Origin of the sequence: Mesorhizobium sp. WSM4310, assembly GCF_007003935.1 — a bacterium.
In the GTDB taxonomy this organism is placed as follows: Bacteria; Pseudomonadota; Alphaproteobacteria; order Rhizobiales; family Rhizobiaceae; genus Mesorhizobium.
On record NZ_VFTA01000021.1, the window covers coordinates 54365 to 110805 of the forward strand.

The following is a 56441-nucleotide window of genomic DNA, read 5'->3' on the forward strand; positions in this document are numbered from 1 at the left end:
CTTGGCAACCTTCTTCGGAGCAGCCTTGGCCGGTGCGGTGGTTGTCGCGGCAGCGGCCGGAGCTGTGGTCGTGGTCGCGGCAGCCGGGGCAGCGGTCGTGGTGGCGGCAGCGTTGCCAAGAGCCGGCATCGAGAAGGCAAGAGCAACGGAGAGACCGAGGGCCGACAGGAGGGACTTTTTCATGGCTTCATTTCCTTTTTATGCGGGTCGATTTTGAGCGTCACTGGACCGGGTCGTTCGGTGTCACTCCAAGCAGCTTCAAAGCGTTGGCGAGCATCCGGATGCCCTGTGCCTGTTTCTTGGCAGCACAATACCGGTTGCCCTTTCTCTGAAGTGCCTTTGCCGCGGTGACCTGCGTTGCCGTGGCATGGGTTTCGAGGGCTTCATCAAATTGGTGGCTGAGATTGGCGCACCGTTCGCTCCGGGTGAGCGGCGCCTTTGCGTCCGATTGTCCAGCAGCGGCGGTGACCAGGCCAAGGCCCAGCAACGCACCCAACAAACTGATCGACAAGCTTGGCATTGGTTTTTCCGTGAACCCGGAGATTTTGCGTCGCAGCCGGTAATCTGACCGCCACGGCACCGTTATGCCGCCCTACCTTTTCAGGAGTTTTTCCCAATTGTAGAATTTTGTTTCTGGATTGTGTCTGTCCCGCCCGCCTCATGCGTATCGTCCAAGTCGGTCCCGGTTTTGGGAACCGCACGCATGGAAGCAAGAGAGCTTCAGCACGGCCATCGCTTTCCATGTGGAGAAGGCCGAATTCGTTCGCCCTTGAAAAGCAAGGCACTGGCCAACATATGGCCCGAATTCTATCGTGTGGCTCACCTGCCAGGAATGACTTGGCCGGCAATCGAGACAGGGCACCTCGTGAAATCCGACGCACACATATTGATCGTCGACGACGACAAGGGCATCCGCGACCTGCTTCAGGAATTCTTCCAGAAGCGGGGCCTGCACACTTCAGTTGCCGCCGACGGTACCGAGATGGAGGCCGTCCTGCGCCGCGCGCAGGTGGACCTCATCGTGCTCGACGTGATGTTGCCCGGCAAGAGCGGGCTGGAACTATGCCGCGACCTGCGCGCCCAGTATACGACACCGATCATCATGCTGACCGCCGTCACCGAGACCACCGACCGCGTCGTCGGCCTGGAGATGGGCGCCGACGACTATGTGCCCAAGCCCTTCGACCCGCGCGAACTCCTGGCGCGTATCCGTGCGGTGCTGCGGCGCAATGGTACTTCCGAACCGAAACGCGCCACTACCAAACAGATCTACCGTTTCGCCGGCTGGACGATGGACTGTTCGCGGCGCCGGCTGACCGCGCCCGACGATGTCAGGGTCGAGCTGACCATGGCCGAATTCAACCTGCTGCAGACCTTCGTCAAGAGCGCCCAGCGCGTGCTGACCCGCGACCAGCTCATCGAGCTCTCCGGCGGCGACAGCGACTATTCCTTCGACCGCAGCATCGACATCCTGGTCAGCCGGCTGCGGCGCAAGATGGAAGATGACCCGAAAACGCCGAAACTGATCCTGACGGTGCGCAGCGGCGGCTACCAATTCCTGCCCGAGACGACCTCCGAATGAGACGTTTCCTGCCGCAGACCTTGCCTGTCTGGGTGCTGCTGATCGTCATTGCCGGCCTGCTGATCAGCCAGGTCGCGACCCTCTATATCGTGTCGCGCGACCGCGCCGCCGCCAATGACGTGGTCGACCTCTACCGGCTCAACGACCGAGCCTTCTCCTTGGTGCAGCTGATGAGCGGCGCCACGCCCGAGGAGCGCAAGGCAACCGCGGCGGGCCTGTTCAACTCGACTTACGCCCTTACCGTCTCGGACACGCCCGCCGTCACCTCCTCGATCGCCGGCGACGACGAACTAGCCGAACTCGAGGACATTCTCGTCGGCCGGCTGTCGAAGTTCGGCATCACCGATGCGCGCGTGCGGCGCGATCCGGCAACGCGTGAGGCCGACGACGCCAGCGGCACTGCATCCGGCCCCGATATCGGCCAGGTCGAGCGCGACCTTCTGGTGCTCGCCGCCGATTTCGCCCAGAGCGACAAGCTGACGGCCTCCTTGCGCTTCGCCGACGGCCAGTGGCTGAACTTCACCGAGCCGATCACGCCCGTCGGCCCGATCCTGAGCTTCGACAGCCTGCCGCTCTATTCGCTGATCGCCGGCCTGGTGGTGATCATGTCGATCTGGTCGCTGCGCCGGCTGACCGCGCCCTACCGGATGATGGAAACCGCCGTGAACCGGATCGGCAAGGACCTGAAAAGCCCGCCGATCGCCGAGTCGGGCAGCCGAGAGGTGCGGGCCGCCGCCAGGGCGATCAACGCCATGCAGAAGAGGCTGCGCGAATATGTCGAGGACCGCGAACATCTCGCCGCGGCACTCGCGCATGATTTGCGCACGCCGATGACACGCATGCGGCTGCGGCTCGAACTGTTGCGCAAATCGGCGGTTCGCGAGGCGCTGGCGCATGATCTCGCCGATGTCGAGAGCATCGCCAGTTCAGTGATCGACTTCGCCACTTTCGAGGTGAACGAGGAAAAGGCCGAGCGCATCGACTTCTGGTCGCTCGTGGAATCGATCGCCGACCCCTATCCGGAAGTCTCGTTCGACAATGACGACACCCGTTCTCGCGGCCTGATCTGCATCGCGCGGCCGGTGGCACTCAAACGCTGCGTCACCAATCTGGTGCAGAACGCCGTCACTTACGGCAAGAAGGCGCATCTCAGCCTGCACCGCTCGGACGGCACGATCACGCTCACCATCCGCGACGAAGGGCCTGGCATACCGCAGGCACAGATCGATGCCGTCTTCGGCTCCTTCGTGCGCCTCGAACAGTCCCGCAACCGCCAGACCGGCGGCCTTGGGCTGGGCCTCACCATCGCCCGCAACATCGCGCGCGCCGCCGGCGGCGAGATCCGCCTGTCCAACCATCCGGACGGCGGGCTGCTGACCGAGCTGCGCCTGCCGCTGGCGGCCTGACGCAGGTCGCCTCGGATGTGTTCCCGTTTTGCCGTTTTTCAACGGATGACGGCGACCTTCCATGCCAGCAGGGCAACTATCGCTGCGCCGCTGAAGAGGGTCGCCCAACCATGCCGCCCGAATGCATGCAGGACAAGGACTGCCAATGCGGCAATGATGGCTGCGAGCGTCCCTTCGATATAAAAGAGCTGATTTGCACTCAGTTGCGTGCCGCTCGCACCGCCGATCCTGAAAAACTCCAGGATCGATCGCATCGCAATCACGAGCAGTACCCCGAGCGCAGTTTGCGCGGTCCGCGGTTTAGACAGCCAACCCAAAATCCGCTCCAAAGCGCCTTTTCCTGATAGTTGAAGGAGGTCTCGCCGCTCCTCTATTGCTAGCGCCGCAACACCGCGCTCAGTACGTCGCGGATGCCGATGGCGCCGACAAAGCGGGACTGGTCGTCGAACAGTGCCACGGGTGCTGTCTGCGAACGGTGCATGGCCAGCATGACGGTTTTCAGCGACGTGCCGGGATTGGCCCAGAACACTTGCGCCACTTCCTCCGGCTGGCCCTCGACATCGGCGCAGGACACCCACACCGCCGGCTTGCCATCGCGTTCGGCCGCCGCCACCAGGCCGTGATCGTCGATCTTGAAGCGCGTCGTCTTGCGCCGGTCTAGCCACACCCAGCCATTGTCGCCGTGCTCGAGGTCGCGGCGATCGCGCATGACGTTCCAGGCGGTCAGCACCGAGAGCGGGTTCACATTGGCGATGAAGTCGCGGACATAGTCGTTGGCGGGGCGCAGCACGATGTCTTCCGGCGCGCCGGTCTGGACGATGCGCCCGCCCTCCATGATGGTGATATGGCTGCCGATCTTCAGCGCCTCTTCCAGGTCATGGCTGACGAAGATGATGGTTTTCTTCAGCTCGGCCTGCAGCTGCAGCAGTTCGTCCTGCAGCTTGGTGCGGATCAGCGGGTCGAGTGCCGAGAACGGCTCGTCCATTAACAGGATCGGCGCTTCGGTGGCGAAGGCACGGGCCAGGCCGACGCGCTGCTGCATGCCGCCCGACAGCTCGTGCGCGTATTTCTTCGACCACTGGTCGAGATTGACCAGCTTGAGCTGCCTGTGCACGCGCTCCTTGCGTTCGGCGTCCGGCACGCCGGCAAGTTCGAGGCCGAGGCCGACATTTTCCTCGACCGTGCGCCACGGCAGCAGGCCGAACTGCTGGAACACCATCGCAACCTGCTTCTGGCGCAAGCGCCGCAAGGTCGGCTCGTCGCAGGTGACGACGTCGACGATCTTGTCGCCGTCCTTGACCAGAACCTGGCCGCGCGACACCACGTTGAGCCTGTTGACGGCCCGAAGCAGGGTCGACTTGCCGGAGCCCGACAGACCCATCAGCACGGAGATCTCGCCCTCATGCACGGTAAGGCTGGCGCCGGCGCAGCCCAGCACATTGCCGGTTTTCTCCAGGATTTCGGCGCGTGTGGCGCCCTTGTCGATCATCGCAAGCGAACCGGCCTGGTCGGCGCCGAAGACGATATCGACGTTCTTGAAATCGACGGCGACGGTCATTTCTTGCCTCCAACGCCAATGCGGGTCATTCGGTCGAGCACGATGGCCAGCACGACGATGGCGAGGCCCGCCTCAAGCCCGAGATCGATGCGGCGCGAGCCGAGCGCGCGGTTGATCTCGGTGCCCAGCCCACCGGCGCCGATGAGAGCCGCGAACACCACCATCGACAGCGACAGCATGATCGATTGCGTCAGACCCGCCATGATGGTGGGCAGCGCCGACGGCAGTTCCACCTTCCACAACAGCTGGCTCTTGGTGGCGCCGAACGCCTCGCCGGCCTCGATGATCGACTTTGGCACCGAGACGACGCCGAGGTGAGTGAGCCTGACCGCGGTCGGGATGACGAAGATGATGGTGACGATGAGGCCGGGCGCGTTGCCGAGGCCGAACAGGGTCAGGACCGGGATCAGGTAGACGAAGGTCGGCAGGGTCTGCATCAGATCGAGCACCGGCAGCATGACGCGGTAGACCTTGGGCTTGTGCGCCGCCCAGATGCCGAGCGGCACGCCGATGGCCATCGCCATCGCGGCGGCGGCGACGACCAGCACGAGCGTCTGCACGGTCTGCTTCCACAGGTTCTGGTTGATGATGAAGATCAGGCCGAGAAAGACGCCGATGGCGAGCGGCCGCGAGCGCTGCAGCAACCAGGCAATACCAGCGATGACCAGCGCCAGCAGCACCGGCGGCACCATCAGCAGGAGGTCGACTAGCCCGTCGAGAATGAAATTCAGACCGTTGGAGAAGGCTCTGAAGATGGTGTCGAAATTATCGGTCAGGAACCCGAAAAAGGACTTTCCCCAAGCGCCGATCGGGATCTTGTGATCGACCATGAATTTGGAAATCGGATCCATCTCACCCCTCTTCCACCAGGGCTCTGACTTCGGCCCCGCGCTGTCGCAACGTCATCTTGTCACAGGATGTGAAAAAGGGCAGCCCTTTGTCAAACGGCTGCCCATCTTCATCCGGTCATGCCGGATGCGAAGTCGGCTCAGCTTCCGAGCGCGGTCTTGACCGCCGCTGCGGCGTCGCCGCCGTCGAAGGTGGTCACGCCGGCGATCCACGGCTTGACCGCGTCCGGGTTCTTCTTCAGCCAGTCGGTGGCGACCGTCTGGGCGTCACCGCCCTTCAGGATCGCGTCCATCATCTGGCCTTCCATATCCAGATTGAACTTCAGGTTGGTGATGAACTTGCCGACATTCGGGCATTCGGTCGTGTAGCCCTTGCGCACATTGGTCGACACGGTGGCAGCGCCGAAGCCGCTGTCGCCCATGCCGTCGAGATAGGTGATCTTCATGGCGCCCATCACCGGATGCGGCGTCCAGCCGAGGAAGGCGATCCATTCATTGTTCTTCATCGACTGCTCGGCCTGCGTCAGCATGCCGGCCTCCGAGGACTCGACCAGTTCGAAGCCCTCGAGATTGTCCTTCGGGTTCTTGATCATGTCGAGGATGATGCGGTTGCCGTCATTGCCGGCCTCGATGCCATAGATCTTGCCGTTGAACTTGTCCTTGAACTTGCCAAGGTCGGTCAGCGTCTTGACGCCGGCGTCCGCGACATAGGTCGGCACGACGATGCCATAGCCGGCGCCCGAGAGGTTCTGGCTGACGGTCTCGACCGAACCGTCGGCGGTATAGTCCTTGATGTCGTTGGTCATCGACGGCATCCAGTTCCCCAGGAACACGTCGAGGTCCTTGTTCTTCAGCGACGCATAGGTCACCGGAACCGAGAGCTGGATCACCTGCGGCTCATAGCCGAGCGCGGTGAGCAGCACCGAAGCGAGCCCCGTGGTGGCCTGGATGTCGGTCCAGCCGACATCGGAAAGACGCACCGCCTTGCAGCTCGCCGGATCGCCGGCAAAGGCGGCACTCGTGGACAGGAACGCCGCCAGGCCGAGGCCGGCGACGAAGGAATTCATACGCGACATAGACAGTCTCCCATTGTGATTCTTTGGCGAAGCGTCGTAACGGTTTCTCTGCCCGCCTTGTTTCGTCAGCCAAACACCATTCTGGTGTAGTTTCAAGCGCTAAGGCAATCACGATCAACGGCGCGGAATGGCCAATCAGCGACACGGCTGACGCTTTTGTCACGCCGCTCATCTTTTTCAGCGGCGAGCCGGCTTTTTCAGGGGAATGCGCCAGCGGCCCCTCCCCGCGCAGAGGCAACTCGGCTTAAGGTCTGTTTGGATTCAGGTCAGGCCGAGACGAAAATGGTGGGGCCCGAGAACCGGAGCGGAGCGTACTTTTGGGCATGTGAGCACAGATCTACTGCGACGCAGTAGAACGGGGAAGCGCAGGGGACGGCCATTTGCAGGCCGGAATCGCCTGAATATCAACGGACCGTAAAGGACGGCATGGCCAAGCTCTACTTCAACTACGCAACGATGAATGCCGGCAAGACGACGATGCTCTTGCAGGCCTCGTACAATTATCGCGAACGCGGCATGACGACGATGCTGTTCGTCGCCGGCCATTACCGCAAGGGCGACAGCGGCCTGATCTCGTCGCGCATCGGGCTGGAGACCGAAGCCGAGATGTTCCGCGACGGCGACGACCTGTTCGCCCGCGTCGCCGAACATCACGACCATACGACGGTGCACTGCGTCTTCGTCGACGAGGCGCAGTTCCTCGAGGAAGAGCAGGTCTGGCAATTGGCCCGCATCGCCGACCGGCTGAACATCCCGGTCATGTGCTACGGCCTGCGCACCGATTTCCAGGGCAAGCTGTTTTCCGGCTCGCGCGCGCTGCTGGCGATCGCCGACGACCTGCGCGAGGTGCGCACCATTTGCCGCTGCGGCCGTAAGGCGACGATGGTCGTGCGGCTCGGCCCGGACGGCAAGGTGGCCCACCGGGGCGAACAGGTGGCGATCGGCAAGGATGTCTATGTCTCGCTCTGCCGCCGTCACTGGGAAGAAGAAATGGGCCGCGCCGCGCCTGACGATTTCATCGGCTTCATGAAATCCTGACCCTGCGACCCGCGTCAGGCCGCAGAAACACGCCTCAGCGGAAACCGCCAGCCCAGCCGGACACCAAGCGTCGCCACGGCGATCGGCGCCATGCCGGCGGCCTGCGCCGGCCCGAGCGGATGCCCGTAGACCGCCCAGTCGATGATGATGATGGCAACGACCGGATAGATGAAGGTGATGATGCCGATCACCGGCGTCGTCAGGCGCGGAAAGGCCGAGTTCATCAGCACATAGGCAATGCCGGTGTGCAGCACGCCGATGCTGACCAGCCAACTCCATGCATGAGCGGGAACATGCTGGCCGATGCCGGCGAAAGGCGCGAGCAGGTACGACCGTCTCCACTCGCCACGATGCAGCGTTTGTTAAGGCCTCGGTCCTATAACGCCGTCAGCCAGAGCTCTCCGGGGTCAGCCATGCTTCGAGCCGTTTCCTCAGCCAGCCTTCTTCTCATTGCCACCTCCATTGCCGCCCATGCCGGCGGCGACCCCGTGCAGGGCAAGCACGTCTTCAACCGCTGCATGGCCTGCCATGAGGCGGCCACCGACCGCGACAAGGTTGGCCCGCATCTCAAGGGTGTCGTCGGCCGCGCCGCAGGCACCGCGGAAAGCTTCCTTGGCCATTATTCCGAAGCCATGAAGAGTGCGGGCGCGGCCGGTCTCGTCTGGGACGAGGCAAATCTCACCGAGTATCTCAGGGGCCCTAAGCTCAAAGTTCCCGGCAACAAAATGGCTTTTGGTGGCCTGACGAATGATGACGACATTGCCAATGTCATCGCCTATCTGAAGGCCGATCCGAAGCCCTGAGTGGCGTCTGTGCGGTGCGGCCGCACTGATGTGTTTGCCTGCAACCGGTTCAATCCCCTGCCGAATTCAGCATTTCCGCGTCGGCGGGGGCTGACTGTCTTGCCGGCATGAAAGTTCAATGACAGCTGAACTAGTCCCGACTGACCGGCTAATCACGCCATGACCCCACCTGCATTGTCTTTCAAGGCCTTGGCGGATTCTTTTGTTTTCACACGGCCCTTGTCTTCACGTCTTTCAATCCCCGGATGCCCCACATATATTCGCCGCTGTTCGCAACCAGCGACCGGAAGCCGAAGCGGGAGGCCCCTATGGCGACATTGCAGAATTTCGATGCCGAAATTGCCAAGACCAAGCAGGTCGTCCAGGACATGCGCACCAAGATCGAGCAGTCCGGCACCGTGCTCGACACGCTTGCCACCGCTGACAAGAAGATCGGCGACGCCAATTTCGACATCGAGAACGCCCGCATCGAGGACGTGCTGAAGCAGCAGAAGGTGATGGAAGGCAACATTGCCGACCTGATCATCGGCCTCGAGGATGCCACCAACGTCTTCGGCGCCGAGTTCGAGAGCATGAAGAACTACACCGGCTGGGAGAACTTCGTCGGTGTCTTCTCCAGCCAGCGCAAGCAGCGCATGCGCACCGACCGCGTCCGCAACATGTCGCTGGCCGGCAATCTGCAGGAACTTCTGGCCAAGTCCGACACCATCGTCGGCATCCTGAAGGCGCAGAAGGAGGTTCTCGACCAGCGCTACAAGACCTCCGAGGCCAGCCTGTCGCAGGTCATCGAGCGCCGCAAGACCACCATGTCGAACCTCGAAGCCGTGCAGAAACGCATCGAGGAACTCAACCCCATGCTGCTCGACATCGAAAACAAGATCGCCGCCTCGACAAGCCAGAAGGACCGCACCCAGCTTGAGGGCGAACGCTCCAAGCTCGCCACCGAATACAACGAGAAGCAGGCCAAGGAGCAGGAACTGCTGGCCGAAAGCCAGACGCTCGAGCGCTACACCTCGATGTTCCAGACCTTCGTCGATTCGCTCAACAACCAGATCGCCGCGCAGTCGACGCTGATCAACAAGCTGACCATCGATACCGAGCAGCGCATCGTGCTCTATAAGGCGCTGGAAGATTCGCTGAAGACCGCCGCGCAGCAGGACGTCGCCCACAAGATCAACACGCTGGGCAGCCAGGTCGACAACACGGCGGAAGAAACCATGGCCGGCATCGGCGCCGCTTCGCAGAAGCACATTGGCGACCTGCTCGAAATGCACGAGAAGAACATGGTGGCCAGCGCCGATATCCAGCGCCGCAAGAAGCTCGCCGACGATGCCTTTGCCCGGCGCTTCGACGAGGTGCTGAAGAAGCACAATTCGGCCAACTACGTGCAGTCATAAATTGCCGCGCGCACCGGTGCGACAATCCCAGGGCTGACAGAATGACCCCCGAAAACGACGCGGCGGCGCGGTATTTCTCGGCAATCACGGCCGCGCTCAGCGGCCTTGAAGTGTTCATGCGCGACGACCGCTCGCCGCTTTACCGGCACGGCATCGTCGCCAAGATCGTTGCCGAATACATCGCCCGGCTCGACAAGTCTTTTGGCTGCTGGCGCAACCGGCTGGGCTTCATGGACACGTTCCGCATTTCGCGCGCCGAAAGCGGCTTCCCGGTGTTCCAGAACCTGCTCGAACTGGAAAACGACCGCCGCCAGGCCGATGCGCGCCTTGCCAACATCCCGCTGGCCGGCGAGCTGCGCGAGGAGATGGCCGACTTCATCCTGCGCCACAAGGAATTCCCCGAGGCGCTGCAGAAGTCGATGGCCGAGCGGCTCTATCTCGAGGACGTCAGGAGCGAGCAGACTTTTGGGCCGTTCACGCTGGCGCAGACGGCCAAGGTGTCGGTCAATCCGAAGACGGCATTGCCCTACTATCTCGTCCATTGGGCGACCTTCGACGGCAGTGCCAACCTGCCGCTGGTCTACATGGTGACGGTAGAGGATTCCTCGGAGAACATGGTCCGCCAGCTCGTCGACCGGAACGGCAAGCTCAACGACAAGGTCGACATCCCGCTGCCGGTCGACGGCCTGCTCAATCCCGAGCTCGCCCACCGTTTCGACGATTTCACCGAGAAGAACTCCGCCTACACGCTGTCGCCGGCGACGATTGCCGTAAACCTCGACAAGGATTTCGAGCCGCTGCACCCCAAGCAGTTGCGCCGCGTCGTGCTCGGCCCCTTCTATTCCGCGGGCATTACCGACAACAATTCGACGGTGACCGAAGTGCTGGCCAAGGTGCGCAAGCCGGAAAACGCCTGGCTGCTGACCTGGACCATCCAGGAGGTCTATTCCAAGGGCGAGAAGCCCGGCCGCAAGGGGCTGTTTTCCAGCGAGAAGACGACGCAGGAATTCTTCATCAACACCGACGATTTGGAAGCCGCGCGCCAGGGCGTGTCCAGCTACGAGAACCACGCGCTGATCCCGCACGAGGCCTACCAGGCGCTCTACGCCGCCGGCGAAGCACAGAAGATCTTTGGCGGCTACAAGGTCCACATCCTGTCCAACGGACAGGTCATTTCAGACGTCTGACCGTAACACCACGGAGCACACTTCATGGACACCGGCCTGACCACCATCCCGGAAGCGGCGATCGAGAAGCACCGCGCCACAGCGCAGAGCTTCATCACCCGCATCGTCGTGCTGGAAGACCCGTCGCGTGAGTCCAGCACGGCACTGGCCGGCACCAATCGCCGCTTCGTCTCCACCGTCTCGGTCGGCTCGGTGCGTCGCACGCGCGAGGTCGAGCTGTCGAAGACCGTCGGCGCCGTCCATCCCGACGACCAGTTGCTCACCATTCCGCAGCACACGCTTCTGTTTCGCGCGCGGCGCGGTACGGCGATCGCGCTCGCCATATCGGATGTCTTCGCCGAAGGCTCCGACCTCGAAAGCCTGCAGGCGAAGAACGCCCGCGCCCCGCTCGAGGGCGACGAGGCGTCGACCTTCAAGAAGCTTCTCTCCGCCTCGGCCTATATCTCGGCCTTCAGCCTGGCATCCTACCTGTTCCAGCTGATCGACAGCGACGGCGAGGCGCCCAACGACATCCCCGAACCCGACTTCCTTTTCGACACGCCGCAGGATGCGGTGAAGTCGATCCTCGCCGGCCTCGACAAGGCGATCGCGGGCTCGAAGGACGATGCCGACCTGGCGACCAGGGCCCGCGCCTTCGCCCGCGTCGCCATTGACGGACTGCTGGCCAGAAAAGGCCGCTTCGACGGCATCGGCCCGTTCGAGAACGCCCATATCCGCATCGATGCCGACGACTTCACCCTCGACGGCTTCGACGTCGCCCCCGGCAAGCGGTCGAAGCCGCTGGTGATGACCTTCAAGAAGCCGGAAGAGGTCGTCGGCAACCACATCGCCAAATACCAGTCGGTCAAGCTCGCCAAGATGCTGATGGCCTATGATTTCGAGCGCGAGCTGAACCCGTTCGTCGAACTCGGCGGCTTCCTGTTCACCTTCATCGGCGACGGTGCGCCCGGCACCGGCAAGACGACTTTGATCCAGATGATCGCCGGTCTCGTCAATGGTTACTGCCAGGTCGCCGGCTATCCCTTCGCCTATGAGAATTTCGGCGTCGACCAGATCTCGTCCTATCAGGGCAAATCGGGCCAGAACTGCCGCCAGTTCATCAACAATGTCTTGAACCCGCGCGTCATCGGCTTCGGCACCATAGACGATATCGACCAGGTGGCGGCGCGCCGCTCCGACGACCGCGCCTCGGCCGGCCAGCAGGAGATCACCGGCGTCCTGATGGATGCCTTCGCCGGCGCGTCAACCGTGGTGCGCGGCAACTGCTCCTTCGGCATGTTCTCCAACTATCCCGAAAATGTCGACGACGCGCTGCGCCAGCGCGCCGGTGCCCGCTGGCTGGTCGACGGCCCGCAGACCCGCGACGACTATATCGACATCTTCGTGCTGCTCGCCGGCAAGAACCACGAAATCCCTCTGGGCAAGCACGAGCTTTACGCCGGACAGGAAATCCAGCGCGCTGTCGAGGAGGCTTATGAGGAGCACGAAAAGCCGCAGGAGGACGGCCTGATGAAGGTCTATGAGCGCTACATGAAGGAGAATGGCGCGCCCAAGACAATGGCCGATATCGGCACCTACCTGCACCTGATCAAGGACGCCGAGCCGCGCTTCACCGGCCGCGCCATCAAGAACGTCACCGACGCCATCAAGATGCGCGCCATGGACATCGAGCTTCCCGACGACTGGTTCGAAAAGCCGGAAGCCTTCATGCACAAGAGCTATGACGAGAAGAAAGCCATGATCGAGGAACTGCGCGGTCCGTTCTCTCTGGACATGGTCATGCAGGAGATCAACCGCTACGCCGATTCAGAGTTCCGCTATTCCGACAAGTCCGACCACGCCGCCGTGGAAAAGCTGCTGCGCGACGCGCGGCTGCGCGAGCGGGCGGCGCGCGAGATGGAGGAGATGAAGAAGAAGGGCATGTGGAATGCATGAGGCACGCCAGCCTTCCCTTCTCCCCTTGTGGGGTCCGAAGGACGGCACGAGACAAGCGGCTCGCCCCCGGACGGTGTCGCCGAAGGCGACGGATGAGGGGTGTTCCAGGGAAAGCCAACGTCTCACTCCGCTGGAACACCCCTCAACCGACTCGGCGCTGTCGCGCCGATCCACCTTCTCCCACAAGGGGAGAAGGAAGGCTCGCGCCCCTCATCCGCCCTTCGGGCACCTTCTCCCCGTGAACGGGGAGAAGGAAAGGTGAGCAAAAAACCCGACCTCTTGCGCGACAACGAACTCATCTACGGCCGTCTGCTCACCGTCGACGAGCCGCATCTCATCCAGCGTTACAACAAGGCGCTGGCCGCATTCGGCCTGCCTCCGACCAAGCTGAAGAGCTTCCAGATCGACCGCACCGGCTTCTCGCCCGAGATCGCCGACGAATGCGGCGACCCTGACTATCTCGACCCCAACGAGGTCAATCGCCGCTTCATCATCCTGACGCCGTCGCAGATCGACCTGCCGGTGGTGCACACGGCCTTCTCCAACACCTCGCAGCTGATGTTCGAGTTCATGTCCAAGAACCAGCGCGCCATCGACGCGCTGACCATCAAGGACGTCATCTACGGCGAGATCGAGGATTCGGTTCCCAAGGTCAACGACATCGAGGACCTGCTGTCGATCAACCAGGTCGAGTTCAAGGTTCTGTCGGCCGAGGATGTGCTGGGCAAGGCCGCTGAACTCGGCAAGCTTGTCGACCGGCTGAAGCAGGAGCCCGACGCCTGGCGCGACAACGCCATGCTGACCCGCATGGTGGAATTGGCGAAAATCTGCGGCGACATCCGCGAGAACGCGCTGGTGCCAGACCAGGTTATCTTCCGCCACAATGCCTACTGGACCAGCCATTTCGGCGGGCTCTACGTGTTCGTCGATCCCGACATGACGACGGTGATCAGCGATCCGGCGGCCCCGGGCTTTCGCCGCTCGCGGCCGTGGCAGGTAAGCTATCTCTCGATCAACGACGCCGACAAGGTCTTCAAGTTCCTGGCCAGCACCGGCCGCATCGAACTGCCCCGCGCCTCATGGATAGAAACGTCCGGCTATCTCGAGCACCGCGCCGAGATGGTGGTGCGCGCGCTGATCCGTGACGCCGAGCCCAACCGCAATCTGACCGATGTCGACAAGGTCTGGCTGCAGACCTGGATCCAGAGCCATGCCGACCTGATTACCAAGGACGGCAATTTCCCCTTCCTCAACGCCGCCAAGCGCGAGATCGCCCAGCTTGGCCATCTCAAGATCGAGGATGTGTTCCCGCAGCAGCGCTTCCTGGTGGTGCGCGCCAAGCCGGACCATCCCGACGCCTGGCTGACCAACCGGCTGATCTCGGATTTCGTGCCGACCGACTTTGTCTCGCGCTACATCTTCAACAAGCAGGGCTTCTACAAGGACTATGACGGCTTCAGCGACGCCTGGAGATCGCATGTTGTGGACGTTCTGAAAACCACATATTTGAAGGACAAGGTGGCGTTTCGCACACGCCTCTACGGCCTGACCGACTAGAACGAAACGAGCTGTCATTTTGTTCTAACTTATTGTTTTAGCACATGATGTTATCCAAAAAGTCTGCAACTTTTTGGCATCATGCTTTGAGGGGGTGACACAGCCATGCTCGATCCGATCGTGAACTTCTTCGTCAGGATTTTTCAGTGGATCGGCCGCGGCATCGGCCTTCTGATCGGCGCCATCCTGTGGCCGTTCCTATGGGCCGGCCGCTGGTACACGCAGCGCGGCTGGATCCTCAAGGCCGTGCTCGGCCTGGCCCTGCTGGTGCTGATCGGCCTCTACGCCAACTTCTTCTATGCCACCCAGTGGTGGAACAATTTCAACTCGAACTATCCTGACACCTACACTTTCGAGAAGCGCAATGTTTCCGCCGGCGAGCAGGTGGCCGCCGGCACTGGCACCGACACGGCAAAGACCTGCGGCAATTCCGGCATTGCCCAGATCGCGGCGGACCTGACCGACTTCAACGTCAACCAGAATGCCTGGATCTCGTCGATGATCCTCTACAAGCTCGGCCTGTTCGGCATCGACTGGGACAACACGCCGTGGATGGACAACAAGGCGTCCTTCCAGCGCGGCATCAACCAGGCTGTGCGGCGCACGGCGACCGAGCTCGCCGACAATCTCGGCCGCGTGCGCACGACTTCGCAGATCGATGCCGATCTGCAGGATGCGCGCGGCAATCTGCAGTTCGACGAATACACCTGGTATTTCGGCGTCAGCCCGTTCGGCCCGAAGACACCGACCCCGAGCTATTATCGCGACGCGGTGCGCAAGCTGCGCTCGTTCAATGCCCGCCTCGCCACCTGCCAGGCCACTTTCGATGCCCGCGCCGACAATCTGAAGCAGTATATCGACCGCATCGCATCGGACATCGGCTCGACTTCCGCCATCCTCAAGGAACGCGCCGAGAACCACAACAATGGCTGGTTCGACACCCGCGCCGACGACCGCTACTGGTTCGCCTATGGCCAGCTCTATGCCTATTACGGCCTGATGAAGGGCGCGCAGGCCGACTTCGAGGACGTCATCAAGGAAAAGCACCTGCAGAGCCTGTGGGACACGATGGACGCGCAATTCGTCTCGGCCCTGCGTATCCAGCCCTTCATCATCGCCAATGGCCGCGAGGATGGCTGGCTGCTGCCGACGCACCTGACGACAATGGGCTTCTACATCCTGCGCGTGCGCTCCAACATGGTCGAAATCAGCAACGTGCTGACGCAATAGCGTTCGCCGGTCGCAGTGCATGTCGCCCGAAAGTGGCCCCGGTTTTGGGCGAACGACATGCATAAGAACAAAAGGCTAAAGCGCGATGCGCTTTAGCCTGGCGATGGCGAATTTGCGCCGTCGCCTCTGTCGCATTCCGTGCATTGTGCGGCTGTTTTGAGACGGCGGAACGGCGCGTCCTCTGGCTTCTATACGGCGCGGCAACGGAGCCGAAAAGAACCCGAGAACAGGTCGGCCGGTCCGCAGAGGAATTTTCTTCATAGGAAACATAGTTGCATGCAAGTTGACGCCGCGGCAGCGACAGGGTTAAAACAGCCCGCGCCCGGTTCCAACCTGCCTGCCAGTGAGATCAAACCCGTCCCCTCCACAGTCCAATCCAGAGGAAAGCCGTCATGGCCGAAGTGAAGTCCGACATCGAGATCGCGCGCGGCGCCAAGAAGAAGCAGATCCAGGAGATCGGCCAGAAGATCGGCATTCCAACCGAACACCTTTTGCCCTACGGCCACGACAAAGCCAAGATTTCCGCCGAGTTTATCAAATCGGTGAAGGGCAACAAGGACGGCAGGCTGATCCTCGTCACCGCCATCAACCCGACGCCCGCCGGCGAAGGCAAGACCACCACCACGGTCGGTCTCGGCGACGGCCTGAACCGCATCGGCAAGAAGGCAATCGTCTGCATCCGCGAAGCCTCGCTCGGCCCGAATTTCGGCGTCAAGGGCGGTGCAGCCGGCGGCGGCTACGCACAGGTCGTGCCGATGGAGGACATGAACCTCCACTTCACCGGCGACTTCCACGCCATCACCACGGCGCACAACCTTTTGTCGGCGCTGATCGACAACCACATCTACTGGGGCAATGAGCTCGGCATCGACACCCGCCGCGTCGTCTGGCGCCGCGTCATGGACATGAACGACCGCGCGCTGCGCGAGATGATCTGTTCGCTCGGCGGCGTCGCCAACGGCTTTCCGCGCGAGGGCGGCTTCGACATCACCGTCGCCTCGGAAGTCATGGCCATCCTGTGCCTGTCGACCGACCTCAAGGACCTCGAGAAGCGCCTCGGCGACATCATCGTCGCCTATCGCCGTGACAAGTCGCCGGTCTATGCCCGCGACCTCAAGGCCGACGGCGCCATGGCCGTGCTGCTCAAGGACGCCATGCAGCCGAACCTGGTGCAGACTCTGGAAAACAACCCGGCCTTCGTGCATGGCGGCCCGTTCGCCAACATCGCGCATGGCTGCAACTCGGTCGTCGCCACCACGACGGCGCTCAAGCTTGCCGACTATGTCGTCACCGAAGCCGGCTTCGGCGCCGATCTCGGCGCGGAAAAGTTCTTCGACATCAAGTGCCGCAAGGCCGGCCTGAAGCCGGCGGCGGCCGTCATCGTCGCCACCGTGCGCGCCATGAAGATGAACGGCGGCGTCAAGAAGGAAGACCTCGGCAAGGAAAACATCGAGGCGGTGAAGAAGGGCTGCGCCAACCTTGGCCGCCACATCGAGAACATCCGCCAGTTCGGCGTGCCGGCGGTGGTTGCCATCAACCACTTCTATTCCGACACCGACGCCGAAATCCAGGCGATGAAGGACTATGTCGCTTCGATGGGCGAAGAGGCGATCCTGTGCAAGCACTGGGCCAACGGCTCGGCCGGCATCGAGGAACTCGCCAACAAGGTGGTGGCGCTGGCCGAATCCGGCGCCTCGCAATTCGCGCCGCTCTATCCCGACGCCATGCCGCTGTTCGAGAAGATCAACACCATCGTCCAGCGCATCTATCGCGGCTCGGAAGCGATCGCCGACAAGTCGGTGCGCGATCAGTTGCACGCCTGGGAGCAGGCCGGCTACGGCAACCTCCCGGTCTGCATGGCCAAGACCCAGTACTCCTTCTCGACCGACCCGAACCTGCGCGGCGCGCCGACCGGCCACACCGTGCCGGTGCGCGAGGTCAGGCTTTCGGCGGGCGCAGGCTTCGTCGTCATCATCTGCGGCGAGGTCATGACCATGCCCGGCCTGCCCAAGGCGCCGTCCTCGGAAAAGATCTTCCTCAACGAGGTCGGCCAGATCGAAGGCCTGTTCTAGAATCTTCAAATCCCAAACGGAAAGGGCGGCCCCTTTCCGTTTGCGGAGTGGTCCTACGCCGCGTTGCGCGCTAGCGCCCGCTGGTTGGAGGCGTAGATCGTGTCGCGTTCCGGCAAGGCGCCGGTCTTCAGGCAGTCGACCCATTCGGCGGTCTTCAGTACGGCCGCGAAACGTGACTGCAGGATGATCGTGACGACGCGGTGGATCTCCTCGGCCGAGGCATAGCCGGCGCTGTTGGCATAGGGCACCGAGCCGGTGGCATCCGACAGGAACTCGACGGCGAAGCCCATATGCACCGCATGGATGATGGTCGACAGGTCGCAATTATGCGTCATGTAGCCGACGACCGTGAGCGTATCGATGGCATTGGCCCGTAGCCACGCCTCGAGGTCGGTGCCGGTGAAGGCCGACGGCAGCGTCTTTTCGACATAATGGTCGCGGCTTCGCCTCGCGACCTCGGGATGCAGTTCGCCGCCGTGGCTACCCTTGGCGAAGATCGGCGAGCTCTCCGGCGCCATCTGCTTGACGACCACGACCTTGATGCCGGCGGCGGCAGCCGCATCCATGGTGCGTGCTACATTGACGACGCTGTCGCGGAACGGCGGATGCTGGATGGCCAGATTGCCGCCATCATAGTCGTTCTGGACGTCGATGACGATGAGCGCGCGGCGTGGCGTGGTTTTGGCTGGGGCAGACATGGTGCTTTCCTTCCGGCTTGAATGCGATGAGCCGAAAATAAGCGGCTTCAGGAGTGATCGAAAGTGGCCCGATTGACATCATTCGAAAGAATTGGGACAATCCAGCTTTCGAACCGGAAATGCCCATGACCGCCCCGATCATTGCCGCCCTCGCCTTCGACGGCATCAGCCCGTTCCACCTTTCCGTGCCTTGCCTGGTGTTCGGCGCCGACCGCACGAGGCTCGGCCTGCCGCGCTTCGACTTCCGCGTCTGCGGGGTCGAGCAAGGCATGATCCGGACCGATGCCGGGCTGAGCATCCTTGTCCCGCACAGTCTGTCCGCGCTCGACGATGCCGACATCATCATCATCCCGAGCTGGAAGGATCTCGAAGCCCCGCTGGCCGGGCCGCTCGACGAAGCGCTCGGTCGCGCGCACCGGCGCGGCGCGCTGATCGTCGGCCTGTGCCTCGGCACCTTTGCCATTGCCGCCGCCGGCCTGCTTTCAGGCCGGAAGGCGACCACGCACTGGGCCTATACGGACCAGCTGCGCGCCCTGCACCCCGACATCTCGGTCGATGCCGACGTGCTCTATGTCGACGATGGCGACATCGTCACCTCCGCCGGTGTCGCCGCCGGGCTGGATTGCTGCCTGCATATCGTGCGCGCCCGCTATGGCGCGGAAGCGGCACTGCGGCTCGCCCGGCACGTCGTGCTCTCACCGCACAGGCAGGGCGGGCAGGCGCAGTTCATCGAACGCCCCGTGGCAAAGAGCGCGAATGCCGATCGCTTCACCCAAGCGCTTGACGCGGTGCGCGCCACGCTCGGCGAGGCGCACAGCCTCGACAGCGTCGCCGAGGCCGCCGGTCTGACGCGGCGTACCTTCACCCGCCGCTTCCAGAAATCGATCGGCACCAGTTTTGGCGATTGGCTGACCAGCCAGCGCATCGAACTGGCGCAGCGGCTGCTGGAAGCGACGGAAAAATCGATGGACATCGTGGCCTTCGAGGCCGGCTTCGGCAGCGCCACCTCGCTGCGCCAGCATTTCGCCGCAAGGCTGAGGACATCGCCGGCGCAGTATCGGCGCGAATTCTCCCAGCGGATTGACCAGGAAGAACGGATGGCGCAGGCCTGATTGCTTGCGGCGGAAATTCAGTCACGCTTGACCGGCCGCGCCGGATTGCCGACCACCGTCTCGTTTGCAGGCACATCACGCGTCACCACCGCGCCGGCGCCGACGATGGCGCCCTCGCCGATGCTGACGCCGCCAAGGATGACCGCGCTGCCGCCGATCCAGGCATGGGCGCCGATCTCGACCGGCCTGGCGATCTCCAGCCCCGCCTGTCGGCCCGCGGCTTGCCTGTGGTGCTCGGCGCAATAGATCTGCACATTGGGGCCAAGCAGCGTTCCCTTGCCGATGCGCACGCTTGCCGTGTCGAGGATGGTGCAGCCGGCGTTGAGGAAGACGCCATCGCCGAGAACGATGTTGAAGCCATAGGCGCAGTGGAACGGCGCCTCGATGCGGGCGCCCTCGCCCACGCCGCCGAGCAATGCCTTGAGGTCCGGCCCGAGATTGCCGCGCTGCCTTGGCGGCAGGCAATTGTGCTCGAACACCGCGTCGCGCGCGAGGGCACGCAGCGCCTCCAGCTCGTCATCGAGGCAAGAGTACCATTCGCCGGCCGTCATCTTCGCGCGCTCGCTTCCAGCCATGGCGGGTCCCCAATTGACGTCCTTGCGTCCTTGCAAAGCATAGTTGCGACCAGCAGAAAAGCGCCAATCCAAGTACTGGTCAAATATCGGACCTATGGTAGCCTGCCGTTCAGGCCGTCCTGGCCTGGTGATCGAGGGGATCAACATGCTCTATCTTCTTGCACTTCTGATCGGCGTCATCGCCGGCCTGCGCGCCATGACCGCGCCGGCCGCGGTCGCCTGGGGCGCCTATCTCGGCTGGCTGCCGGTTGCCGGCACCTGGGCAAGCTTCATGAGCCATTGGGCCGCTGTCGGCATCTTCACCATCCTCGCCATCGTCGAGCTGGTCACCGACCAGCTGCCGTCGACGCCGAGCCGTAAAGTGCCGCAACAGTTCGGCGCCCGCATCATCATGGGCGCCTTCACCGGCGCGGTGATCGGCGCGACCGCCGGCGCCACCATCGTCTGCCTGATCGCCGGCGCCATCGGTGCCGTCATCGGCACGCTGGGCGGCGCCGAAGCGCGCGGCCGGCTTGCGGCTGCTTTCGGCAAGGACCCGCCCGCCGCCTTCATCGAGGACGCGGTGGCGATCATCGGCGGCCTGCTGATCGTGGCGGCGGTGGCATGACGGCAAAAACTTTCGACGCCATCATCATCGGCGCCGGCCAGGCCGGCACACCGCTCGCCGGCAGGCTGAACGCAGCCGGCATGAGCGTGGCGCTGATCGAACGCAAGCTGGTCGGCGGCACCTGCGTCAACACTGGTTGCATCCCGACCAAGACGATGGTGGCGAGCGCCTATGCCGCGCATCTGGCGCGGCGCGCCGCCGACTATGGCGTGACGCTCAGCGGCCCTGTCGGTGTCGACTATGCCAAGATCAAGGCGCGCAAGGACAAGGTTTCGGGCGCCTCCCGCACCGGGCTGGAAACGTGGATCGCCGGCATGGACAAATGCACGCTCTACCGCGGCCATGCGCGCTTCGAAACCGCCAATACGGTGCGCGTCGGCGACGACCTTCTGACCGCCGACAGGATCTTCCTCAACACCGGAGGCCGCGCTTCCGTGCCCGATTTGCCCGGCGTCCAAGACATCGACTATCTGACCAATTCCTCGATGATGGATCTCGAGGTCCTGCCGCGCCATCTGGTCGTCGTCGGCGGCAGCTACATCTCGCTCGAATTCGCGCAGATGTTCCGCCGTTTCGGCAGCGAAGTCACCGTCATCGAGAAGAGCCCGCGCCTGACCGGCCGCGAGGACGAGGACGTCTCGGCCACCATCCTGTCCATCCTCGAAAACGAAGGCATCACGGTCCATGTCGGCGCCGACGACATCGGTTTTGCCAAACAGGGCGACGATATCGCCGTGGCGTTCTCGGCCGGCAAGCCGCCGGCCGTCGGTTCTCATGTGCTGCTGGCGCTTGGCCGAACGCTCAACACCGACGATCTCGGCCTCGACCGAGCCGGCGTCGCCGTCGACAAGCGTGGCGCCGTTATCGTGGACGACCAGCTGCGCACCAGCGTCCCAGGCATCTGGGCGATGGGCGACTGCAACGGCAGGGGCGCTTTCACCCACACCTCCTACAATGACTACGAGATCGTCGCCGCCAACCTGCTCGACAACGACCCACGCAAGGTCAGCGACCGCATCGAGGCCTATGCGCTTTACATCGACCCGCCGCTCGGCCGCTGCGGCATGACCGAGGCGGCGGTGAAGAAATCCGGACGCCGGGCGCTGGTCGGCCAGCGGCCGATGACCCGCGTCGGCCGCGCCGTTGAAAAAGGCGAGACGCAAGGCTTCATGAAGATCTTCGTCGATGCCGACACGCGGCAGATCCTCGGCTGTTGCGTGCTCGGTCCCGGCGGCGACGAGGCGGTGCATTGCGTGCTCGATCTGATGTACGCCAAGGCGCCGGTCGACACGCTGGCGCGCGCGACGCACATCCACCCCACTGTCTCGGAACTGCTGCCCACGATTGCCCAGGAGCTGAAGCCGCTGGCCTGAGGCGCTCGAGCCAAGCTCTCGACAATATGCATTGCTGCAATGCAGCAATGCATATTGCGCGTAGCACGGCTCCGCGTTCATTCTGAAAATTGAACCGATTCAGTCTGGACGCCTCATGCCTCTGCCGATCCTTGCGCTTGCCATCGCGTCCTTCTGCATCGGCACCACCGAATTCGTCATCATGGGCCTGCTGCCGGAGGTCGCCGCCGACCTTCGCGTGTCGATCCCTTCGGCCGGCCTGCTGGTCACCGGCTATGCGCTCGGCGTCGTCTTCGGCGCCCCGATCGTCGCCATGGCCACGGCGCATCTGCCGCGCAAGCCGGTGCTGGTGGGGCTGGCCGCGTCGTTCGTCGTCGGCAATCTGTTCTGCGCCATCGCGCCTGACTATTGGACACTGATGGCGGCGCGTGTCTTCACCGCTTTTGGGCACGGCGCTTTCTTCGGCATCGGCTCGGTGGTTGCCGCAAGCCTGGTGCCGCGCAACAAACGCGCCAGCGCCATGGCGCTGATGTTTGCCGGCCTGACGCTTTCCAACATTCTGGGCGTTCCCGCCGGTACAGCGCTTGGCGAAGCTTTCGGCTGGCGCTCCACATTCATCGCCGTGGTCGGCATCGGCCTGATCTCGGTCGCTGCCATCGCCTGGCTGGTGCCGTCGGATGTCACGGAGCCGAGCGGCGGCGGCCTGCGCGGCGAGTTGCGGGTGCTGGGCAGGCTGCAGGTCTGGCTGGCGATGCTGATCGCCTCGCTGGCCTCGGCCAGCCTGTTTGCCGTCTTCACCTATATAAAACCCTACCTCACCGACGTGTCCGGCCTGTCGACCTCTGCAGTCACCTGGGTGCTCCTGTTGTTCGGCGCCGGCATGACCATCGGCAACATCATTGGTGGGCGGCTGGCGGACTGGAAGCTGATGCCGACCGTCATCGGCACACTGCTGTTGATGGCGGTGCTGTTCGTCGGTTTCACACAGTTCGGCGCGATTGCCGGCGTCGCCATCGGCATCGTCTTCCTTTGGGGACTGCTCATCTTCGTCGTCGTGCCGCCGCTGCAGATCCGCGTCGTCGAGGCCGCTTCCGAAGGGCCGAACCTTGCCGCCACGCTGAACCAGGGCGCCTTCAATGTCGGCAATGCCAGCGGCGCCTGGATTGGCGGCGTGGCGCTTTCGGCGGGCGTCTCCTACGCCCACCTGCCGCTGGTCGGCGCGGTGCTGGCCTTGCTGGCGGTCACCGTCGCGGTGCTGTCGCAGGCGCTGGACAGGCGCGCGCCTGTCCCGCTCCAGGCTGCGGCCGAATAGGCATCCATTCGCCAAAGCGACGGAAATCTTGCGCCCATAGCGCGGCCGACTGGACCAATCGACAGCGATACCTCAAATGGGCATGTCTTCTCGCTCTAACTGGAGAAAGTCATGCAGAAATCGATCGAACGCATCGCCGGCGACAGCGAGGGCGTTTCCTACGAATTCCCGGTGTTCCGCTTCACAGGTAGCGACAAGGAGACGCCCTCGGCCTATCTGCAGGCTGCCCTCCATGCCGGCGAACTGCCGGGCGTCGTCGCCATCGACGCGCTGATGCCGGCGCTGAACAAGGCCGCTGCCGAAGGCCGCATCAAGGGCGACATCACTATCGTGCCCTGGGCCAACCCGATCGGCCGCGCGCAATATCATTTCGGCGAGCATCAGGGCCGCTTTCACCTGGGCACCCGCACCAATTTCAACCGCGCCTTTCCGCTGCTTGCCGCGCCCGACGCCAGGCTCTTGCCCGACACCAGCTTTGGCGGCGCCGACCAGCGGCTGAAGTCCCGCCTGGTGCAGCTGTCGCTCGGCCACGACATCGTTCTCGACCTGCACTGCGACGACGAGGGCCTTGCCTATCTTTACATCCACACCAGCCTGTGGCCGGCCATGGCCGATTGCGCCGCCGCCATGGGCGTCGACGCAGTGGTACTGTGGAGCGAGGACACTGACGGCACCTTCGAGGGCGCCTCGATCATGCCCTACCAGAACGTTCCCGCCGACGTGGCGAAGTTCGACCGGCGCGTCGCCGCCACGGTCGAATATCGCGGCATACTCGACGTCGATGGCGCGCTCGCCGCGGCGGACGCCGACGGGCTTTACCGGTTGCTGGTGGCACGCGGTGTGATCGTCGACAGCGCGCTGCCCGCGCCCGGTCCATTCAAGGGCGTCGTCGCGCCATTGGAAAATATCGACATGATGCCGGCGCCACGGGCCGGCGCTGTGCTCTATGACGTGAAGCCCGGCGATCGCGTCATCAGGGGCGATCGTCTCGCCACCATCGTCCACGCGCCGGGCGAAACCGATGGCCGCGCGGAAGTGTTCGCGCCGCAGGACGGCATCATCCTGACGCGTCGCTCGCGTCGCATCATCCGCGCCGGCGAGGATCTGCTGAAGCTGGTCGGCGACAGGAAGAGCGTCGATGCCAGGTCGGGTACGCTGGAGGACTGACCTAGCCCGAGATCGCCAGCCGCGCCTTGGCTTCCAGCCATTCCGCCATTTGCCGGTATGGCACCGGACCGTGGCTGACGCGGGCGACGCCGAGTTCGGCCAGCCGCTGGCGCGGCGGCACATGCGCCAATGCGATGATGTTGACCGGCAGTGCTGTCGCCCTGCACAGCGCCTCGATGAGACCCTCGTCGCCAAGGCCCGGCGCAAAGAAACCGCTCGCTCCGGCCCTTTCATAGGCATGCGCCCGCTCGATCGCCTGGTCGAGCAGCGTCTTGTCATGCGCATCGGGCTTGGCCTTGAGGAAGATGTCGGTGCGGGCGTTGAGGAAGGCCGGGATACCCGAGGCCTTGACGGCGGCCGCGGCCGCTTCGACCCGCTTCACCTGGACAGCAATGTCGTGCAGGCCGGTGCCGCCAACGATCTGGTCCTCGAAGTTGAAGCCGACAGCGCCGGCCTGCAAGGCGCGTGTCACCGTCCGGGCGACGACTTCCGGCTCGACGCCGTAGCCGCCTTCGAGATCCATGGTCACCGGCAGATCGACCGCCTGCACGATGCGCCCGATGTTGTCGAGCGCCAGTTCCAGCGGGATTTTCTCGCCATCGGCATAGCCGAAGGCGGCCGCAACCGGCCAGCTTCCGGTGGCGATGGCCTTGGCTCCTGCTTTCTCGACGATCTTGGCCGAGCCCGGATCCCAGGCATTGTAGAGAACGATCGGGTTGCCCTTGACGTGAAGGGAATGGAACGTCCGCGCGCGCTGGGCCTGGTCGGTCATGGGTGTTTCCCGTCTTGGTATCGTTGGAAGTCCAGCCTAGCCGGGACCGCCGGCCCTGGCGATGTGCCATGAGCCCTTGAAGCGGCGGCCACCGGACGGACCTTTCAAACCTGTTGCGCATCCGGTTTTTCGCCGCTATGGATTTCGCCATGAACATGCGTTCGACCAAGACCATTTGGTGGTGGGCCTGCTGACAGCGGCCTGTTCGAACGCGCGTGCGTGAAAAGAAGAGGGTGGCCGCAACGGAAAGTCCGGGCGGCCATTTGTTTTTTAAAAGCCAGTCCCGGGTCCGTTGCCCCAACAAGCTGATGGAGACGGCAATGACGATGAAGGTTCTGGAAAACGGCGCTGAAAGTTTCGTGACCGCGGGTGGCATCACCATTGCGCGTGAGCGCCACGACCGGCCCTATGCGGGGGCGATCGACGCCTATGTCGATGGCTTGAATTCGCGCCGGGGCGCGGTGTTTTCCTCCAACTACGAATATCCCGGCCGTTACACGCGGTGGGACACCGCCATCATCGATCCGCCTTTGGTCATCTCCGCGCGCGGCCGCGCCATGCGCATCGAAGCGCTGAACCGCCGTGGCCAGGCGCTGCTGCCGGTCATCGGCAAGACGCTGGGCAGCCTTGCCGACATCACCATCGCGGAGACGACGAAGACGCTGATCCGCCTCGACGTCACCAAGCCCGGCCGCGTCTTCACCGAGGAGGAGCGCAGCCGCGTGCCTTCGGTCTTTACCGTGTTGCGCGCCATCACCGCTTTGTTCAAGACCGACGAAGACGCCAATCTCGGCCTCTATGGCGCTTTCGGTTACGACCTCGCCTTCCAGTTCGACCCGGTCGACTACAAGCTCGTGCGCAAGCCGAGCCAGCGCGACCTGGTGCTGTTCCTGCCCGATGAGATCCTGGTGGTCGACCACTACTCGGCCAAGGCCTGGACCGACCGCTACGACTATTCAGGCGAGGGATTTTCGACCGAAGGCCTGCCGCGCGACGCAATCGCCGAGCCGTTCAAAACCGCCGACCGCATCCCGCCGCGCGGCGACCACGAGCCGGGCGAATATGCCAGCCTTGTGCGGCGCGCCATGGACTCGTTCAAGCGCGGCGACCTGTTCGAGGTCGTGCCCGGCCAGATGTTCTACGAGCGCTGCGAGACCCAGCCCTCCGAGATTTCGCGCAAGCTGAAATCGATCAACCCCTCGCCCTATTCCTTCTTCATCAATCTGGGCGAAAACGAATATCTGATCGGCGCCTCGCCCGAAATGTTCGTGCGCGTCAACGGCCGCCGTGTCGAAACCTGCCCGATCTCCGGCACCATCAAGCGCGGCGACGATGCGATCTCGGATAGCGAGCAGATCCTGAAACTGCTCAATTCGAAGAAGGACGAGTCCGAGCTCACAATGTGCTCGGACGTCGACCGCAACGACAAGTCGCGGGTCTGCGAGCCGGGTTCGGTGCGCGTCATCGGCCGCCGCCAGATCGAGATGTATTCGCGCCTGATCCACACCGTCGACCACATAGAGGGCCGCCTGCGCGAAGGCATGGACGCCTTCGACGCCTTCCTGTCGCATGCCTGGGCGGTCACCGTCACCGGCGCGCCGAAACTGTGGGCCATGCGCTTCATCGAGCAGAACGAGAAGAGCCCGCGCGCCTGGTATGGCGGGGCGATCGGCATGGTCAATTTCAACGGCGACATGAACACCGGCCTCACGCTGCGCACCATCCGCATCAAGGACGGCATCGCCGAGGTGCGCGCCGGCGCGACATTGCTCTTCGACAGCATTCCCGAGGAAGAAGAAGCCGAAACCGAACTGAAGGCATCCGCCATGCTCTCCGCCATCCGCGACGCCAAGATGGGCAATTCCGCCAGCACCGAGCGCACCACCGCGCGCGTCGGCGACGGCGTCAACATCCTGCTCGTCGACCACGAGGACTCTTTCGTCCACACGCTGGCCAACTACTTCCGCCAGACCGGCGCCAATGTCTCGACCGTGCGCACGCCGGTGCCGGAGGAAGTGTTCGAGCGGCTGAAGCCGGACCTCGTCGTGCTCTCACCCGGACCGGGCACGCCGAAGGATTTCGATTGCGCCGCCACCATCAGGCGAGCGCGAGCCCGCGACCTACCGATCTTCGGCGTCTGCCTGGGCCTGCAGGCGCTGGCCGAAGCCTATGGCGGGGAACTGCGCCAGTTGCACATTCCCATGCACGGCAAGCCCTCGCGCATCCGCGTCTCCAAGCCCGGCATCATCTTCTCCGGCCTGCCCAAGGAGGTCACCGTCGGTCGCTACCACTCGATCTTCGCCGATCCGGTGCGCCTGCCCGATGATTTCATTGTCACGGCCGAGACGGAGGACGGCATCATCATGGCCTTCGAGCACCGCAAGGAGCCGATTGCCGCCGTGCAGTTCCATCCGGAATCGATCATGACGCTCGGCCACAATGCCGGCATGCGCATCATCGAGAACATCGTCGCTCATTTGCCGCGCAAGGCGAAGGAAAAGGCAGCCTGACCTCGATGGCCGAAGCCGAGAACACGATGGCGATCGCAGCCAGGGAGGCCGCGAAGCGCAAGGTCGCCAACCTTGCCTTCTGGTCGATCGTGGTCGCCTTTGTCGTGCTCGCGCTGAAGCTGGCCGCCTGGTACATTACCGGCTCCGTCGCGCTTTATTCGGACGCTCTGGAATCGATCGTCAACGTCATTGCCTCGGTCGCCGCCTTCTGGGCGATCCAGGTCAGTTACAAGCCGGCCGACCAGGATCATCCGTTCGGCCATCACAAGGCGGAATATTTCTCGGCGGTGCTCGAAGGCGTGCTGATCGTCGTCGCCGCGCTTTTGATCCTCAACGAGGTCTGGCGCTCCTGGCAAGCGCCGGCGCCCCTGGAACGGCCCTGGAACGGCCTTGCCGTCAACGGTATCGCCACGCTGATCAACGCCTTCTGGGCCTGGACGCTGATCCGCGCCGGCCGGGCCGAAAAATCGCCGGCGCTGGTCGCCGACGGCAATCACATCATGACCGACGTCGTCACCTCGGTGGGCGTCTTCGGCGGCCTGGTCGGGGCAATCCTGACCGGCTGGCAGATCCTCGATCCGGCGCTCGCCGTCATCGTCGCGCTCAACATCCTGTGGCAGGGTTGGCATGTCATCGGCTCGTCGATGAATGGCCTGATGGACCGTGCCGTCGACACGCAGGAAAACATGCGCATCCGCGACGTCATCTCGGCCAATTGCAAGGGCGCGCTGGAGGTGCATGACCTGAAAACCCGCATCGCCGGCCGCGCCACTTTCATCGAGTTCCATCTGGTCGTCGACGCCGGCATGTCGGTCGGCGCCAGCCACGTCATCTGCGACCGGATCGAAGACGCGCTGAAAGCCGAAATCCCCTCGGTGCGCGTCACCATCCATGTCGAGCCCGACGACGAGGCCAAGCTGCCGAAGGGCACGACGGCCGTGCCGTTTGCCTGATGCCCTTCAGCTTATGGTGCGCAGGCCGATTGCGGCATTGGCTCCAGCCGATAGACCTTGTCGTCCGACTTCGTCTTGCCGTCGGCTGCCTTCGAGCAGAGATCGACGATCGGCAGGCTGCTGTTGGGGTTGGCCAGCATCATCGTGCCGTTGGCGCCGCGCTTGAGGAAGATTTCCTTCTGCGCGATGTCGCAGGAGAAATCGCTCATCTTCGAGCTTGCCGCGCAGCGCCACTGGTCGGCCTCGCCCTGGCAGGAATAAGTCTGCGTGATCTTGCCGGACTTCAGCCGCGCCGTGACCGAGACGGCGATGTCGGCGCCGTCAGGCCAGTTGGCGATGTCGCCGCCCGAAGCGAAGGACGCCAGTTCCACCGGCCCGCGGAAAACCCGGATCGACTGCGTCAGTTGGTCGGGATGCGAAGCCAGATGCGCCGCGTCATAGTCGCGGCCGTAGCAGAAGGCCTGGTCAGGCTTCAGCCGCTCGCGCAGCGGCGGGCCGAGCGCCGGATCGATCGGGTCGATGCGCGCGAACTCGGCCTTGCAGGTCGCGGCCGGCATCGGGTCGAGGCGGAAATTGTCATCTTCTGAGCCCAGCGCCTGCCTGTCATATTCGGCCTTGCCGAGCTCCTCTTCTGATCCGGCATCGAGATAGAGGTCGGCCGAGACATCGGTGACAATCAGGCGGCCTTTGTCATCGACCTTCAGCGAGGCCATGGTGCGGTCGCAGTCCATGCCGCAACGGATCGGCCCTGATGTGCCATCCTCGGATTCATGATTGCACCAGCCGCCGGCCCATTGCGGCGCCTTGGCGCCACGCACCGTCGTGGTGAGAAAGCCATTGTAGGACGTGTCGGCATTTGCCGTGGGCTCTTCGTTCGGCCGGCTGACCGGGTCATGGCCATAGTAGAAGAAGATCCGTGCCACCTTCTGCTTCGGATGTGCCTTGAGATGGGTCGCGTCATAGACCCGGCCGAAACAGACGTCCGCCCCGTTCGGGCTGAGTTCCTTAAGCTTGAGTGCGTCGGCGGCGACGGCCGTGCCCGTCAGCAAGCCAAGCAGCACGACGCCAAATCCGGCGCCCGCGACTGTCTTCCATACCCCTGCCCTGAACGTCATGTGACCTCTCCTCGCATCGACAGACGCAGCGTCAATTTATGCTAGTATTGCGGCCGCAGCCACGCAAATCGCGGTAGGATCTGAGGAGGATGCCATGCGCCGACGCGACATGTTCCGCGCGGTTCTTGCCGGGACCGCAACGTTTCTCGGCCTGCGGGCCGCGCAGGCGGCGGCCACGGAAACCCCACGGCTGAAGGTCGCCTATCACCTGAGCGATGTGGACAAGGTCAACTTCGTGCTCGGCAACATCAAGAACCACTATGAGGGCACCGGCGGCAATGTCGACATCGCGCTGGTCGTGCATGGCCCGGCCCTGGCGAGCTTCAAGTCGAAGGGCATATCGGCTGCTATCTCCGGCCGCTTCGCCGGCCTGGTGCAGCAGGGCCTCGAGCCGCAAGCCTGCGGCAACACCATGCGGGGCATGGATATTTCGCTCGCCGACCTGCTCGATGGCTTTCATGCCGCCGACAAGGGCGGCGTCGTCAAGCTCGCGGAACTGCAAAGCCAGGGCTATGCCTATCTACGCCCCTGAGGCTTGAACACCGGGGTGGCAAAGGCCTACGAAGGGCGGCGGACATCCCGGAGGAACAACAGTGCCAGCCACCAACACGCTCAGCATTCCCGATCTCGCCGGCAAGGCGGTGCTGGTCACCGGCGCCTCGACCGGCATCGGCGCGGCACTCGCGCTGGCCTACGCCGCGCAGAAATCCAGGGTGGCGCTGCACTACAATTCGAGCCGCGAGGCCGCCGAGAAACTCGCCAAGACCATTGCCGACAGCGGCGGCAAGGTGTTCCTCGTCCAGGGCGATTTTTCCGTCCCCGCCGACGTCGAGCGCGTCGTCGAGGACAGCGCCCAGCATTTCGGCCGCCTCGACGGGCTGGTCAACAATGCCGGCGGCATGCTCGGCCGCGTACCCTACGCCGACCAGACCGAAGCGCATTACGACGCAGTGATGGACCTCAATGCGCGTTCGGTGCTGACCGCTTCGCGCAAGGCGATGCCGTGGTTGAAGAAGCAGGGCGGCTTCATCGTCAACACCTCGTCCATCGCCGCGCGCAATGGTGCCGGCGGCGGCGCCGGCCTCTACGGCTCGGCCAAGGCCTTCGTTTCCAATGTGACGCGCGGCATGGCCAAGGAGCTGATCGGCTTCGGCATCCGCGTCAACGCCGTGGCGCCCGGCACGATCCTGACACCCTTCCATGAGCGCTATTCGACCGAGGAGCAGATCAAGGGCATGGTGGCCACCATTCCGCAGGGCCGCGCCGGCACGGCGGAAGACTGCGTCGGCGCCTATCTGTTCCTCTCCTCGGACCTGCTGAGCGGCTACATCACCGGCCAGGTGATCGAGGTGAATGGCGGCCAGTTGATGCCGTGACCGGCTATCTGCATACTGACGGTCCGCGTACTCTTGTCGAAGATTTTGAAGGGGAGACAGCTGAATGTACGGACTGATCGGCAAGATGCGGGCGGCGCGCGGCCAGCGCGACGCGGTCATGGACGTGCTGCGCGCCAGCACCGGCGCCCTGCCGGGCTGCCTGAGCTATATCGTCGCCACCGACCCGGCCGATGCCGACGCGATCTGGGTGACCGAAGTGTGGACCGACCAGGCAAGTCACAAGGCCTCGCTGCAGCTTCCGGAAGTCCAGGCGGCAATGGCCAAGGCGCGACCCTTCATCGCCGGCTTCGAGTTCCAGGTGGAGACCAACCCCGTTGGCGGCTTCGGGTTGCCTGACGGCAAGACAGGCTGAGGCCTTCGGGCAGCTTTTTCAGCACGGCGGGTTCGCATCGCCGTGCTTCGGGTCTAAGACCGACACATGGATTCCTCGGTGCAGCCTCGCGACCAGCCCGCCACCGAGCGCATGGCGCGGATGGGCAAGCCCTGGCAATGGATGGTCCTGCTCACCATCTCGGCCCTGTTTGCAGGCGCGCTCGAATTCGCCGCCCTGCCGGCGGCGTTGCTGATCGGGCCGATGCTGGCAGCCATCGTCGCCGGCACCAATGGCGCCACGGTGCGGGTGCCGCGCCTGCTGTTCGGCTCCGCCCAGGCCATTGTCGGCTGTCTCGTCGCCGCGTCGATCTCGGCCGACATCTTTCCCGTCTTCCATGCCGAGTGGCCGCTGTTCCTGGGCGTCGTGATTGCGACAGTCGCGGCCTCCAGCCTGCTTGGCTGGCTGATCAGCCGCTGGCGCATCCTGCCCGGCACCACCGCCGTCTGGGGCTCCTCGCCGGGTGCGGCTACCGCCATGGTGCTGATGGCCGGCGCTTTTGGCGCCGACCAGCGCCTTGTCGCCTTCATGCAGTATCTGCGCGTCATCTTCGTTTCGATGACGGCGGCAATCGTCGCCAAAATGTGGGTCGACACATCGGGCATCGAAATCCCGCCAATCATCTGGTTTCCGCCGATCGATGTCCAAGCCTTCGCCGCCACGTCAGGCATCGCGCTGGTCGGCGGCCTGGCGGGAAAGCTGTGCCGGCTGCCCTCGCCCTTCTTCCTCGGCACCTTCATCTTCGGCGCCGTCGTCCATCTCGGGCTTGATGTCGAGATGCAGCTGCCGCCCTGGCTGCTGGCAATCAGCTACGCCATGGTCGGCTGGTCGATCGGACTGAACTTCACCAGGCCGATCCTGCGCCATGCGACGCGTGCGCTGCCGCAGATCATCGCCTCGATCGTAGCGCTGATCGCCTTTTGCGGCGGGCTCGCCTTCCTGATCAGCCATCTCCTTGGCATCGATCCGCTCACCGCCTATCTGGCGACCAGCCCCGGCGGCATGGACAGCGTGGCCATCATCGCCGCCGCGGCGCAGCACGTCGACATCTCTTTCGTCATGGCGCTGCAATCGGCGCGCTTCCTGATCGTGCTGCTCGTCGGCCCGAGCGTCGCCCGGCTGGTTGCCAGAAGCATCAGGGACTGACAGGCCACTCTTCACCGCCGGCTACCTATCGCGCCGCAAGCCGCTCGGGAAGGAAATCGACGAAGACGCGCACCTTTGGCGACAGATGGCGATTGGAGGGCCACAGCATCCGGAACTGACCACGACCGTCGATATGATCGTCCAGCACGGTGCGCAGCCTTCCGTCCAGCAACGCCTCGCGGACCAGGAAATCGGGCATGCACGCGATGCCGAGCCCGGCGATCGTGGCACCCTTCAAGGCCTCCATATTGTTGCAGGTCAGCTTCGAGCGGATCTGCGGTTCGGCGCTTCCGGTCATGAATGGCCACTCCAGCAGCCTGCCGCTGTTGAGAAAGCGGAAGTTGATGCCGAAATGCCGGATGAGATCCGCCGGCTCCCCGGGCGTGCCGTGGCGGTCGAGATAGGCGGGCGCCGCACACAAAAGCATGCGAAAGGGTGCGACGGGTCTCGACACCAATCGTGAATCGGGCAGCTCGCCGCTGCGGATCGCGACGTCGATGCCTTCCTCGATGACGTCGACAATGCGGTCGTTGAAATCGATGTCGAGTTCGATCTCGGGATAGCGGGCCATGAACTCCGACAGCACCGGCAAAAGCAGATGGTAGGTGACGATTGGCGTCGAGACGCGCAGCCGTCCGTGCGGCGTTTCCCGTGTCCGCGACAGCATCGCCTCGGCATCGTCGATATCGTCGAGGATGCGCCGCACCCGCTCGTTGAACAGCCTGCCCTCTTCCGTCAGGCCGACGCGCCGCGTGCTGCGCTGCAGGAGCCGCACGCCGAGCTCCTGCTCGAGCCTTGCGACGCTCTTGCCAACGGCGGAGGCCGAAATGCCGAGCGCCCGGCCGGCGGCGATGAAACTGCCAAGCTCGGCGGTGCGGGCGAAGGCCAGGAGGCCACTGAGACGATCCATCGTAGTCTTCCATTCGAGCGCTTCAGTCCGGTATGTCAGGAGATATAATACCATTTTTCCGGAAAGGCCGCCGACCTATCTTGTCGTTGCGACCGGCGCTGCGACCCACGCCCATGCCGGCGGATGCTGCTTCAGATAGGAAAATCCATGACCTCAAACCCCTCAACCGGCCCGGCCGAGCGATGGCTCGTGCTCTTGTCGGTATGCCTTGCCGCGATGACCATGCCCTTGACCTTCACCGGCCCGGCCGTCGCGCTCTCCCGCATCGCGGCCGATCTCGGCGGCAGCCCGATCGCGCTCAACTGGGTGACGAACGCCTTCATGCTGACCTTTGGCGCCAGCCTGATGGCGGCTGGAGCGCTGGCCGACAACCACGGCCGCAAGCGCATCTTCCTCGCAGGCCTCTGTCTCTATGTCCTGGCGTCGCTCGGCGCGATGCTGGCGCCCGGCATCGTCTGGTTCGACATGTTCAGGGCGGCGCAGGGCATCGGCAGTGCCCTGGCCTTCGCCGGCGGCGCCTCCGCACTTGCGCAGGAATTCGAAGGGCAGCTGCGGCTGCGCGCCTTCTCCTTCCTCGGCACCAGTTTCGGCATCGGTCTCGCCTTCGGTCCGATCGCCTCCGGCCTGCTCATCTCCGCATTCGGCTGGCGGTCGATCTTTCTTCTGGTGGCAGTGCTGGCGATCGCCTCGGCGCTGCTGGGCCTGCGCACCATCCGGGAATCGCGCGACCCGGATGCGACCGGCCTCGACTGGGCGGGAGCCGGCACTTTCACGATCGCACTGGCTTTGCTGACCTATGGCGTCCTGCAGGCGCCGCAGAGCGGTTGGGCCGACCCCATCGTCATCGCCCTGCTTGCGGCGGCCGCCCTGTTCTTCGCTGCGTTCGTTATCGTCGAGCGGCGCGTGCGCAGGCCGATGCTCGACCTCACGCTGTTTCGCTTTCCCCGCTTCGTCGGCGTCCAGTTCCTGGCGGCGGCGCCCGCCTATGGCTTCGTCGTCCTGCTGGTGCTTTTGCCGATCCGCTTCATCGGCATTGAAGGGATGAGCGAGATCCAGGCCGGGCAGTTGATGATCTGCCTGTCGGGGCCGCTGCTGATCCTGCCCTTGCTTGCCGGCCAGCTGGCGCGCTGGGTCGCTCCCGCCACGATCTGCGGCGCGGGCCTGCTCATCGCCGCCGCCGGGCTCGTCTGGCTGAGCCTGACGCCGCCGGTCGCCGTCGCACTGGTGGCCCCGCTGATGCTGATCGGCGTCGGCATCGCCTTGCCTTGGGGGTTGATGGACGGGCTTGCCGTCAGCGTCGTGCCCAGGGAGCGCGCCGGCATGGCGGTCGGCATCTTCAACACCACGCGTGTTGCTTGCGAGGGCGTGGCGGTGGCGATCGTCATGGCGACCCTGTCTGGTTTCACCGCCACGCAACTCGGGGTTCAAGGGCTGGCCTCGCCCGCCGAAGCGGCCGCGGCAGCGCAACTGCTGGCAACCGGCAACATCGGCGAAACAGCGCAGCGTCTGCCAATGGCCGACGCCAGTGCCTTGGTCCATGCTTACGAAACGGCCTTCGACCGGCTGCTGGTCGTGCTGGCGACAATCACCGTGCTTACCGCCATCGTCGTCTTCCTCGGTCTGCGTCGCGGTTCGGCGCCGGAACAAGACGCCGCTCCTGTCCCGGCCTGCCAGGAAGGCTGACGCCACGTGACGCCATCAAGTCCGGCAAGGCGTCAAAAAATACTTGACTCTTATACTCATATTTGAGAGCGCGGAAGCGCAACCAAAACATGAGAGTTGGAGACAGGTTAATGTCGAAGCAGTCGAGGACATGGCGCCGGGGATTATCATTGCTGGCGGGGAGCGCCATCCTCTGCCATGCTTGGCCGGCAATTGCCCAGGATGGCGGCGACGCCACCATTCTCGACCGGATCGAGGTGACAGCCGAGAGCAATGAGATCCTGAAACAGGACGGCTACGTCGCCAAGAAGGACCGCATCGGCACCAAGACCGACACCCCGATTGCCAGGATCCCGCAGGCGGTCTCGGTCGTCACGCAAAAACAGATCGAGGACCAGAAGCCGCGCACGCTGAACGACGCGCTGGGCTACACGGCCAGCGCCAACCCCAACAGCTTCGGTTTCGATACGCGCTACGACGCCTTCTTTCTGCGCGGCTTCCAGGCCTTCTACAACGGCATGTTCCGCGACGGGCTGCGCCAGTACAACGGCCCCTCCGCCTGGTTCAAGACCGAGCCCTACGGCATCGAGGGCGTCACCGTCCTCAAGGGTCCGGCCTCCTCGCTTTACGGCGTCAGTGGTCCGGGTGGCATCGTCAATGTCGTCACCAAGCGGCCCAAGGACGTGCCGTTCCACGAGATCGAGTTGCTGGCCGGCGAACACAACCGCTTCCAGGCGGCACTCGACGCCTCCGGCCCGGTCAACGACGACGGCAGCATCCTCTACCGCTTCACCAGCCTTGGCCGCCTGAGCGAGACCGGCCTGCCCGACTATCCCGACGACAAGCTCTATCTGGCGCCGGCCGTCACCTTCAAGCCGGACGAGGACACCAAACTCACCATCCTCGGCGAATATTCCAAGTCCGTCACCGGCGGCACCGCGGCCTTCTACAATTCGGCCTATGGCGTCCTGTCGAATGTCTATGAGGGCGACGCGGCCTGGAACGACTTCACCCAGGACCAGGGGCGCATCGGCTACGAGTTCGAGCATCGCTTCAACGACTGGCTGACGGTGCGCCAGAACCTGCGCTACAACGCCGTCGATTCAGACATCGAATACAGCGGCCACTATTCAGTCGGCGCCGACCAGCCGCTGCAGCGCTATTGGGGCCACTACACCGAGGCGATGAAGAACTTCGTCGTCGACAACATGGCGCAACTGGAATTCGATACCGGCCCGGTCAGGCACACCGCGATTGCCGGCATCGACTATGCCTGGTCGGACTATGACGCCGGCAGCGGGCTTTCCTACGTCTCGGTCGACGACATCGAGGCCGCCCCCGTCCCGCATTCCGGCGGGCAGGAGATGAACCAGCTCGGCGTCTACCTGCACGACCAGATGGAGTGGAACGATCTCACCCTGTTCACCAGCGGTCGTTACGACTGGGTCGACACCACCTCAACGGCGGCCGATTTCAGCCAGTCGAAACAGAAGGACAGCGCCTTCTCCGGCCGCGTCGGCCTGTCTTACCAGACCGAATGGGGCATAATTCCCTATGTCAACTATTCGACCTCCTTCTCGCCGAACATCGGCCTTGTCTATGACGACGTCTCGAGTTCTGTCGGCCGCGTCGCCCGCCCGACCATTGCCACGCAGAAGGAGATCGGCGTCAAATACGAGATCCCCGACCATAACGCGACGATCAGCGCCGCGCTGTTCGACATCGACCAGAAGGACGGCGTCGTCTTCGACGCCTCGACCGGCATCAACAAGCAGCGCCAGCTCGACCTGAACTCGCGCGGCGTCGAGCTGGAAGCCAATGCCTCGTTGGACAACGGTTTCAGCGTCATCGCCTCCTACACCTATCTGCGCGTGAAGATCGAACGCGGCGCCGAGGGCACCGACGGCAAGGAATTGTCGGCGACGCCGAACCACATCCTGTCGCTCTGGGGCCATTATCAATTCGAGAACGGCACGCTGGAAGGGCTCGGGCTCGGCGCCGGCGTACGCTTCGCCGGCGCGAGCTACGGCGACGACGCCAACACTTTCGAGAACGACGCGCGCGCCTTCGTCGACACCTCGCTGTCCTACGACTTCGGCTACCGCAGTCCGAAGCTCGAAGGGGTCAAGCTGCAGATCAACGCCAAGAACCTGTTCGACAACCAGCAGACGATTTGCTCGGCCGGCTATTGCTACCGCGACGAAGGCCGCTCGCTGTTCGGCAGCCTGCGCTATCGCTTCTGATGTCGGTCTCGGTCCCAAACCAGGCCGCGTCGTCGCCGGCCGCCGTCGCGGCGATCGGCGGCCTCTATGTCGCGCAGAGCCTGATCGGCGGCATCACCTGGACCGGCCTGCCGGCCGTGATGCGCGACCAGGGCCTGCCGCTCGACCGCATCGGTCTGCTCACCCTGATCGCCCTGCCATGGGCGCTGAAGTTCCTGTGGTCGCCGGCGGTGGAGCGCCACCGCCTTCCGCCGACCGGCGAAAACCGCACGGGCGCGATCGTCCTTGTCGGCGGCCTGGTTTCCATCGCCGGATTGCTGGCCGTTGCCCAGCTCGGCCCCGCCGCCTTATGGCCCGCGATTGCCTGCCTGACAGTCGTTGCCTTTGCGGCCTCTACCGTCGACATCGCCTGCGACGGTTTTGCGGTGGAGAACCTTGCCGGCGAGAACCTCGGCTGGGGCAATGCTGCCCAGGTCGGCGGTGCTTATCTCGGCTCGGCGATCGGCGCCGGCCTTTTCCTCTATCTGGTCGAAATCCATGGCTGGCGCGCGGCGGTTTCGGCCATGGCCTCGCTGCTGGTGTTGCTCGGCCTTCCCTTCCTGCTCGGCATCGCCAGCCGATCGCGCGAGGAAGTGCGCGAACACGTTCCTGCGCTCGCCGCGGCCTTGCGGCGCCCGCAGATACGCCGCGGCCTTGTGGCATCGGCGATCTACGTTCTGGCGCAGAAGGCGGCGCTGGCCATGCTCGGTCCGTTTCTGATCGATGCCGGGCTCAGCCTTGCCACCATCGGGCTGGTCAACGGCGCCGGCAGCATGATCCTCGGCGTCGCGGCCGCGCTTGCCGGCGGTGCTCTCGTGCGATGGCTGGGCACGCGCAGTGTGCTTGTCCTGGCGCTCGTCCTGCAGGCCGGATCGCTATTCACCCTCTCGGCCTTCGCGCTTTCGGGCACTTTCCCGGCGGGTCCGCTGATGGCGATAGCGATGCTGAGTTCCTCGGGCATCATGGCGCTCGGCTTCGTGGCGCTTTATGCGCAGTTCATGCGCTGGTCGGACCCGAGGCAGGCGGGCGTCGATTTCACGCTTTTCCAATGCATGGACGCATTGGTCAGCATGGCGGGCGGCGTCCTGGCCGGCTATGTGGCGCAACATCTCGGCTATGGCGCGCTGTTCGGCGGCGCCGGCGTCGTCGCGCTGCTGGCGGCGCCGGCGATCGCCATGGTCAGCGACCGCGACTGAAGACAGCGCTATTCCTCGCCGGCCCCGTCCTTGCCTTGCGCGTCTCGGCGCCAATAGGCGGTGACCAGGTGCCGGTCGCGCGGCAGGCCCCATCCCTTGCGCACGATGCTGCGGATTTCTCGGAAGTCCGCGAACTCGCACCCGGCCCAGACATAGAGATCGTCGGCCGCGGGACCACGCTCACGCAGCGCCGCGGGCAGCAGGCCGGCGCCGCCCGCTTCGCGGCCATGCCGGTAAAGCCAGCGGACGGCGATGTTGTTGCCCGCCGCCAGCGCCATCCGGTCTCGCGGACCATCGATCTCGATGATGGCTTCGGCGCGAGCGGACGGCGCAAGCTCTTCCAGCATCCGGCCGATCGCCGGAAGCGCGGTATCGTCGCCCAGCAGAAGCAGGTTCGATGCCTCGGGCAAGCCGCCGCCGCCGGGGCCGATCATGCCGATGACGTCGCCGCTCCGCGCATTCAGCGCGAAGGCCGCGGCCAGCGTCTCGGCACCAGGATGCAGCACGAAGTCGATGTCGAGCCAGCCCTCGGTCACGTCCAGCGCGCGGATCGTATAGACCCGCACGGTCAGCGCATCCTCGCCGGACGGCCAGACGATCAGGCCGTCGGCACCCATGGTCGGCCAGACTGCTTGCCGTCCGGTCGGCGGCAGCAGAAGCCGGACATGAAATCCGCCATGGCTGAAGCGGCCGAGGTCGCGGCCTGAGAAACGCAGGCGCTGCATATGCGGCGACAATCGCGTCGAGGACAGGACCGAAATCTCGCGGAAGAACACCGGTGTGCCGGCATCCGCGCCGTCGCCATGCCAGCGCAACCCTTCGGTCGTGCGCAGATGCGCGGCGATGTGGCCAGCAAAGATCATCTTCATGTAGGAGAGGCAGGTCTCGTCCTCCGCCGCGACGCGGATCAGCACGCCACCGTCCTCGAACGAGGCATTCAACGAGCCGTAATGCATGCGCAATTCCCATTGGCCGACAACGCCGGTGTCGATCTCATAGTCGCTATGCTCAGCGCACAGCCTGTCCATCACCGCGCAGATGCCTTCGCTTTGGATACGAATTTGCGCGCTCAAGGGCTTCATCGTCGGCCTTTCCATACCCAGTGCGGCGACACCGGCTGAAGCTCGGTGTCGACAAGCGTCGGCATGCCACAGCCCCGGCGGCATTGCCACTAAAACATGATTATGAAAGTCATATATTCGGACGAAACCGCGGGAAGGCGCCTTGACGCATCCGGTCTTCAGCTGATGACCGGGCTTGCGATCCGATCGCCGTCCAGCGTGAAAGGGCATGTCGCCCTCGCCGTTTGAAGCCGTTGCCCGTCACGGCGACGCGGGCATGATAGACGCCGTCGCGTTGCGCGACGCGTACGATGCGAAGGTTGGACTGGACGCCGATATTGTCCGACAGGTTCCACCGAGCGATCCCGTCGCGGCCACGGAAATCGCGACCCCAGTCGCTCAGGAAAGCATCGTCGCTAGATGCGGCTAGAAGGCTTCGGTATCGCCGGCATTGGTGGCTTGGACAAGGCGGCGGATCGCGTCGCGCGTGGTCATCAGTCCAACCTGTGCATCAGATCATCATCCAGCCAGCGGCCGAAGAAATAGACCAGTTGCTTGTGCCACCACGGCCAGTCATGGCTGACGTCGCCGCCCCAATAGTCGACCCAGGCGGGAATGGATTTGTCGCGCAGGATCTGTTCCAGCTGGCGCGTCTCGACCAGCATGCGTTCTTCCCAGGCGCCCTGCCCGCAGCAAAAGATCAGCCGCAGTGCCTTCAGCCGGGCCAAAAGCTTCGGATCGACGATGCCGGGCAGGTAATCGAGCGGCGAGTTGTAGAAGATGTCGCCCTCCAGCGCCTTGCCGAAGAAATCGCGGGCCGAATAGACCCCCGACAGCGAAATGACGCCGCTTGCCAGTTCCGGAAAGCGGAAGACGAAGTTCGACGAATGGTAGCCGCCCATCGAACAGCCTGAAAACAAGGGCTTCAGCCTGCGCCCGCCATTGGCGGCCGATGCGGTGGAGAGGATTTCCGGCAGCGCCTCCTCGCGCACATAGCGGAAATAGGCCTCGTGGCGGCCGATGCGATGCGCGGCGTCGGCATGCTTGTCGAAGAAGGATTCCGAATCGATGCCGTCGACCGTGAACAGCTGGATACGGCCGGTGTCGATGAACTCGGCCAATGCGCCGACGCCACCGGAATCCTCGAACTGGTAGAACCGCCCCTGCGAGGTCGGGAACACCACCACGGGCCGGCCGGCATGCCCGTAGCGCTTGTATTCCATGTCGCGGCCGAGCTTGCCGGAGAAATGCTTGTGATAGGAGATGTCCATCGCCTCAGGCCTTTTCCGCGTGGATATAGGCAACCGCCTCGCGCAGCGCCGCCTGATCCTTCGAGCGCATCTGGTAGGCGTAATTTCCCATGGCGCGGCTGAAAACCTCTTCGATGGCCTGATGGTGGACGATCTTGTCACGGTGCGCCGCTAGCACGTCCTCGTGGCTGTGCAAATAGTGGAGGTGCCGCTTGCGACTGGCATAGGCGGTGAAATACTTGCCCTCATAGGGTCCGCCGGCGGCATCCTTGACCACCATGTCGGCCCATGCCGCGTAGACGTCGATGTCGAACGTGTAGTTGATGGCGTCGGTCATCCAGGCGCCGGGCGGCCGCATGTTGACCTCCAGCGCGATGATCCGGTCGTCCCTGGTCTCGAACAGCTCGATGTGGAAGAAGCGCTCGCGCACGTCGAACGCCTTCAGGATCTTGCGGCCGGCCTCCTCGACCGCTGGCCTGATATGGGGAAAGCAGGTGTAGCTCATATGGCGGTCCTTGTTGACCACCTCCATGACGCTCTGGTCGTAGCGGTGGCTGGCCGCCAGCACCACCTCGCCGTCGCGGTTGACCAGCCCGTCATAGGTCACCACCAGCCCCTCGATGAATTGCTCCATGACGAAGGTCACGTCCTCGGGCTTGTCCCGGAAGAACTGGTCGAGCTCCCCTGTGTTGGAGATCTTGAAGGTATTCGAGGCGCCTGAGCCGCTATCGGGCTTCACCACCACCGGGTAGCCGACGCGCCGGATGAAGGTCATCGCGCCGGCGCGGTCGGAGCATTTGCGCTGCGCGATGGTCTCGACGCCGCTCTTGCGGAAGAAGGCGCGCATGCGGCTCTTGCGCTTCAGGTTCTTCACGAAATCGAGCTTTGTGCCGTAGATGTTGAAGTCGGTGCGGATGTTGGCCTCCAGCTCCAGCCAGTGTTCGTTGAGCGATTCGAACCGGTCGATGCGGCCCCATTTGTGGATGAAATGCCCCATCGCCCGGAACACCGGATCGTAGTCCTCCATGTCGGCGACGCGGTAATATTCCGAAAGCGCTGCCTTCAGCCTGCCGTCCAGCACGTCATAGGGCGCATCGCCAATGCCGAGCACGGTGGCACCGGCCTTCTTCAGCCCGTCGCAGAAATCGGCGCCGTTGGTCGGAAAATGCGGCGAGAAGAACACGAAATTCATGGACACCCCCTCATGGCGGCGGCGCACCGCAGCCCCGCCGGCGCGCAAGTCTGGCGCATTTGCGCCGCCTGGGGAAGAGCACCCGCATTTGGGATAATGTTCAACGGAATTCAGCCCCCGCTTGCCTCTGCGGGGGCGCTCCTGTATGAGAACCGGCATGAACACACGCGCCACCATCGCTTCCCGTCAGACCGGCTTTGCCGGCGAGACCGTGCGCGCGCTTGCCTCGACCCTGCTTCTTCTCGGCCTTATCGGCGATCGCCGGGTTCGCTGAAGGAGCGCCCGGCGGTCGAACCGCCGCGCAAGCGCATGCTCCTTGGCCAGTCTCAAAATTGGCAGTCACATCAAGCGAACGAAAATCTGGTAGAGGCGCCACTCGCCAGCCATCCGTCCGAGACGGATCCGAGGGCCGCCGGGAGAACAAGACGATGAACGCACGAGAACAAATCCGCCCTGACGCCGCGGTCGCCGGCGAGCATGTGGAACCAGCCCGCGGCATGCCCGACGCGGCCCGCAAATATCAACCCTATCCGACGGTTGGCCTCACCGACCGCACCTGGCCCTCGAAGGTCATCGACAAGGCGCCGATCTGGTGTTCGGTCGACCTGCGCGACGGCAACCAGGCGCTGATCGATCCGATGGGCCATGAGCGCAAGGCGCGCATGTTCGGCCTGCTGCTCGACATGGGCTTCAAGGAGATCGAGATCGGCTTCCCCTCGGCCTCGCAGACCGACTTCGACTTTGCCCGCTGGTGCATCGAGGAAGGCAACGTGCCCGCCGATGTGTCGCTGCAGGTGCTGGTGCAGTGCCGGCCCGAGCTGATCACGCGCACCTTCGAGGCGCTGAAGGGCGCCACCAACCCGATCGTGCATTTCTACAATTCGACCAGCGAATTGCAGCGCCGCGTCGTCTTCGAAAAGGATGTGGGCGGCATCAAGCGCATCGCCACCGATGCGGCCAAGATGATCACCGACATGGCGGCCAAGGCCGGCGGCGGCTATCGCTTCGAATACTCGCCGGAAAGCTTTACCGGCACCGAGCTCGAAGTCGCGCTGGAGATCTGCAACGCCGTCACCGAGATCGTCAGGCCGACATCGGACAACAAGCTGATCATCAACCTGCCGTCGACGGTCGAGATGTCGACGCCCAACATCTATGCCGACCGCATCGAGTGGATGTGCCGCAATCTGGACAACCGCGAGAACCTGATCATCTCGCTGCATCCGCACAATGACCGCGGCACCGGCATCGCCACCACCGAGCTCGGCTTGATGGCGGGCGCGGACCGCGTCGAAGGCACGCTGTTCGGCAATGGCGAGCGCACCGGCAATGTCGACATCGTCACGCTGGCGCTCAACATGTACACGCAAGGCGTCGATCCGGGCATCGACTGCTCCGACATCAACCGCATGAAGGACGTCTACGAATACTCGAACCAGTTGAAGATCCCCGAGCGTCACCCCTATGTCGGCGAGCTCGTCTACACCGCCTTTTCCGGCTCGCACCAGGACGCCATCAACAAGGGCATGAAGGCGCTGAAAAAGGCCAACACCGGCCTGTGGGAGGTGCCCTATCTGCCAATCGACCCGGCCGATGTCGGCCGCAGCTACGAGGCGATCATCCGCATCAACTCGCAGTCCGGCAAGGGCGGCATCGCCTATGTGCTGCAGGCCGATTACGGCCTCAATCTGCCGCGCAACCTGCAGATCGAATTCAGCCAGGCGATCCAGGCGATCACCGATGCCGAGGGCAAGGAAGTGCCGGCCAAGCGCATCCATGAGCGCTTCCTCGAAACCTATGTCGACCAGCCGGGCGCGCGCCTAAAATTCCTCGACCACCACACCTATCCCGATACAGTGGTCAAGGGCCGGCGCGTGATCGAGGCAGTGATCCTCGACAAGGGCAAGGAAGTGACCATTACCGGCACCGGCACAGGCCCGATAGACGGCTTCGTCGATGCGCTGTCGCGCCATGTCGGCATCGAGATGTCGGTGCTCGATTATTCCGAACACTCGATGCAGCGTGGCTCCAATGCATCCGCCATTTCCTATGTCGAAATGGAATATCCCGGCGGCAAGCTGTTCGGCGCCGGCATCAACACCAACATCGTCGCCGCCTCGCTGGAAGCGGTGACGTCGGCCGCCAACCGCATCGTCGGCCGCAAGCCGCGGTAGCGTCTACCGACGATTGGCGCGAGAGATCACAACCGCTCTCGCGCCAGCCGTTTTTTCGGCCTTGGCCTCAAACGGCTGACACCGGCGACCCACCAATCCTGTAGCCGGCATCGGCCGCGTTATTAACCACCGGAAAATTATCCGGTGAGGTACGCGATCGCATAAGGGGTGTATACTTGTGTGGTGATGCGAGCCCTATATGATCGCGCCTCAACCTGTGCCGACTTCGAGAGGATCGACACTTGCAGCATGCCACGCCTGCCGCCCCCGCAGTGCGCGAGACACTGGAGCGACTGCTTGCCAGCGAAACGTTCGGACGGTCCGAGCGCGCGCGCAAACTGATCCGTTATCTCGTCGAACGCGAACAGGCCGGCGAAGCCGACAGGCTCAAGGGCTTTTCCATCGCCATGGACGTCTTCGGCAAGGACGGCGATTTCGATCCGTCGACCGATGCCGTGGTGCGGGTGCAGGCAGGCCGGCTGCGCGAATTGCTGCAGCAGTATTTCGCCAACGAAGGCATCGCCGACCCCGTCCGCATCGCCATCCCACGCGGCGGCTACGTCCCGGCCTATGAGCTCAACGCCATTCGTCTGCCGGAAGCAGCCAAACCCGCCGAGCAGACGCCGGCGGCGGCTCCGGCCGAGCACCCCAGTGCTGCCGAGGAGGCCGTGGCACCCGCCGCATTGCTGGCGCCGGCGGCAGCACCCGCGCCTTCGGTGGCGCGCCACCTCCGCTTCTTCTGGATGGCGATCGCCGTGGTCATCGCCATGCTCGGCGTCCTGATCCTGCGTCAGGGCGGCGGCGCGCTGCTCGCCGGCGGCGATCTGCCGGCGACGTTCGAGAGCGCCGGCCTGACCAGCAGCATCGGGCCGTCCCCGGTCAGCGAGGCCCTGCCGCTCGTCTACATCGCCGTCAAGGCCAGCGGCGCGGACGCCACCCGCGTCGCCGCGTCGTTGCGCGCCGGCCTGAGCGGCTTCGATACGATCGATTTCATCGGTCGCGACACTGTCGACAAGACCGATCCGGCCGCCGGTGCAACGAGCTTCATGTTCGATGTCCTGCCTGGACCGGGCGCTGGCGAGATCACCATCGAACTGCAAAGCGTGGCGACCGGACGTGTGCTTTTGTCGCGCAAGCTGACCGTCGCCGACAGCGCGCCATCGACCGTCGAGGACCGTATCGCCGGCATCCTGAGTTCGGCGCTGCCCGCGTCCGGCACGATCTACAACTACATCGAGCAGAGCGGCATTCAGAACGGCCTGACGCAGTGCCTGCTGCTCAACGGCAAATACTATCTCGACCAGAACGCCAGAACCCACGAGGCCGCCTATCGCTGCCTCGAAACCCTTGCCGAGAACGGCGCAAGATCGTCGCTTGTTTATTCCGAGCTCGCCTCGTTACACCTCGAGGCCGTGAACGACCACTACGCCTATCCGCCGGATGCGACGATCGAGAAGGCGATGACATTCGCCCATCGCGCCGTGCAGATCGGTCCGACCAGTCCCTATGCGCATCGTTCCTACGGCTACATCAATTCGCGTCTTGGCAACGCCGACGAAGCGCTGCGCTGGATGCGCAAGGCCTATGACCTCAACCCCTATGACGTCGCCATGGCGGCCGCCTATGGTTATGGGTTGGTTTTCGCCGGCCGCTACGCCGAGGGAACCCCCCTTCTGGCCCATGCCGTGGATGCCTCCAGCGGCCATCCGACATGGTGGGATTTCGGGCTTTTCGCCGGGGAATTCATGCTTGGCGACACGAACAAGGCCGCGATCGCCAGCTCTGCCCTGAGAACCACCGCAACAAAGTCACACTATCTTGCAGCCCGGCTGATCGGCGCCAGGATCTCCGGTCAGGACAGCCTGGCACGTAAGCTGCTCGATGAACTCACCACCAAATTCCCCAAATTCGCCGCCAACCCTCGCGCGACCTTCATTGACCGAAAATATCCGGCCGACCTGACCGAGCGGCTGATCGGCGCCTTGCGCGCCGCCGGGCTCGGCAACGCCAGCTGACCTCGTTTGGACCAATGGAATTGTTGGGCGTTCGCGCCCACAGGACGAAGCGCCGATCCGGCTGATTTCCCGGCTTTTGCCGGACGAACCCTTGGATGACATGCCAGCGCTCGCGAAAATCGCGAAAGGTTTACTGGCCATCGCTTTGGACAAAGAGCAATCCAGTCGCATTTCAAGCGTTCCCGCAATTTGATACCGTCCGCTTTCATGATCTCATCGCTCCACGCTGCCGAAAAGGGTGCCGGGTCCAAGACCATCGTCTTGCTGCACGGTTTCGGCGGTTGCGCTGACGTCTGGCGCGGCGTGATCGTCCCGCTGGCGCCCTCCGCGCGCACGCTTGCTTATGACCTGCCGGGACATGGCCTATCGCTCGACTTTCCCGATGCCGGGCCTGCAAAGGTGGCGGCAAGGGCCGTTCTTGCCGACCTTGCGGCCCGCAGGGCCAAACGCATCCATCTCGTTGGCCATTCGATGGGCGGAGCGGTGGCGACCTTGATGGCTCTGGCCGAGCCGGAGAGGGTGGCCTCGCTGACGCTTCTGGCGCCTGGCGGCTTCGGCCCGGAGATCAACGGGCCGCTGTTGCGTCGTTATGCCGGCGCACAGAGTCTGTCCGAGATCCTCGCCTGCCTTGCCGCCATGTCGGGTCCACGGGCGCCGCCTTTTGATCACACCGCCGATACGCTCCGCGAAATGCGCCAGCGACCCGGACAATCGGAAAAACTCGTCGCGATCGCCGCCGCCATGACCAGGGACGACCGGCAAGGCGTCATCCCGCGTGGGCATCTGGACAGGCTGACCATGCCGGTGATGGTGGTATGGGGCAGTGATGACGCGGTGCTGCCCTTCACCCAAGCCGACGACCTGCCGGCGCGCTTTCATGTGCATCAAGTGCTGGAGGCCGGCCATATGCTGATCGAGGAAGCGCCCGATCTGATCGCCAGCATCATCCGGCGCAATATGAACCGTCGGGCCAGACCCGTTCGCCCCAAACTCGCCGCCGCGGCCAGTTGAGTTGCTTAATGCATGTCGCCCAAAAATGACCTCGCTTTTGGCAGCACGACATGCATGAAACAAAGATCTGAAGCGCGTCGCGTAACGCGACGCGCGTCGGCGCAACATCCCACAGCGCGTCGGTCCGCTTCATCTCGCCAGTGCATTTTGCCGGCGTCTGTGTTAACCCCGTGTTAACCAAACCCGCGAGGCAGACGCCGATGAAGGACGCAGGCGAAAAGATCGATCCGTCAAGCAAACTGTCCGATGCCGTCCGTGATGTGAAGAACGCCTTCGCCGACCGCGACGATGTCGTCGTCGACATGCGCGAGGCGCATCGCATGCGCCTTGATCTCCTGGCCGCCGAACTCGCACCCGTCTTTGCCGATGTGCCCGCCGACATGGACAATTTCGACTTCGTCGTTTCGTCAGGGCTGCAGCCGCGTCTGTGGATCGATGCCGTCAGCCATGTCGCCATGGGGCGCGACCGCCGCACCTACCGCTTCCTCAAGGACACCCGCATCGGCCGTGTGGTGCTTGCCGAATCGACCGAGATGAAGCCGGTTGCCGATTCGGTGACCCGGTATGTCGCCGAGCGCATCGTCGAGCGCCAGAGGATGATGGAGGGCGGGGTCGAGCCGGCCGTCGCCAGCATGAGGCGCGCCGAGGTGGCGGAGGCCGAGCCGCCGCTGCGGTCGCAGCAACGCGGCAAGGGCTGGTCGGCCTTCCTGTCAGGCCTCGGCCTGGTCGCCGCAGGCGCACTGGTCGGCCTGGCGGTGTCGGTCGCCCTGTTCTGGGACCGCCTCGTGGCGATGGTGATCAGCCTGCGGCCATAGAAGCGCTGGCCTCCACACCCAGTTCCAAGGTCTGCAGATCGGCAGGCGGTATCGCCGGCCCGGTCAGGCCGCGCCGCGTCAGCCGGATGCGCCAATTGCCCTTTTCGCCATCGATATCGAACAGATTGTACTGTGCGGCCGGATGCTTGCCACCCGGCGCCTGGCCGGCGGCGGCGACCCCGACCACTGGAACCTTGGTGCCGCGCAGCCCGATCTGGAACAACGACGGCAGATGCGAATGACCGTGCAGGACAAGTTCCGCACCGTTCTTGCGAATGACCTTGTGGAAGCGGGCGATGCCGAACAGCCGCTTGTGCTGCGAGACGGCGCCGCGCACCGGCGGATGGTGGATCATGATCGCGCGAAACAGGCCTTGCCCGGCCGCATCGCGCAGGATCTTGCCGAGCCGCTCCGCCTGCCCTTCCATGAAGAAGCCGTTGGCCATGAAGGGTGCCGTGGCGCGCGCCGTCGAGACGCCGATCAGCGCGACATTGCCGCGCACGCGCAGATACGGGAACGCGTTGCGGTCGACCGGCGTGTTGACGCCGTCGCCGCTCATCCAGGCCGCCCATGCGCGGCAGACCTTGTCGAAGGCGCCGGGCACATAGGCGTCGTGGTTTCCGGGAACCACGGAAACGTCGTTCGGCGATCCCAACGTCTCCAGCCAGTGCTTGGCCATCTCGATCTCGCCGTCGAGCGCCAGATTGACGAGGTCGCCGGTGACGGCGAGGTGGTCGGGGTTCTGCGCCTTGATGTCGGCGGTGATGGCGTCGATGACGGCGTCATGCATGTGGCGCCGGCGATTGCGTTGCCAGTTGACGTAGCCGAGCACGCGCTTGGAGGCGAGATCGCGATAGGATACATCGGGGAGCGGCCCCAGATGGACATCGGAAATATGCGCGAGCCTGAACATCCATCCCTCATAGGCGACCAGCGCCGCGCTTTCCACTCAAGGTTTTCTTACCGGTTTCGCACCTGATGGCAAATCCGGACGACATCTTCCGACAGACCGGCTGGCCGGGTTTGCGGGCCAGGCTGTTCCATCTCTATTTCGTGCTGCGGCGGCCAATGACGCTCGGCGTGCGCGGGCTCGTCCATGATACCGCGACGAATTCCGTTTTCCTGATCCGCCATACCTATGTGCCCGGCTGGCAGCTTCCCGGCGGCGGCGTCGAGGTCGGAGAAACGCTAGCCGAGGCGCTGGTGCGCGAACTCGCCGAGGAAGGCAACATCGCGCTGAACGCGCCGGCGGTGCTGAAGTCGATGCATTTCAACTGCCGCTCCAGCCGCCGCGACCATGTCGGCTTTTACGTCATCGAGCATTTCAGTCAGACGATACCGAAGCTGCCGGACCACGAGATCGCCGAGGCCGGCTTCTTCCCGCTCGATGGTTTGCCGGAGGGAACGACGCCGGCAACGCTGCGACGGATCGCCGAAGTTTTTGGGGAGGAACCCGCGTCGCCCTATTGGTAAGCTTGCCTTAGCCGTTATAAGTCGCAAACTGCGACGCTCGTCGATGTCGAGATTGTCCGCAAACCGAAGTATCAGATTGGGTTCGCCGTTCATCCCAAGCGGTGGGTTGTTGAACGCTTCTTAGCGTGGATCAGCCGAAAGCGGCGGCTCTGGAAAGATCCGCAATCGACATCAAGTCCGCGAAAGTCTTCCTTTGCGCGGCATGCATCATGACCCTCGTCAGACGCATTGCCCGTGCATCATGAATTCTCGCACGGGCTCTCAGATCGCGAACCTTGCCCGGTCATGCGGCGCGCCATAGTCGAGCTCCGGCCCCACCGGCACGATTCGTGTCGGATTGATCGTTTCGTGGCTGCCGTAGTAGTGCGCCTTGATGTGATGCAGGTTCACGGTCGCGGCGACACCAGGCACCTGATAGAGATCGCGCAAATAGTTCGACAGGTTCGGATAGTCGGCGATGCGCCGCAGATTGCATTTGAAATGGCCGACATAGACCGGGTCGAAGCGCACCAGCGTGGTGAACAGCCGCCAGTCGGCCTCGGTGATGCGGTCGCCGACGAGATAGCGCTGCTTTGACAACCGCTCCTCCAACGTATCCAGCGCCGCGAACAATTCGCCGAACGCCTCCTCATAGGCACGCTGCGTGGTGGCGAAGCCGGCGCGGTAGACGCCGTTGTTGACCGCGGGATAGACCAGCGCGTTGACGCGGTCGATCTCATTGCGCAGGTCCTGGGGATAGAAGTCGAGGCTTGCATCGCCCCATGCGTCGAACGCCGAATTGAGCATCCGGATGATCTCGGAAGACTCGTTGGAGACGATGGTCTGCTCCTTCTTGTCCCACAGCACCGGCACGGTCACCCGGCCGGAATAGGCGGGATCGGCCTTGGCATAGATCTGGTGCAGGAAATCGAGACCGTAGAGCGTGTCGCCCGTGGCGCCGTCCTCGGCCAGGAATGTCCAGCCGTTGGCGCCCATGAAATGATGCACGACCGAGACGGAGATGATGCCTTCGAGCCTCTTCAGCGCGCGAAAAATCAGCGTCCGATGCGCCCACGGGCAAGCGAGTGAGACATAGAGATGGTAGCGCCCCGGCTCGGCCTTGAAGCCGCGCCTCCGGCCTTCGGCCGGCGCCCCGTCGACGGTGATCCAGTCACGCCATTGCGACTGCGTTCGCACGAACCTGCCGCCATTGTCAGCCGTATCGTACCAGCGATCCTGCCACCTGCCCTCGACCAGCAATCCCATGCGAATCTCCTTGCGTCCTTCCGCATTATCTAGGCGCAAGTTTGCCCCGCCGAAGACGTCAGGCGCTGAACAGACCGTCACTTGACGGAGACGGCGAACACATCAGGCCAATTGCGGCGGCCGAAAATTGATGCTAGCGGACACTCCGCATGTTCGACTTTGCTTTGATCCGGTTTGACCGACGACGAAAGGGCGCCCGCGCTTGATGAAGCGCTGACTGGCGAACGCTGCCGTTTGCAGCAACCTTTCCTCCTCTACCGGAACGCAAAGACCATGAGCCTTGCCGACGTGAAATACCTGCCGGAAACTCCGGCGCACGACCCCGAAATCGAAGCCATCAATGACGAGGCCTTCGGGCCCGGCCGCTTCGTGCTGGCCGCCTACAAGATCCGCGAAGCCGGCGGCCACGAGCGTGCACTGTCCTTTGTGGCGGTCGATGGCGATCTCGTCGTCGCCTCGGTGCGCATGACCCGCATCGCCGCCGGTGCCGGCCGCGCGCTGATGCTCGGGCCGCTCGCGGTGCGGCCGGCCTTCAAGAATCTCGGCATCGGCCGCCGGCTGGTGGCGATCGCGCTCGAAGCGGCTGCAAAGGCCGGCGCACCCGCCGTCATACTGGTCGGCGACGAGCCCTATTACGGGCCGCTCGGCTTCAAGCGTATCCCGCGCGGCCAGATTTCGATGCCGCGCCCTGTCGATCTCGACCGCCTTTTGTCGCACGAGATCACGCCGGGCGCGGTCGCCAGGCTCACCGGCGAGGTCGGTCATGCCAGCCAGGCCAGGGTCGCCGAGCACGTCTAGGCGATGGCTTGACCTTGGCCGTCGATCCAGGCCTGATCCATCCCTGTTTTCTGGGAGCAATTCCAGGAAGATGTGAAACGGTTCGGCGCTTTCGTGAAACAATGAATTTCTCCGGGAAAGGATGACGCCATGAACCCGAACGGCCAGATCGCGATCGTCACCGGCGGCGGCTCCGGCCTTGGCGAGGCGACGGCGCGCGCGCTTGCCGCCAAGGGTGCCCGCGTCGCCATCTTCGATGTCGGCATCGATCGCGCCGCCAAGGTCGCCGCCGAAATCGGCGGCATTGCCGTCCAATGCGACGTCAGCAACGCCGACAGCGGCGCCGCCGCCGTCGCCGAGACGGCGAGCAAGCTGGGCGAGCCGCGCCTCCTGGTCAATTGCGCCGGCATCGCCATTGGCGTGAAGACGATCGGCAAGGACGGGCCGCATCCGCTCGATCAATACCGCAAGGTGATCGAGGTCAATCTGATCGGCACCTTCAACATGATCCGCCTGGTCGCCGACTGCACCGCCAGGCTCGAGCCGCTGCAGGGCGGCGAACGTGGCGTCATCGTCAACACCGCTTCGGTCGCCGCCTATGACGGCCAGATCGGCCAGGCCGCCTATTCCGCTTCGAAGGGCGGCGTGGTCGGCATGACCCTGCCGGTGGCGCGCGACCTTGCCCGTTCCGGCATCCGCGTCTGCACCATCGCACCCGGCATCTTCAAGACACCGATGATGGCCGGCATGCCGCAGGAGGTGCAGGATTCGCTCGGCGCCGCCGTGCCCTTCCCGTCCCGCCTCGGCGAACCGTCCGAATATGCCGCACTTGCCCTGCACATCATCGAAAACCAGATGCTGAACGGCGAAACCATCCGCCTCGACGGCGCCATCCGCATGGCGCCGAAGTAGTATAAGTCCGGAAGTGCGATGCGGTTTTGGCCGACTTGCATAGAACGCTTGCCAGGACCGGCATCATCGTCTGATAAGTGGAATAGGAAAATCAACTTAGCAGGACGAGACCCTTGGCCGATCGAAAGAAGGACGTGATCCGCCAGACCGACGCCGAGGCGATCCGCTTGGCGAAGACGCTTCTGCGCAGCGCCCGCTTCGGCGCCCTGGCGGTGCTGGAGCCGCAGACCGGGTCGCCGCTGGCGAGCCGGGTCGGCGTCGCCACCGATATCGACGGCGCACCGCTGATCCTGGTCTCGATGCTCTCGGCCCACACGCCCGCCATGCTTGCCGATCCACGCTGTTCCCTGCTGCTCGGCGAGCCCGGCAAGGGCGACCCGCTGGCGCATCCGCGCCTGACGCTGATCTGCCAGGCGTCGCGGCTTGAGCGTGGCTCTGACGCACACGCCCGCGCCGAGCGCCGCTATCTCAACCGCAATCCCAAGGCCCGCCTCTATGCCGGGCTCGGTGACTTCTCGATCTTTCGCCTCGAGCCGCAGCGCGCCAGTCTCAATGGCGGTTTCGGCAAGGCCTATCTGCTCGATCGCTCCGATCTCGTCACCGTCGGCCCCATCGTCGAAGAACTTGCGGTAAGCGAACAATCCGCCATCGAGCACATGAACGCGGACCATCTGGACGCGGTCGCCATTTACGCGCATCATTACGCCGGGGCATCTGCCGACGGCTGGGGCATCGCCGGTTTGGACGCCGATGGCATGGATCTGGTGTCGGGAGACGATGTTTGCCGGGTATTCTTCCCACAACCTCTGGTAGCGACGAGGGAATTGCGACCCGTTCTGGTCGAAATGGCCAGGGGCGGCCAGGCGGCCGGACGGGCAGATGATGAAACTTAATTGCATTTGATCAAAAGCAACACTTGAGATTTGAAGGAAATGTTCTACCCTTCACAGGTGGCACTGACTCGTCAGTGGCCTTTCGCAAGTGAATTTATGGATTCAGGCACCATTGCCCCCATGGCGCCTTGATGAGCAAACAGCATGGGGCATTCATGGTCTCGACAAAGCTAATCGCCAACGCCGAATCTGCTGCCGAATTTTTGATGCTCATGGGCAACGAAAAGCGGCTCTTGATTATGAGCTATCTGATCGACGGTGAAATGTCGGTCGGCGCCATCGCCGACAAGGTGATGCTCAGCCAATCCGCGCTCTCGCAGCATCTGGCCAAGCTGCGGGCGCTTGACCTCGTGGAAACCCGCCGCGACCGTCAGATGATCTACTACTCCTGCAAATCCGACGCGGTGCGCGAGCTGCTTGTCGTGCTGGATGGTATTTTCGGTGCCGGCAAGGAGGACCTGTCCCAGATGGCACAGAGATTGCGCCGCGCCGGGACTTGACCGGACGCTGCTGCGGCCGCTTACCTCGCTGACGATTTTCGGAGCGTGGCTTGTGCGTCTCTCCAACGCACGAACCACGCTCTCGATGTTTGAGCGCAGGACATGGACCCAATTCGCATCGACGACCCACGGGATTCACGCGTCGCCGCCTATCTCGATATCCGCGAACGCGATCTTGCAGGCCGACAAGGCCGTTTCGTCGCCGAAGGCAAAGTGGTCCTCGATCTGCTTCTGTCGTCCGGCCGCTTCGGCGCCGAATCCATTCTTGTCCTGGAAAACCGGCTCGGCGGCCTGGAGGACATCCTGCACAAGGCGCCGGCGGACCTGCCGGTCTACGTCGTCACCAGCGCGGTGATGGATGCGATCGCCGGCTTCCACATGCATCGTGGCATCCTGGCCATCGGCCGCAAGGAGGCGCCGCAAGCGGCCGAGCCGTTGCTGGATGCGTTGCCCGACCAGGCCTTGGTGGTGGTGCTCGTCGGCATCGCCAACCACGACAATATGGGCTCGATCTTCCGCAACGCCGCCGCCTTCGGTGCCGATGCGGTGCTGATGGATGCGACATGCTGCGATCCGCTGTACCGCAAGGCGATCCGCGTTTCCGTCGGCGCCGTGCTCAAGATCCCGTTTGCATCCTTCACCGACACATCAGGCTTTACGGCGATGCTCGCCGAACGGGATTTTGCACAATTCGCCCTATCGCCGCGTGGACGAACCGACCTACGCGATGCTAGGCGGGCCGAACGCTTGGCGCTCTATCTCGGCACCGAGGGCGAAGGCCTGCCAGAAAGCCTGCTTGCGCGCCTGCAAACCGTGCGGATCACCATGTCGAAAGGCTTCGACAGCCTGAACGTCGCCGCCGCGTCAGCCATCGCGCTGCATCACTTCTCGCATCGTTGAGCAGCATGGGCGACGGCGGCGCACCGCCGTTTCAGTTCGCGTCCGCTTTCTGCAAGGCCCGCACGCGGTCGGCGAGGCTACGATCGCCGCCGTTGGATCGGCTGTCCTGTGGTGCCGCCAGCGCCTTGGCGATCGGGGAGTCAGGCCCCTCGAGCTTGGCCGTCAGGTGGACGACTTCGGCCGCAAGCTCGTTCATCTGCTCGCGCAGCGCGGCACTGGCATTCGCCGTGCCCGACGATGCCGCGGCGCCGAGATCCGCCTTGAGCCGCTTGTTCTCGCGCGCCAGCGCCGTCAGCCTGGCCTCCAGCCGCTCGCGGTCGCTGTCGAGCTTGGCGATCGCCTGGTCCAGATCATCGCGCTGTTTGGCCTCGTCAGGCCTGCCCGCTTCATCCGGCTTGCCGACCAGCCGCAAGGCCGGTCCGCCGTCCTCGGCCTTCGCCTTTTCGCGCAGGCGCGCCAGCTCCCTTTCGCGGCGGTCGAGCTTGTCCTCGCGATCGGCTAGCGTCGCCAGCAGCCGTTCGACCTTCTTGTCGAGTTCGGCCACCCTTTTCTTCTCCGCCTTGAGCGCATCGCGTGCGGCCTTGCTTTCGGCCGCGATCTCCTGCTGGCGCCGGTCCGCTTCCTTGCGCTGGCCGCGCAGCAGCGCGATATCGCTGGCTAGCTTCTGCAATTCGGACTCCCGCGCCACGAGCTCGATCTGCCGGCTGGAGGAGGAAAAACTGGCATCGTCATACATCTGCTCCAGCTTTTCCAGCTCGAGCGCCCGCTTCTCCAGCTTGCGTTCGGTTTCCTTGAGCCGCTCCGAAAGCCGGTGCAGTTCCTCTTCGCGCTGCCGCAGCGCCTCGTTCTTGGCGCCGAGTTCGGCGAGCGCGTTGTTCTTGTCCGTGCGTTCGATGGCCAACCCCTTCAACGCCTCGTGGCCACGATTGATCTCGACGAGCTGTTCGGCCGCTTTCTCGCGCAGCGCCTTGACGTTCATTTCGAGGCGGCGCGTCGCCATGGCGTATTCCGCCCGGATGCGGTCCTTGTCTGCCTGGATTTCGGTCTGTGTCAGCGGGATGGAGGCCTCGATGCGCCTGCGGGTCAACGCGACGGCACGGCGCCAGACGGCCGGAGCCACCATCAGTGCCAGAAAGCCGGCGCAGAGAAAGCCGAGGGCAAAGAACAGGACCGACTGAACCAAAGGACTACCCGCTATCGGCGGCAACCGCCGGAACTGGACCGCATCACACTGGCATGGCGGAAATCCGGCGCTGCGGCAAGAGCTTGCCGCAGCACGCGGAGGGTCACAGGCCTACAATTCCCATCGAAAACTTGGCATTGCGGTCATGACCGGTCGGACTTTAGAACGGATTCCAGGTCGCCCGCTCGGTCAGTTTCAGATAGCCGAGATTGACGCCGAGCCGGGCGCCGACGCCG

Annotated in this window: 53 protein-coding genes and 1 pseudogene (2 of these 54 running past the window's edge); 35 read left to right on the forward strand and 19 right to left on the reverse strand. The window is 64.0% G+C overall.

Annotated features, from left to right (window positions below; all coding sequences use genetic code 11):
* Both FJV80_RS21705 and FJV80_RS21710 read right to left on the reverse strand, forming a co-directional pair.
* Positions 1-183 carry the 5' portion of a hypothetical protein gene (locus tag FJV80_RS21705; RefSeq protein ID WP_142877376.1) on the reverse strand. Its footprint begins 123 nt before the window's first position, so only the first 183 of its 306 coding nucleotides appear in the window; it begins with the start codon at positions 181-183; its stop codon lies off the left edge, out of view.
* A gap of 37 nt (positions 184-220) precedes the next feature.
* Positions 221-520: a hypothetical protein gene (locus FJV80_RS21710; protein WP_095773502.1), complete on the reverse strand. Its 300-nt coding sequence runs from the start codon at positions 518-520 to the stop codon at positions 221-223.
* A gap of 345 nt (positions 521-865) precedes the next feature.
* Here FJV80_RS21710 and FJV80_RS21715 point away from each other — a divergent pair, with 345 nt between their 5' ends.
* Complete coding sequence (locus tag FJV80_RS21715; RefSeq protein WP_095773711.1) at positions 866-1582, forward strand: response regulator transcription factor; 717 nt, start codon at positions 866-868, stop codon at positions 1580-1582.
* Positions 1579-2988 carry an ATP-binding protein gene (locus FJV80_RS21720; protein WP_095792772.1) on the forward strand — a complete coding sequence of 470 codons (1410 nt, stop codon included), beginning with the start codon at positions 1579-1581 and terminating at the stop codon, positions 2986-2988. Before FJV80_RS21715 ends, FJV80_RS21720 begins: the two co-directional genes overlap by 4 nt.
* 38 nt (positions 2989-3026) lie before the next feature.
* On the opposite strand, the gene FJV80_RS21725 is transcribed toward FJV80_RS21720, so the two are convergent.
* The 4 genes from FJV80_RS21725 to FJV80_RS21740 form a co-directional block, all read right to left on the reverse strand.
* Positions 3027-3317: a hypothetical protein gene (locus FJV80_RS21725; protein ID WP_095804196.1), complete on the reverse strand. Its 291-nt coding sequence runs from the start codon at positions 3315-3317 to the stop codon at positions 3027-3029.
* Positions 3318-3364: 47 nt separating this feature from the next.
* Entirely contained in the window at positions 3365-4546 is a 1182-nt protein-coding gene (choV, locus tag FJV80_RS21730; protein WP_095773499.1) for a choline ABC transporter ATP-binding protein, read from the reverse strand.
* Positions 4543-5397 carry a choline ABC transporter permease subunit gene (gene choW / locus FJV80_RS21735; RefSeq protein ID WP_095773498.1) on the reverse strand — a complete coding sequence of 285 codons (855 nt, stop codon included), beginning with the start codon at positions 5395-5397 and terminating at the stop codon, positions 4543-4545. The genes choV and choW overlap by 4 nt, the downstream gene beginning before the upstream one ends.
* Positions 5398-5534: 137 nt before the next feature.
* On the reverse strand, positions 5535-6470 hold the full coding sequence (locus FJV80_RS21740; protein ID WP_095790116.1) for a choline ABC transporter substrate-binding protein: 936 nt from the start codon (positions 6468-6470) through the stop codon (positions 5535-5537).
* Between the two features lie 426 nt (positions 6471-6896).
* On the opposite strand from FJV80_RS21740, the gene FJV80_RS21745 reads away from it, so the two are divergent.
* Entirely contained in the window at positions 6897-7508 is a 612-nt protein-coding gene (locus FJV80_RS21745; protein ID WP_038649140.1) for a thymidine kinase, read from the forward strand.
* Positions 7509-7522: 14 nt separating this feature from the next.
* Here the strand turns inward: FJV80_RS21745 and FJV80_RS21750 are convergent, their stop codons facing one another.
* Positions 7523-7864 (reverse strand): EamA family transporter, encoded by a 342-nt coding sequence (locus FJV80_RS21750; protein WP_348629128.1) that lies wholly within the window; start codon positions 7862-7864, stop codon positions 7523-7525.
* A 57-nt stretch (positions 7865-7921) separates the two neighbouring features.
* Here FJV80_RS21750 and FJV80_RS21755 point away from each other — a divergent pair, with 57 nt between their 5' ends.
* The 7 genes from FJV80_RS21755 (at position 7922) to FJV80_RS21785 (ending at position 17689) form a co-directional block, all read left to right on the forward strand.
* Positions 7922-8311 carry a cytochrome c family protein gene (locus FJV80_RS21755; protein WP_142877412.1) on the forward strand — a complete coding sequence of 130 codons (390 nt, stop codon included), beginning with the start codon at positions 7922-7924 and terminating at the stop codon, positions 8309-8311.
* Between the two features lie 308 nt (positions 8312-8619).
* Positions 8620-9708 carry a hypothetical protein gene (locus FJV80_RS21760; protein WP_095773710.1) on the forward strand — a complete coding sequence of 363 codons (1089 nt, stop codon included), beginning with the start codon at positions 8620-8622 and terminating at the stop codon, positions 9706-9708.
* A 41-nt stretch (positions 9709-9749) separates the two neighbouring features.
* A complete protein-coding gene (locus FJV80_RS21765) occupies positions 9750-10895 on the forward strand; it encodes a hypothetical protein (protein WP_095792768.1) in 1146 nt (381 codons plus the stop codon).
* 24 nt (positions 10896-10919) lie between these two features.
* Positions 10920-12830 carry an ATP-binding protein gene (locus tag FJV80_RS21770; RefSeq protein WP_142877377.1) on the forward strand — a complete coding sequence of 637 codons (1911 nt, stop codon included), beginning with the start codon at positions 10920-10922 and terminating at the stop codon, positions 12828-12830.
* A gap of 258 nt (positions 12831-13088) precedes the next feature.
* Complete coding sequence (locus FJV80_RS21775) at positions 13089-14387, forward strand: DUF6638 family protein (protein WP_095773493.1); 1299 nt, start codon at positions 13089-13091, stop codon at positions 14385-14387.
* 105 nt (positions 14388-14492) lie between these two features.
* Positions 14493-15617, forward strand: a complete 1125-nt coding sequence (locus tag FJV80_RS21780; RefSeq protein WP_142877378.1) for a DUF2333 family protein — start codon at positions 14493-14495, stop codon at positions 15615-15617.
* Positions 15618-16009: 392 nt separating this feature from the next.
* Positions 16010-17689: a formate--tetrahydrofolate ligase gene (locus FJV80_RS21785; protein ID WP_095773491.1), complete on the forward strand. Its 1680-nt coding sequence runs from the start codon at positions 16010-16012 to the stop codon at positions 17687-17689.
* A gap of 53 nt (positions 17690-17742) precedes the next feature.
* On the opposite strand, the gene FJV80_RS21790 is transcribed toward FJV80_RS21785, so the two are convergent.
* On the reverse strand, positions 17743-18387 hold the full coding sequence (locus FJV80_RS21790; protein WP_095792765.1) for a cysteine hydrolase family protein: 645 nt from the start codon (positions 18385-18387) through the stop codon (positions 17743-17745).
* 125 nt (positions 18388-18512) lie between these two features.
* On the opposite strand from FJV80_RS21790, the gene FJV80_RS21795 reads away from it, so the two are divergent.
* The gene (locus FJV80_RS21795) at positions 18513-19499 is read left to right on the forward strand and encodes a helix-turn-helix domain-containing protein (RefSeq protein ID WP_142877379.1); all 987 of its coding nucleotides are present in this window, start codon (positions 18513-18515) and stop codon (positions 19497-19499) included.
* A 17-nt stretch (positions 19500-19516) separates the two neighbouring features.
* On the opposite strand, the gene FJV80_RS21800 is transcribed toward FJV80_RS21795, so the two are convergent.
* Positions 19517-20074 (reverse strand): sugar O-acetyltransferase, encoded by a 558-nt coding sequence (locus FJV80_RS21800; RefSeq protein WP_095792764.1) that lies wholly within the window; start codon positions 20072-20074, stop codon positions 19517-19519.
* Positions 20075-20219: 145 nt separating this feature from the next.
* Here FJV80_RS21800 and FJV80_RS21805 point away from each other — a divergent pair, with 145 nt between their 5' ends.
* The 4 genes from FJV80_RS21805 (at position 20220) to FJV80_RS21820 (ending at position 24512) form a co-directional block, all read left to right on the forward strand.
* Positions 20220-20681 (forward strand): DUF4126 domain-containing protein, encoded by a 462-nt coding sequence (locus tag FJV80_RS21805; RefSeq protein ID WP_095790150.1) that lies wholly within the window; start codon positions 20220-20222, stop codon positions 20679-20681.
* On the forward strand, positions 20678-22054 hold the full coding sequence (locus FJV80_RS21810; RefSeq protein WP_142877380.1) for an FAD-containing oxidoreductase: 1377 nt from the start codon (positions 20678-20680) through the stop codon (positions 22052-22054). Before FJV80_RS21805 ends, FJV80_RS21810 begins: the two co-directional genes overlap by 4 nt.
* 115 nt (positions 22055-22169) lie before the next feature.
* On the forward strand, positions 22170-23345 hold the full coding sequence (locus FJV80_RS21815; RefSeq protein WP_142877381.1) for an MFS transporter: 1176 nt from the start codon (positions 22170-22172) through the stop codon (positions 23343-23345).
* A 111-nt stretch (positions 23346-23456) separates the two neighbouring features.
* Positions 23457-24512, forward strand: coding sequence for a succinylglutamate desuccinylase/aspartoacylase family protein (locus FJV80_RS21820; protein ID WP_095790124.1), 1056 nt, complete (start codon positions 23457-23459; stop codon positions 24510-24512).
* Between the two features lies 1 nt (position 24513).
* On the opposite strand, the gene FJV80_RS21825 is transcribed toward FJV80_RS21820, so the two are convergent.
* Positions 24514-25284: an isocitrate lyase/phosphoenolpyruvate mutase family protein gene (locus FJV80_RS21825; RefSeq protein WP_142877382.1), complete on the reverse strand. Its 771-nt coding sequence runs from the start codon at positions 25282-25284 to the stop codon at positions 24514-24516.
* 320 nt (positions 25285-25604) lie between these two features.
* Between FJV80_RS21825 and FJV80_RS21830 the strand changes: the two genes are divergently transcribed.
* Both FJV80_RS21830 and FJV80_RS21835 read left to right on the forward strand, forming a co-directional pair.
* Positions 25605-27794 carry an anthranilate synthase gene (locus FJV80_RS21830; RefSeq protein WP_142877383.1) on the forward strand — a complete coding sequence of 730 codons (2190 nt, stop codon included), beginning with the start codon at positions 25605-25607 and terminating at the stop codon, positions 27792-27794.
* A gap of 5 nt (positions 27795-27799) precedes the next feature.
* Positions 27800-28747, forward strand: a complete 948-nt coding sequence (locus FJV80_RS21835; protein WP_142877384.1) for a cation diffusion facilitator family transporter — start codon at positions 27800-27802, stop codon at positions 28745-28747.
* An 11-nt stretch (positions 28748-28758) separates the two neighbouring features.
* Here FJV80_RS21835 and FJV80_RS21840 read toward each other — a convergent pair whose 3' ends face one another.
* The gene (locus FJV80_RS21840; RefSeq protein ID WP_142877385.1) at positions 28759-29862 is read right to left on the reverse strand and encodes a hypothetical protein; all 1104 of its coding nucleotides are present in this window, start codon (positions 29860-29862) and stop codon (positions 28759-28761) included.
* Positions 29863-29956: 94 nt separating this feature from the next.
* On the opposite strand from FJV80_RS21840, the gene FJV80_RS21845 reads away from it, so the two are divergent.
* The 4 genes from FJV80_RS21845 (at position 29957) to FJV80_RS21860 (ending at position 32775) form a co-directional block, all read left to right on the forward strand.
* Entirely contained in the window at positions 29957-30394 is a 438-nt protein-coding gene (locus FJV80_RS21845; protein WP_142877386.1) for a DsrE family protein, read from the forward strand.
* A gap of 61 nt (positions 30395-30455) precedes the next feature.
* Positions 30456-31238 carry an SDR family oxidoreductase gene (locus FJV80_RS21850; protein ID WP_142877387.1) on the forward strand — a complete coding sequence of 261 codons (783 nt, stop codon included), beginning with the start codon at positions 30456-30458 and terminating at the stop codon, positions 31236-31238.
* Positions 31239-31302: 64 nt separating this feature from the next.
* Complete coding sequence (locus FJV80_RS21855; protein ID WP_142877388.1) at positions 31303-31611, forward strand: putative quinol monooxygenase; 309 nt, start codon at positions 31303-31305, stop codon at positions 31609-31611.
* 66 nt (positions 31612-31677) lie between these two features.
* The gene (locus FJV80_RS21860) at positions 31678-32775 is read left to right on the forward strand and encodes an AbrB family transcriptional regulator (protein WP_142877389.1); all 1098 of its coding nucleotides are present in this window, start codon (positions 31678-31680) and stop codon (positions 32773-32775) included.
* A 25-nt stretch (positions 32776-32800) separates the two neighbouring features.
* Here FJV80_RS21860 and FJV80_RS21865 read toward each other — a convergent pair whose 3' ends face one another.
* A complete protein-coding gene (locus FJV80_RS21865) occupies positions 32801-33685 on the reverse strand; it encodes a LysR family transcriptional regulator (RefSeq protein WP_142877390.1) in 885 nt (294 codons plus the stop codon).
* A gap of 147 nt (positions 33686-33832) precedes the next feature.
* Between FJV80_RS21865 and FJV80_RS21870 the strand changes: the two genes are divergently transcribed.
* From FJV80_RS21870 to FJV80_RS21880, 3 genes are all read left to right on the forward strand, one after another.
* Positions 33833-35368, forward strand: coding sequence for an MFS transporter (locus FJV80_RS21870; protein ID WP_142877391.1), 1536 nt, complete (start codon positions 33833-33835; stop codon positions 35366-35368).
* 110 nt (positions 35369-35478) lie between these two features.
* Positions 35479-37590, forward strand: a complete 2112-nt coding sequence (locus FJV80_RS21875; RefSeq protein ID WP_142877392.1) for a TonB-dependent siderophore receptor — start codon at positions 35479-35481, stop codon at positions 37588-37590.
* The gene (locus FJV80_RS21880; RefSeq protein ID WP_142877393.1) at positions 37590-38804 is read left to right on the forward strand and encodes an MFS transporter; all 1215 of its coding nucleotides are present in this window, start codon (positions 37590-37592) and stop codon (positions 38802-38804) included. Before FJV80_RS21875 ends, FJV80_RS21880 begins: the two co-directional genes overlap by 1 nt.
* Before the next feature lie 8 nt (positions 38805-38812).
* Here FJV80_RS21880 and FJV80_RS21885 read toward each other — a convergent pair whose 3' ends face one another.
* The 3 genes from FJV80_RS21885 to FJV80_RS21900 all read right to left on the reverse strand — a co-directional run bounded on the left by FJV80_RS21885 (position 38813) and on the right by FJV80_RS21900 (position 42307).
* Positions 38813-39886: a siderophore-interacting protein gene (locus FJV80_RS21885; protein ID WP_142877394.1), complete on the reverse strand. Its 1074-nt coding sequence runs from the start codon at positions 39884-39886 to the stop codon at positions 38813-38815.
* 473 nt (positions 39887-40359) lie between these two features.
* Positions 40360-41136: an alpha/beta hydrolase-fold protein gene (locus tag FJV80_RS21895; protein ID WP_095773474.1), complete on the reverse strand. Its 777-nt coding sequence runs from the start codon at positions 41134-41136 to the stop codon at positions 40360-40362.
* Between the two features lie 4 nt (positions 41137-41140).
* Positions 41141-42307 carry an ATP-grasp domain-containing protein gene (locus tag FJV80_RS21900; RefSeq protein WP_142877395.1) on the reverse strand — a complete coding sequence of 389 codons (1167 nt, stop codon included), beginning with the start codon at positions 42305-42307 and terminating at the stop codon, positions 41141-41143.
* A 428-nt stretch (positions 42308-42735) separates the two neighbouring features.
* Here FJV80_RS21900 and leuA point away from each other — a divergent pair, with 428 nt between their 5' ends.
* From leuA to FJV80_RS21925, 4 genes are all read left to right on the forward strand, one after another.
* Entirely contained in the window at positions 42736-44481 is a 1746-nt protein-coding gene (leuA, locus tag FJV80_RS21910) for a 2-isopropylmalate synthase (RefSeq protein ID WP_095773472.1), read from the forward strand.
* A gap of 242 nt (positions 44482-44723) precedes the next feature.
* A complete protein-coding gene (locus FJV80_RS21915) occupies positions 44724-46496 on the forward strand; it encodes a tetratricopeptide repeat protein (RefSeq protein ID WP_142877396.1) in 1773 nt (590 codons plus the stop codon).
* A gap of 207 nt (positions 46497-46703) precedes the next feature.
* A complete protein-coding gene (locus FJV80_RS21920; RefSeq protein WP_142877397.1) occupies positions 46704-47507 on the forward strand; it encodes an alpha/beta fold hydrolase in 804 nt (267 codons plus the stop codon).
* Positions 47508-47707: 200 nt separating this feature from the next.
* Complete coding sequence (locus FJV80_RS21925; protein ID WP_142877398.1) at positions 47708-48322, forward strand: hypothetical protein; 615 nt, start codon at positions 47708-47710, stop codon at positions 48320-48322.
* Here FJV80_RS21925 and FJV80_RS21930 read toward each other — a convergent pair.
* Positions 48306-49235, reverse strand: a complete 930-nt coding sequence (locus FJV80_RS21930) for a metallophosphoesterase (RefSeq protein ID WP_095773703.1) — start codon at positions 49233-49235, stop codon at positions 48306-48308. The two genes, FJV80_RS21925 and FJV80_RS21930, sit on opposite strands and share 17 nt — an antisense overlap.
* Before the next feature lie 65 nt (positions 49236-49300).
* Between FJV80_RS21930 and FJV80_RS21935 the strand changes: the two genes are divergently transcribed.
* Together FJV80_RS21935 and FJV80_RS35165 are read left to right on the forward strand one after the other, a co-directional pair.
* Positions 49301-49795, forward strand: coding sequence for an NUDIX domain-containing protein (locus tag FJV80_RS21935; RefSeq protein ID WP_095773469.1), 495 nt, complete (start codon positions 49301-49303; stop codon positions 49793-49795).
* A gap of 27 nt (positions 49796-49822) precedes the next feature.
* Positions 49823-50040: pseudogene (locus tag FJV80_RS35165) on the forward strand (IS5/IS1182 family transposase); the annotation flags it as partial.
* Positions 50041-50056: 16 nt separating this feature from the next.
* Here the strand turns inward: FJV80_RS35165 and FJV80_RS21945 are convergent.
* Positions 50057-51040 carry a glutathione S-transferase family protein gene (locus FJV80_RS21945; protein WP_095792751.1) on the reverse strand — a complete coding sequence of 328 codons (984 nt, stop codon included), beginning with the start codon at positions 51038-51040 and terminating at the stop codon, positions 50057-50059.
* A 273-nt stretch (positions 51041-51313) separates the two neighbouring features.
* On the opposite strand from FJV80_RS21945, the gene FJV80_RS21950 reads away from it, so the two are divergent.
* The 5 genes from FJV80_RS21950 to FJV80_RS21970 all read left to right on the forward strand — a co-directional run bounded on the left by FJV80_RS21950 (position 51314) and on the right by FJV80_RS21970 (position 55022).
* Positions 51314-51838 (forward strand): N-acetyltransferase, encoded by a 525-nt coding sequence (locus tag FJV80_RS21950; RefSeq protein WP_027047317.1) that lies wholly within the window; start codon positions 51314-51316, stop codon positions 51836-51838.
* 129 nt (positions 51839-51967) lie between these two features.
* Positions 51968-52729, forward strand: a complete 762-nt coding sequence (locus tag FJV80_RS21955; protein WP_142877399.1) for a 3-hydroxyacyl-CoA dehydrogenase — start codon at positions 51968-51970, stop codon at positions 52727-52729.
* 113 nt (positions 52730-52842) lie between these two features.
* Positions 52843-53622, forward strand: a complete 780-nt coding sequence (locus FJV80_RS21960) for a HugZ family protein (RefSeq protein ID WP_095792750.1) — start codon at positions 52843-52845, stop codon at positions 53620-53622.
* Positions 53623-53777: 155 nt separating this feature from the next.
* Positions 53778-54122, forward strand: coding sequence for a metalloregulator ArsR/SmtB family transcription factor (locus tag FJV80_RS21965; RefSeq protein ID WP_142877413.1), 345 nt, complete (start codon positions 53778-53780; stop codon positions 54120-54122).
* Positions 54123-54224: 102 nt separating this feature from the next.
* Complete coding sequence (locus FJV80_RS21970; RefSeq protein WP_142877400.1) at positions 54225-55022, forward strand: RNA methyltransferase; 798 nt, start codon at positions 54225-54227, stop codon at positions 55020-55022.
* Positions 55023-55053: 31 nt separating this feature from the next.
* On the opposite strand, the gene FJV80_RS21975 is transcribed toward FJV80_RS21970, so the two are convergent.
* Both FJV80_RS21975 and FJV80_RS21980 read right to left on the reverse strand, forming a co-directional pair.
* On the reverse strand, positions 55054-56205 hold the full coding sequence (locus tag FJV80_RS21975) for a hypothetical protein (RefSeq protein ID WP_095790137.1): 1152 nt from the start codon (positions 56203-56205) through the stop codon (positions 55054-55056).
* A 160-nt stretch (positions 56206-56365) separates the two neighbouring features.
* Positions 56366-56441, reverse strand: partial view of a DUF1134 domain-containing protein gene (locus tag FJV80_RS21980; protein WP_244277619.1) — the final stretch only. The gene runs 461 nt beyond the window's last position; only the last 76 of its 537 coding nucleotides appear in the window; its start codon lies beyond the right edge, outside the window; it ends in the stop codon at positions 56366-56368.

Excerpts from the sequence above, each read along its gene's own strand:
- FJV80_RS21795 (WP_142877379.1), top strand. The coding sequence starts at position 18,513 with ATGACCGCCCCGATCATTGCCGCCCTCGCCTTCGACGGCATCAGCCCG.
- FJV80_RS21710 (WP_095773502.1), bottom strand. The coding sequence starts at position 520 with ATGCCAAGCTTGTCGATCAGTTTGTTGGGTGCGTTGCTGGGCCTTGGC.
- FJV80_RS21785 (WP_095773491.1), top strand. The coding sequence starts at position 16,010 with ATGGCCGAAGTGAAGTCCGACATCGAGATCGCGCGCGGCGCCAAGAAG.
- FJV80_RS21830 (WP_142877383.1), top strand. The coding sequence starts at position 25,605 with ATGACGATGAAGGTTCTGGAAAACGGCGCTGAAAGTTTCGTGACCGCG.
- FJV80_RS21970 (WP_142877400.1), top strand. The coding sequence starts at position 54,225 with ATGGACCCAATTCGCATCGACGACCCACGGGATTCACGCGTCGCCGCC.
- FJV80_RS21720 (WP_095792772.1), top strand. The coding sequence starts at position 1,579 with ATGAGACGTTTCCTGCCGCAGACCTTGCCTGTCTGGGTGCTGCTGATC.
- FJV80_RS21885 (WP_142877394.1), bottom strand. The coding sequence starts at position 39,886 with ATGAAGCCCTTGAGCGCGCAAATTCGTATCCAAAGCGAAGGCATCTGC.
- FJV80_RS21800 (WP_095792764.1), bottom strand. The coding sequence starts at position 20,074 with ATGGCTGGAAGCGAGCGCGCGAAGATGACGGCCGGCGAATGGTACTCT.
- FJV80_RS21845 (WP_142877386.1), top strand. The coding sequence starts at position 29,957 with ATGCGCCGACGCGACATGTTCCGCGCGGTTCTTGCCGGGACCGCAACG.
- FJV80_RS21770 (WP_142877377.1), top strand. The coding sequence starts at position 10,920 with ATGGACACCGGCCTGACCACCATCCCGGAAGCGGCGATCGAGAAGCAC.
- FJV80_RS21855 (WP_142877388.1), top strand. The coding sequence starts at position 31,303 with ATGTACGGACTGATCGGCAAGATGCGGGCGGCGCGCGGCCAGCGCGAC.
- FJV80_RS21865 (WP_142877390.1), bottom strand. The coding sequence starts at position 33,685 with ATGGATCGTCTCAGTGGCCTCCTGGCCTTCGCCCGCACCGCCGAGCTT.
- FJV80_RS21835 (WP_142877384.1), top strand. The coding sequence starts at position 27,800 with ATGGCCGAAGCCGAGAACACGATGGCGATCGCAGCCAGGGAGGCCGCG.
- FJV80_RS21930 (WP_095773703.1), bottom strand. The coding sequence starts at position 49,235 with ATGTTCAGGCTCGCGCATATTTCCGATGTCCATCTGGGGCCGCTCCCC.
- FJV80_RS21820 (WP_095790124.1), top strand. The coding sequence starts at position 23,457 with ATGCAGAAATCGATCGAACGCATCGCCGGCGACAGCGAGGGCGTTTCC.
- FJV80_RS21965 (WP_142877413.1), top strand. The coding sequence starts at position 53,778 with ATGGTCTCGACAAAGCTAATCGCCAACGCCGAATCTGCTGCCGAATTT.
- leuA (WP_095773472.1), top strand. The coding sequence starts at position 42,736 with ATGAACGCACGAGAACAAATCCGCCCTGACGCCGCGGTCGCCGGCGAG.
- choV (WP_095773499.1), bottom strand. The coding sequence starts at position 4,546 with ATGACCGTCGCCGTCGATTTCAAGAACGTCGATATCGTCTTCGGCGCC.
- FJV80_RS21860 (WP_142877389.1), top strand. The coding sequence starts at position 31,678 with ATGGATTCCTCGGTGCAGCCTCGCGACCAGCCCGCCACCGAGCGCATG.
- FJV80_RS21920 (WP_142877397.1), top strand. The coding sequence starts at position 46,704 with ATGATCTCATCGCTCCACGCTGCCGAAAAGGGTGCCGGGTCCAAGACC.
- FJV80_RS21760 (WP_095773710.1), top strand. The coding sequence starts at position 8,620 with ATGGCGACATTGCAGAATTTCGATGCCGAAATTGCCAAGACCAAGCAG.
- FJV80_RS21925 (WP_142877398.1), top strand. The coding sequence starts at position 47,708 with ATGAAGGACGCAGGCGAAAAGATCGATCCGTCAAGCAAACTGTCCGAT.
- FJV80_RS21790 (WP_095792765.1), bottom strand. The coding sequence starts at position 18,387 with ATGTCTGCCCCAGCCAAAACCACGCCACGCCGCGCGCTCATCGTCATC.
- FJV80_RS21870 (WP_142877391.1), top strand. The coding sequence starts at position 33,833 with ATGACCTCAAACCCCTCAACCGGCCCGGCCGAGCGATGGCTCGTGCTC.
- FJV80_RS21765 (WP_095792768.1), top strand. The coding sequence starts at position 9,750 with ATGACCCCCGAAAACGACGCGGCGGCGCGGTATTTCTCGGCAATCACG.
- FJV80_RS21780 (WP_142877378.1), top strand. The coding sequence starts at position 14,493 with ATGCTCGATCCGATCGTGAACTTCTTCGTCAGGATTTTTCAGTGGATC.
- FJV80_RS21740 (WP_095790116.1), bottom strand. The coding sequence starts at position 6,470 with ATGTCGCGTATGAATTCCTTCGTCGCCGGCCTCGGCCTGGCGGCGTTC.
- FJV80_RS21955 (WP_142877399.1), top strand. The coding sequence starts at position 51,968 with ATGAACCCGAACGGCCAGATCGCGATCGTCACCGGCGGCGGCTCCGGC.
- FJV80_RS21950 (WP_027047317.1), top strand. The coding sequence starts at position 51,314 with ATGAGCCTTGCCGACGTGAAATACCTGCCGGAAACTCCGGCGCACGAC.
- FJV80_RS21840 (WP_142877385.1), bottom strand. The coding sequence starts at position 29,862 with ATGACGTTCAGGGCAGGGGTATGGAAGACAGTCGCGGGCGCCGGATTT.
- FJV80_RS21875 (WP_142877392.1), top strand. The coding sequence starts at position 35,479 with ATGTCGAAGCAGTCGAGGACATGGCGCCGGGGATTATCATTGCTGGCG.
- FJV80_RS21945 (WP_095792751.1), bottom strand. The coding sequence starts at position 51,040 with ATGGGATTGCTGGTCGAGGGCAGGTGGCAGGATCGCTGGTACGATACG.
- FJV80_RS21755 (WP_142877412.1), top strand. The coding sequence starts at position 7,922 with ATGCTTCGAGCCGTTTCCTCAGCCAGCCTTCTTCTCATTGCCACCTCC.
- FJV80_RS21745 (WP_038649140.1), top strand. The coding sequence starts at position 6,897 with ATGGCCAAGCTCTACTTCAACTACGCAACGATGAATGCCGGCAAGACG.
- FJV80_RS21825 (WP_142877382.1), bottom strand. The coding sequence starts at position 25,284 with ATGACCGACCAGGCCCAGCGCGCGCGGACGTTCCATTCCCTTCACGTC.
- FJV80_RS21880 (WP_142877393.1), top strand. The coding sequence starts at position 37,590 with ATGTCGGTCTCGGTCCCAAACCAGGCCGCGTCGTCGCCGGCCGCCGTC.
- FJV80_RS21815 (WP_142877381.1), top strand. The coding sequence starts at position 22,170 with ATGCCTCTGCCGATCCTTGCGCTTGCCATCGCGTCCTTCTGCATCGGC.
- choW (WP_095773498.1), bottom strand. The coding sequence starts at position 5,397 with ATGGATCCGATTTCCAAATTCATGGTCGATCACAAGATCCCGATCGGC.
- FJV80_RS21935 (WP_095773469.1), top strand. The coding sequence starts at position 49,301 with ATGGCAAATCCGGACGACATCTTCCGACAGACCGGCTGGCCGGGTTTG.
- FJV80_RS21810 (WP_142877380.1), top strand. The coding sequence starts at position 20,678 with ATGACGGCAAAAACTTTCGACGCCATCATCATCGGCGCCGGCCAGGCC.
- FJV80_RS21805 (WP_095790150.1), top strand. The coding sequence starts at position 20,220 with ATGCTCTATCTTCTTGCACTTCTGATCGGCGTCATCGCCGGCCTGCGC.
- FJV80_RS21895 (WP_095773474.1), bottom strand. The coding sequence starts at position 41,136 with ATGGACATCTCCTATCACAAGCATTTCTCCGGCAAGCTCGGCCGCGAC.
- FJV80_RS21900 (WP_142877395.1), bottom strand. The coding sequence starts at position 42,307 with ATGAATTTCGTGTTCTTCTCGCCGCATTTTCCGACCAACGGCGCCGAT.